At 73.6% G+C, this 47,883-nt stretch carries 41 protein-coding genes and 3 pseudogenes (1 of these 44 only partly in view); 22 read left to right on the top strand and 22 right to left on the bottom strand.

Annotated features, from left to right (window positions below):
* A protein-coding gene (locus IF01_RS0112480; RefSeq protein WP_030393420.1) for an aldehyde dehydrogenase family protein crosses the window boundary here: on the bottom strand, positions 1 to 321 show its 5' portion. 1,194 nt of this gene lie to the left of the window's left edge; 321 of the gene's 1,515 nt are visible here — the first part of the coding sequence; it begins with the start codon at positions 319 to 321; the stop codon falls past the left edge of the window.
* Between the two features lie 5 nt (positions 322 to 326).
* Complete coding sequence (deoC, locus tag IF01_RS0112485; protein WP_030393421.1) at positions 327 to 1,313, bottom strand: deoxyribose-phosphate aldolase; 987 nt, start codon at positions 1,311 to 1,313, stop codon at positions 327 to 329.
* A 140-nt stretch (positions 1,314 to 1,453) separates the two neighbouring features.
* Between deoC and IF01_RS0112490 the strand changes: the two genes are divergently transcribed.
* Positions 1,454 to 2,137: a PH domain-containing protein gene (locus tag IF01_RS0112490; protein WP_030393422.1), complete on the top strand. Its 684-nt coding sequence runs from the start codon at positions 1,454 to 1,456 to the stop codon at positions 2,135 to 2,137.
* Between the two features lie 72 nt (positions 2,138 to 2,209).
* On the opposite strand, the gene IF01_RS0112495 is transcribed toward IF01_RS0112490, so the two are convergent.
* From IF01_RS0112495 to IF01_RS0112505, 3 genes are all read right to left on the bottom strand, one after another.
* Positions 2,210 to 3,910, bottom strand: a complete 1,701-nt coding sequence (locus IF01_RS0112495; protein ID WP_030393423.1) for a phospho-sugar mutase — start codon at positions 3,908 to 3,910, stop codon at positions 2,210 to 2,212.
* Positions 3,911 to 4,326: 416 nt separating this feature from the next.
* Positions 4,327 to 5,148 carry a purine-nucleoside phosphorylase gene (locus IF01_RS0112500; RefSeq protein WP_030393424.1) on the bottom strand — a complete coding sequence of 274 codons (822 nt, stop codon included), beginning with the start codon at positions 5,146 to 5,148 and terminating at the stop codon, positions 4,327 to 4,329.
* 140 nt (positions 5,149 to 5,288) lie between these two features.
* Positions 5,289 to 5,726, bottom strand: coding sequence for a gamma-glutamylcyclotransferase family protein (locus tag IF01_RS0112505; RefSeq protein ID WP_030393425.1), 438 nt, complete (start codon positions 5,724 to 5,726; stop codon positions 5,289 to 5,291).
* Positions 5,727 to 5,804: 78 nt separating this feature from the next.
* Between IF01_RS0112505 and IF01_RS0112510 the strand changes: the two genes are divergently transcribed.
* Entirely contained in the window at positions 5,805 to 7,259 is a 1,455-nt protein-coding gene (locus tag IF01_RS0112510; RefSeq protein WP_030393426.1) for an NAD(P)H-quinone dehydrogenase, read from the top strand.
* Between the two features lie 236 nt (positions 7,260 to 7,495).
* Entirely contained in the window at positions 7,496 to 8,464 is a 969-nt protein-coding gene (locus IF01_RS0112515) for a DeoR/GlpR family DNA-binding transcription regulator (RefSeq protein ID WP_030393427.1), read from the top strand.
* A gap of 211 nt (positions 8,465 to 8,675) precedes the next feature.
* Here the strand turns inward: IF01_RS0112515 and IF01_RS0112520 are convergent, their stop codons facing one another.
* The 6 genes from IF01_RS0112520 to IF01_RS0112545 form a co-directional block, all read right to left on the bottom strand.
* Positions 8,676 to 10,448 carry an acetyl/propionyl/methylcrotonyl-CoA carboxylase subunit alpha gene (locus IF01_RS0112520; RefSeq protein WP_030393428.1) on the bottom strand — a complete coding sequence of 591 codons (1,773 nt, stop codon included), beginning with the start codon at positions 10,446 to 10,448 and terminating at the stop codon, positions 8,676 to 8,678.
* Between the two features lie 251 nt (positions 10,449 to 10,699).
* A complete protein-coding gene (locus IF01_RS0112525) occupies positions 10,700 to 11,575 on the bottom strand; it encodes a hypothetical protein (protein WP_063764197.1) in 876 nt (291 codons plus the stop codon).
* A 337-nt stretch (positions 11,576 to 11,912) separates the two neighbouring features.
* Entirely contained in the window at positions 11,913 to 12,512 is a 600-nt protein-coding gene (locus IF01_RS0112530) for a nucleoside triphosphate pyrophosphatase (protein WP_030393430.1), read from the bottom strand.
* A 44-nt stretch (positions 12,513 to 12,556) separates the two neighbouring features.
* Positions 12,557 to 12,682, bottom strand: coding sequence for a morphogenic membrane protein MmpB (gene mmpB / locus IF01_RS50970; RefSeq protein ID WP_255360215.1), 126 nt, complete (start codon positions 12,680 to 12,682; stop codon positions 12,557 to 12,559).
* Between the two features lie 485 nt (positions 12,683 to 13,167).
* Entirely contained in the window at positions 13,168 to 13,389 is a 222-nt protein-coding gene (locus tag IF01_RS0112540; RefSeq protein ID WP_030393431.1) for an acyl-CoA carboxylase subunit epsilon, read from the bottom strand.
* A 35-nt stretch (positions 13,390 to 13,424) separates the two neighbouring features.
* Positions 13,425 to 15,014, bottom strand: a complete 1,590-nt coding sequence (locus IF01_RS0112545; protein ID WP_030393432.1) for an acyl-CoA carboxylase subunit beta — start codon at positions 15,012 to 15,014, stop codon at positions 13,425 to 13,427.
* Between the two features lie 255 nt (positions 15,015 to 15,269).
* On the opposite strand from IF01_RS0112545, the gene IF01_RS0112550 reads away from it, so the two are divergent.
* From IF01_RS0112550 to IF01_RS0112565, 4 genes and pseudogenes are all read left to right on the top strand, one after another.
* The gene (locus tag IF01_RS0112550) at positions 15,270 to 16,169 is read left to right on the top strand and encodes a biotin--[acetyl-CoA-carboxylase] ligase (protein ID WP_030393433.1); all 900 of its coding nucleotides are present in this window, start codon (positions 15,270 to 15,272) and stop codon (positions 16,167 to 16,169) included.
* A gap of 340 nt (positions 16,170 to 16,509) precedes the next feature.
* Complete coding sequence (locus IF01_RS0112555; RefSeq protein ID WP_369826118.1) at positions 16,510 to 17,688, top strand: adenylate/guanylate cyclase domain-containing protein; 1,179 nt, start codon at positions 16,510 to 16,512, stop codon at positions 17,686 to 17,688.
* Between the two features lie 538 nt (positions 17,689 to 18,226).
* Positions 18,227 to 19,384 (top strand): annotated as a pseudogene (locus IF01_RS49870) (GGDEF domain-containing protein); the annotation flags it as partial.
* Between the two features lie 747 nt (positions 19,385 to 20,131).
* The gene (locus IF01_RS0112565; protein ID WP_157855208.1) at positions 20,132 to 20,485 is read left to right on the top strand and encodes a hypothetical protein; all 354 of its coding nucleotides are present in this window, start codon (positions 20,132 to 20,134) and stop codon (positions 20,483 to 20,485) included.
* 25 nt (positions 20,486 to 20,510) lie between these two features.
* Here the strand turns inward: IF01_RS0112565 and IF01_RS0112570 are convergent, their stop codons facing one another.
* A complete protein-coding gene (locus IF01_RS0112570; protein ID WP_030393437.1) occupies positions 20,511 to 21,119 on the bottom strand; it encodes a TetR/AcrR family transcriptional regulator in 609 nt (202 codons plus the stop codon).
* Positions 21,120 to 21,264: 145 nt separating this feature from the next.
* Between IF01_RS0112570 and IF01_RS0112575 the strand changes: the two genes are divergently transcribed.
* A complete protein-coding gene (locus IF01_RS0112575; RefSeq protein WP_030393438.1) occupies positions 21,265 to 22,464 on the top strand; it encodes a macrolide family glycosyltransferase in 1,200 nt (399 codons plus the stop codon).
* A 92-nt stretch (positions 22,465 to 22,556) separates the two neighbouring features.
* Here IF01_RS0112575 and fdhD read toward each other — a convergent pair whose 3' ends face one another.
* The gene (fdhD, locus tag IF01_RS0112580; RefSeq protein WP_030393439.1) at positions 22,557 to 23,381 is read right to left on the bottom strand and encodes a formate dehydrogenase accessory sulfurtransferase FdhD; all 825 of its coding nucleotides are present in this window, start codon (positions 23,379 to 23,381) and stop codon (positions 22,557 to 22,559) included.
* A gap of 171 nt (positions 23,382 to 23,552) precedes the next feature.
* On the opposite strand from fdhD, the gene hutH reads away from it, so the two are divergent.
* Entirely contained in the window at positions 23,553 to 25,136 is a 1,584-nt protein-coding gene (gene hutH / locus IF01_RS0112585) for a histidine ammonia-lyase (protein WP_051755252.1), read from the top strand.
* Between the two features lie 89 nt (positions 25,137 to 25,225).
* On the opposite strand, the gene IF01_RS0112590 is transcribed toward hutH, so the two are convergent.
* On the bottom strand, positions 25,226 to 25,657 hold the full coding sequence (locus IF01_RS0112590) for a hypothetical protein (RefSeq protein ID WP_030393441.1): 432 nt from the start codon (positions 25,655 to 25,657) through the stop codon (positions 25,226 to 25,228).
* A gap of 231 nt (positions 25,658 to 25,888) precedes the next feature.
* Here IF01_RS0112590 and IF01_RS0112595 point away from each other — a divergent pair, with 231 nt between their 5' ends.
* Positions 25,889 to 26,758 carry a MurR/RpiR family transcriptional regulator gene (locus IF01_RS0112595; RefSeq protein WP_030393442.1) on the top strand — a complete coding sequence of 290 codons (870 nt, stop codon included), beginning with the start codon at positions 25,889 to 25,891 and terminating at the stop codon, positions 26,756 to 26,758.
* A gap of 36 nt (positions 26,759 to 26,794) precedes the next feature.
* Here IF01_RS0112595 and IF01_RS0112600 read toward each other — a convergent pair whose 3' ends face one another.
* Positions 26,795 to 27,274: an SRPBCC family protein gene (locus IF01_RS0112600; protein ID WP_030393443.1), complete on the bottom strand. Its 480-nt coding sequence runs from the start codon at positions 27,272 to 27,274 to the stop codon at positions 26,795 to 26,797.
* Positions 27,275 to 27,383: 109 nt separating this feature from the next.
* Between IF01_RS0112600 and IF01_RS41665 the strand changes: the two genes are divergently transcribed.
* A complete protein-coding gene (locus IF01_RS41665; RefSeq protein ID WP_037779677.1) occupies positions 27,384 to 27,740 on the top strand; it encodes a hypothetical protein in 357 nt (118 codons plus the stop codon).
* A 7-nt stretch (positions 27,741 to 27,747) separates the two neighbouring features.
* Here the strand turns inward: IF01_RS41665 and IF01_RS0112610 are convergent, their stop codons facing one another.
* Positions 27,748 to 28,323 carry a Uma2 family endonuclease gene (locus IF01_RS0112610; RefSeq protein ID WP_030393444.1) on the bottom strand — a complete coding sequence of 192 codons (576 nt, stop codon included), beginning with the start codon at positions 28,321 to 28,323 and terminating at the stop codon, positions 27,748 to 27,750.
* A gap of 182 nt (positions 28,324 to 28,505) precedes the next feature.
* On the opposite strand from IF01_RS0112610, the gene hutU reads away from it, so the two are divergent.
* The 4 genes from hutU to hutI all read left to right on the top strand — a co-directional run bounded on the left by hutU (position 28,506) and on the right by hutI (position 34,138).
* Positions 28,506 to 30,191: a urocanate hydratase gene (gene hutU / locus IF01_RS0112615; protein ID WP_030393445.1), complete on the top strand. Its 1,686-nt coding sequence runs from the start codon at positions 28,506 to 28,508 to the stop codon at positions 30,189 to 30,191.
* A gap of 29 nt (positions 30,192 to 30,220) precedes the next feature.
* Positions 30,221 to 31,405: an allantoate amidohydrolase gene (locus IF01_RS0112620; protein ID WP_030393446.1), complete on the top strand. Its 1,185-nt coding sequence runs from the start codon at positions 30,221 to 30,223 to the stop codon at positions 31,403 to 31,405.
* On the top strand, positions 31,396 to 32,796 hold the full coding sequence (locus tag IF01_RS0112625) for a formimidoylglutamate deiminase (RefSeq protein WP_051755255.1): 1,401 nt from the start codon (positions 31,396 to 31,398) through the stop codon (positions 32,794 to 32,796). Before IF01_RS0112620 ends, IF01_RS0112625 begins: the two co-directional genes overlap by 10 nt.
* 172 nt (positions 32,797 to 32,968) lie before the next feature.
* Positions 32,969 to 34,138 (top strand): imidazolonepropionase, encoded by a 1,170-nt coding sequence (hutI, locus tag IF01_RS0112630; protein ID WP_030393448.1) that lies wholly within the window; start codon positions 32,969 to 32,971, stop codon positions 34,136 to 34,138.
* Positions 34,139 to 34,249: 111 nt separating this feature from the next.
* On the opposite strand, the gene IF01_RS0112635 is transcribed toward hutI, so the two are convergent.
* Both IF01_RS0112635 and IF01_RS0112640 read right to left on the bottom strand, forming a co-directional pair.
* Positions 34,250 to 36,337, bottom strand: a complete 2,088-nt coding sequence (locus IF01_RS0112635) for a S9 family peptidase (protein ID WP_030393449.1) — start codon at positions 36,335 to 36,337, stop codon at positions 34,250 to 34,252.
* A gap of 76 nt (positions 36,338 to 36,413) precedes the next feature.
* Entirely contained in the window at positions 36,414 to 37,922 is a 1,509-nt protein-coding gene (locus tag IF01_RS0112640; RefSeq protein WP_030393450.1) for a peptide MFS transporter, read from the bottom strand.
* A 329-nt stretch (positions 37,923 to 38,251) separates the two neighbouring features.
* Here IF01_RS0112640 and IF01_RS0112645 point away from each other — a divergent pair, with 329 nt between their 5' ends.
* Positions 38,252 to 38,926: a response regulator transcription factor gene (locus IF01_RS0112645; protein WP_030300686.1), complete on the top strand. Its 675-nt coding sequence runs from the start codon at positions 38,252 to 38,254 to the stop codon at positions 38,924 to 38,926.
* Between the two features lie 51 nt (positions 38,927 to 38,977).
* Positions 38,978 to 40,225 (top strand): sensor histidine kinase, encoded by a 1,248-nt coding sequence (locus IF01_RS0112650; protein ID WP_030393451.1) that lies wholly within the window; start codon positions 38,978 to 38,980, stop codon positions 40,223 to 40,225.
* 25 nt (positions 40,226 to 40,250) lie between these two features.
* On the opposite strand, the pseudogene IF01_RS0112655 reads toward IF01_RS0112650, so the two are convergent.
* Positions 40,251 to 40,541, bottom strand: a pseudogene (locus tag IF01_RS0112655) (ester cyclase); the annotation flags it as partial.
* A 118-nt stretch (positions 40,542 to 40,659) separates the two neighbouring features.
* The gene (locus tag IF01_RS0112660) at positions 40,660 to 41,226 is read right to left on the bottom strand and encodes a GtrA family protein (RefSeq protein WP_030393452.1); all 567 of its coding nucleotides are present in this window, start codon (positions 41,224 to 41,226) and stop codon (positions 40,660 to 40,662) included.
* A 242-nt stretch (positions 41,227 to 41,468) separates the two neighbouring features.
* Between IF01_RS0112660 and IF01_RS0112665 the strand changes: the two genes are divergently transcribed.
* Genes IF01_RS0112665 through IF01_RS0112675 form a run of 3 tightly spaced genes read left to right on the top strand, consistent with a single transcriptional unit; the run spans position 41,469 to position 44,418 of the window.
* The gene (locus IF01_RS0112665) at positions 41,469 to 42,626 is read left to right on the top strand and encodes a 5-(carboxyamino)imidazole ribonucleotide synthase (RefSeq protein ID WP_078879900.1); all 1,158 of its coding nucleotides are present in this window, start codon (positions 41,469 to 41,471) and stop codon (positions 42,624 to 42,626) included.
* Positions 42,623 to 43,165 (top strand): 5-(carboxyamino)imidazole ribonucleotide mutase, encoded by a 543-nt coding sequence (gene purE, locus IF01_RS0112670; protein WP_030393454.1) that lies wholly within the window; start codon positions 42,623 to 42,625, stop codon positions 43,163 to 43,165. The genes IF01_RS0112665 and purE overlap by 4 nt, the downstream gene beginning before the upstream one ends.
* Before the next feature lie 35 nt (positions 43,166 to 43,200).
* On the top strand, positions 43,201 to 44,418 hold the full coding sequence (locus IF01_RS0112675; RefSeq protein ID WP_030393455.1) for a dipeptidase: 1,218 nt from the start codon (positions 43,201 to 43,203) through the stop codon (positions 44,416 to 44,418).
* 51 nt (positions 44,419 to 44,469) lie between these two features.
* Here IF01_RS0112675 and IF01_RS0112680 read toward each other — a convergent pair whose 3' ends face one another.
* Together IF01_RS0112680 and IF01_RS0112685 are read right to left on the bottom strand one after the other, a co-directional pair.
* Positions 44,470 to 44,883: a CoA-binding protein gene (locus tag IF01_RS0112680; protein WP_030393456.1), complete on the bottom strand. Its 414-nt coding sequence runs from the start codon at positions 44,881 to 44,883 to the stop codon at positions 44,470 to 44,472.
* Between the two features lie 37 nt (positions 44,884 to 44,920).
* Complete coding sequence (locus IF01_RS0112685; RefSeq protein WP_030393457.1) at positions 44,921 to 46,258, bottom strand: UDP-glucose dehydrogenase family protein; 1,338 nt, start codon at positions 46,256 to 46,258, stop codon at positions 44,921 to 44,923.
* A gap of 161 nt (positions 46,259 to 46,419) precedes the next feature.
* On the opposite strand from IF01_RS0112685, the gene IF01_RS0112690 reads away from it, so the two are divergent.
* Both IF01_RS0112690 and IF01_RS46800 read left to right on the top strand, forming a co-directional pair.
* Complete coding sequence (locus IF01_RS0112690) at positions 46,420 to 47,625, top strand: LCP family protein (RefSeq protein WP_078879901.1); 1,206 nt, start codon at positions 46,420 to 46,422, stop codon at positions 47,623 to 47,625.
* 136 nt (positions 47,626 to 47,761) lie between these two features.
* Positions 47,762 to 47,883, top strand: a pseudogene (locus IF01_RS46800) (acyl-CoA dehydrogenase); the annotation flags it as partial.

The raw sequence follows: 47,883 nt of genomic DNA on the forward strand, positions 1-47,883 counted from the left end.
GCCCGGCAGCGCCGACCAGTCGGTGAAGGCGGCCCGGGCGGCGGCGACCGCGCGGTCCACGTCCTCGGCGGTGCCCCGGGCAAACTCGGCGAGCACCTGCTCGGTGGCCGGGTTGACCGTCTTCAGCGCCTCGCTGCCGGAGGAGTCGACGAACTGGCCGCCGATGAAGTGGCCGTAGGAGCTGGCGATGTCGCCGGCCGCGGCGGGCGACTCGGGGGCCGGGGCGTAGCCGAAGAGGCCGCCCGCCGGCTTGCCGGCCGGCTCCGCCGGGGCCTGCGGCGCGGCCGCGGGCGCTTCGGTCTTCTTGGTGTTCTTGGCCATGATTCTCAGTCCACCGTCACGTAGTCGGGACCGGAGTACCGTCCGGTGGTCAGCTTCTGACGCTGCATCAGCAGATCGTTGAGCAGGCTGGAGGCGCCGAAGCGGAACCAGTGCGGGCTCAGCCAGTCGTCGCCGAGGGTCTCGTTGACCATCACCAGGTACTTCATCGCGTCCTTGGTGGTCTTGATCCCGCCGGCGGGCTTCACGCCGACCTGGACGCCGGTGGCCGCACGGAAGTCGCGGACCGCCTCCAGCATCAGCAGGGTGACCGGCGGGGTCGCGTTGACGGCGACCTTGCCGGTCGAGGTCTTGATGAAGTCGGCGCCGGCCAGCATCGCCAGCCAGGAGACGCGGCGCACGTTGTCGTACGTCTGCAGCTCGCCGGTCTCGAAGATCACCTTGAGGTGGGCGTAGCTGCCGTCGGGGCGGCGGCAGGCCTCCTTGACGGCGACGATCTCGTTGTACACGTCCAGGTAGCGGCCGGAGAGGAAGGCACCCCGGTCGATCACCATGTCGATCTCGTCGGCGCCGGCGGCGACCGCGTCCGCGGTGTCGGCCAGCTTGACCGGGAGCGCGGCGCGCCCGGCGGGGAAGGCGGTGGCGACGGAGGCGACCTGGATGTCGGTGCCCCGGAGCGCCGCCTTCGCGGTGGCGACCATGTCCGGGTAGACACAGATCGCCGCGACGCGGGGGGTGGTCGGGTCGGTGGGATCGGGGGTCCTGCCCTTGGTGCACAGAGCGCGCACCTTGCCGACCGTGTCCGCGCCTTCCAGCGTGGTCAGGTCGATCATCGAGATGGCCAGGTCGATGGCGTACGCCTTGGCCGTGGTCTTGATCGACCGGGTCCCGAGAGTGGCGGCGCGCGCCTCCAGGCCGACCTGGTCGACACCGGGCAGGCCGTGCAGGAAGCGACGGAGCGAGGCCTCGGACGCCGCGACGTCCTCGAGACCGCTGCCCGCGACGCCGGGGGCATTGGCTGCAAGAGTGGACATAGTCACCACACCAGCATATCTACGCGCGTAGTCAATCGCCAGAGGCACCACGCATCGATGCCGGACCGAGATCTCCGCGCCCCGGGAACCCCAACCGTCACCCCTGTGGATCGCGCGGGCCATGGGGCAGAATCGTCGACATGACCGAATCCCACGGCGAGCCCCGACCGGGCCCGGCCGGTTCCGATGGGGAGCCGGTGTACGCCGACCGCGTGTACCGCTCCGTTCCCGGCGTGATCTCCGGGGTGCTGTTGCTGGCCGTCGCGGCCTGGCTGATCGGGGACGCGGCCCTCAACGGCAGCGGCAAGACGCCGTGGGTGGCGCTGGCCGCCGTACCGGTGTTCGCCTTCCCGGTGATCGCCTACACCCTGCGCCCGGCCGTCCGGGCCGACGAGCGCCGCCTGGTCGTCCGCAACCCGCTGCGCACGATCACCGCGCCCTGGGCCGCCGTGGACGCGCTGCGCGCCGGGTACTCGGTCGAACTCCTCGCCGAGGGCAAGAAGTACCAGGTGTGGGCGGTGCCGGTGTCGCTGCGCCAGCGCAAGCGCGCCGCCCGGGCCCGCGAGCGCGGCGGGCAGGTGCACACCTCCCGGCTGGGCATGGTGTTCGGCGCGGCCGGTACGCCGTCCGGGGTCGGGGTCCAGGGCTCCTCGGACCCGAACCGGGCCTGGTCCGACCAGGTGGTCGGCGTCCTCCAGGACATGGCGGAGCGCAACGCCCCCCGTCCCGACGCGGCCGGGCCGGTCGTGGTCCGCTGGTGCTGGTGGATCATCGCCCCCACCGTGGCCGGTCTGATCGCCCTGATCACCGTGATCGCGGTCTGACCCGCCCGCGTCCGCACGCACGCGGAGGGCCCGCCGGCACTGCCGGCGGGCCCTCCGTCGTTCCCGGGGGTGTCAGTCGTCGATGCCGGCGGCGGCCGCGAGGTCCCGCTTGACGGTGGCGAGCAGCTCGGCGGCCCGGGTGCGGGCGTCCGCGAGGTGGGCGGCCGAGGCGACCGGGAGGACGACCTCCAGGTAGCACTTCAGCTTGGGCTCGGTGCCCGAGGGGCGGACCACGATCCGCGCCGAGCGGACGGCGTCGCCCGCCAGGTAGTAGCGCAGGCCGTCGGTCGGCGGCAGCTCGGCGGACCCGGCGGTGAGGTCGTCGGCGCGGGTCACGGCGAGCCCGGCCAGGGTCGTCGGCGGCCGCTCGCGCAGGGTGCGCATGGCGTCGGCGATGACCGAGAGGTCCTCGACCCGGACGGACAGCTGGTCGGTGGCGTGCAGGCCGTGCTCCAGCGCCAGGTCGTCCAGCAGGTCGGTCAGGGTGCGGTCGGAGCGCTTGAGGGTGGCGGCGAGCTCGGCGACCAGCAGGGCGGCGGTGATGCCGTCCTTGTCGCGCACGCCCTGCGGGTCGACGCAGTAGCCGAGCGCCTCCTCGTAGCCGTAGCGCAGGCCCCCGGCGCGGGAGATCCACTTGAAGCCGGTGAGGGTCTCGGCGTAGTCGAGCCCGGCGGCCTCGGCGATCCGGCCGAGCAGGGTGGAGGAGACGATGGTGGTGGCGAAGGTGCCGGCGGCCCGCTTGGAGACCAGCGCGGCGCCCAGCAGCGCGCCGACCTCGTCACCGCGCAGCATCCGCCAGCCGTCCCCGCCCTCGGCCGGGACGGCCACCGCGCAGCGGTCGGCGTCCGGGTCGTTGGCGATGACGATGTCCGGGCCGGCCGCGGCGGCGGTGCGGAAGGCGAGGTCCATCGCCCCCGGCTCCTCCGGGTTGGGGAAGGCGACGGTCGGGAAGTCCGGGTCCGGCTCGGCCTGCTCGGCGACCACGGTGGGCGCCGGGAAGCCGGCCCGGTCCATGGCGGCGAGGAAGGTGTCGCGCCCGACGCCGTGCATCGGGGTGTAGACGATGTCGAGGTCCCGCGGGCTGTGCGGGTCGACGATCGACGCGGCGCGGTCGAGGTAGGCCTCGACGACGGACTCGTCCACCGTCTCCCAGCCGTCCGCGGCGAGCGGGACCTCGGTCAGGGAGCCGATCGCGTCGATCTCGGCGGCGATGCCCGCGTCCGCCGGCGGCACGATCTGCGAGCCGTCGCCCAGGTAGACCTTGTAGCCGTTGTCCTGCGGCGGGTTGTGGCTGGCGGTGACGGTCACACCGGCGGCGGCGCCGAGGTGGCGGACCGCGAAGGCGAGCACCGGGGTGGGCAGCGGGCGCGGGAACAGCAGCGCGCGCAGGCCGGCGCCGACCACCACGGCGGCGGTGTCGCGGGCGAAGTCGTAGGACTTGTGGCGGGCGTCGTAGCCGATCACGACCAGGTCGCCGAGGCCCTGCCGCTTGACGTAGGCGACCAGGCCGGCGGCGGCCCGGATCACCACGGCGCGGTTCATCCGCATCGGCCCGGCGCCGAGCTCGCCGCGCAGGCCGGCGGTGCCGAACTGGAGGCGGTCGGCGAAGCGGTCGGCCAGCTCGGACCAGGCGAGCTTGGCGTTGGCGTCGGCGTCCGGGGTCTCGGCGTCGGCGAGCAGCGCGGCGAGCTCCTCGCGGGTCTGCGGGTCCGGGTCCTCGGCGAGCCAGGTGCGGGCCCGGGCGAGGAGGTCGGTGGTGGTTGCCTGCGTCATGGCTGCAGCTCCATCGGGAAGTGCGTCGGTGGTCGGCCGGGAGGTTGCTCCGGACGGGCCGGACCGGGCCCAGCGGGTCGGGCGGGTCGGTCGGCGGCGGCCGGAGGGTGCCGCGGGGCGTCCTCGGACGGGGACGCCGGGCGCGGGACGGGACGTGGTGGCTCGGACGGGCGTACCGGCGGTGCGGGTTCCTGCGGGGTCGTGCGGGGCTCACGGGGTGGTGCGGGCCCGTCGGACGGGCGGTGCGGGGAGGTGCGGGACGAAACGTACGGCGCGCCGGCGGCGGGCCGCGGTGTCCGGCGCCCCCGGGCGGCGGCGTGTCGGGCCCGGGCACGCGGACGGGGCCCGCGGGCGGCTGTGATCACCGGATCACGTCCGTCCGCGGGCCCCGTCGCTCATGCGCTGTCGCCCCGGCGTCAGATCCGCTCGAGGACCTTGGCCAGCAGCGCGCCCATCCGCTCGGCGGAGGCCTTGCCGGCCTCCAGCACCTCGGCGTGGTTGAGCGGCTCGCCGGTCATGCCGGCGGCCAGGTTGGTGACCAGGGAGATGCCCAGCACCTCGGCGCCGGCCTCGCGGGCCGCGATGGCCTCCAGCGTGGTGGACATGCCGACCAGCTCGCCGCCGATCACCCGGGCCATGTTGACCTCGGCCGGGGTCTCGTAGTGCGGGCCGCGGAACTGGACGTAGACGGCCTCGTCCAGGGTCGGGTCCACCTCGCGGCAGAGCTCGCGCAGCCGCTTGGAGTAGAGGTCGGTGAGGTCGACGAAGTTGGCGCCGACGATCGGCGAGTCCGCCGTCAGGTTGATGTGGTCGCTGATCAGGACCGGCTGGCCGGGGACCCAGGTCGGGCGCAGACCGCCGCAGCCGTTGGTCAGCACGATGGTCCCGCAGCCGGCCGCGGCGGCGGTGCGCACGCCGTGGACGACGGTGGCGACCCCGTGGCCCTCGTAGTAGTGGTTGCGGCCCAGGAAGATCAGGGCCCGCTTCTCACCGATCCGCACCGAGCGGATCGTGCCGGCGTGACCGGCCACGGCGGGGGCGGGGAAGCCCGGGAGGTCGGTGACCGGGAACTCCGCCACGGTCTCGCCGAGGGCGTCGGCGGCCGGCACCCAGCCGGAGCCCATCACCAGGGCGACGTCGTGGCGCTCGGCACCGGTCAGCTCGCGCAGGCGCTCGGCGGCGGCCTGGGCGGCGGCGTAGGGGTCGGCGGAGACGACCGACTGAGGAGATGCGTTCACACGTCCGAGGATAGACGGGAAATGGCTACGCGCGTAGAAAATCCTGGTACGACGTGCCGGATCGTTACCCGGATGGCGTGAACGTACAGCTCCGGGGCGGCCGAACCGCGCCGCGACCCGGAGCATTCTCCAAAGAGGTCTCAGCAGGGACGGCGGCGCAGGTCCAGCACGTAGTCGTCGGGGGCGCCGGCGCTCTCCGCCGCGTCCGCGATCAGGCCCAGGTAGCGGGCCGCCGGCAGGCCGCCCTCGTAGTCGTTGAGCACGTACGTCCAGACCGGCACGTCGCCGTCCAGGGTCTGCGCCCGGAGCCGGGTCTTGCGGTAGATCCCGAGCTGGACGCCCTCCCAGCGGTCCAGCCCCTCCTCGTCCATCGGCGACACGTCGTACAGCGAGACGAAGACCTGGTCCTTCTCGTCCTCCACCACGGTGGCCAGCGAGCCCTCCCAGCCGAGGTGCTCGCCGCCGAAGGTCAGCCGCCAGCCGGACAGCCAGCCCGTGCCGCGCAGTGGCGAGTGCGGGGCGCGGCGGGTCATCTGCCGGGCATCGAGGTTGGTGGCATACGCGGCGTAAAGGGGCATGGGGCGAAGCCTACGTTCACCGGCCGATCCGACAGAAGCCCCGACCCCGGCGTGGCAGTGCTCCCGGCGTGCGGGACAATGGGTGACGTGACTCGGATCGTGATCATCGGTGGCGGACCAGGCGGCTACGAGGCGGCGCTCGTCGCGGCCCAGCTCGGCGCGGAGGTGACCGTCGTCGACCGCGACGGTCTGGGCGGATCGGCGGTGCTCACGGACTGCGTGCCGTCGAAGACGCTGATCGCGACGGCGGAGGTGATGACGACCTTCGACAGCTCGTACGAGGAGCTGGGCATCATCGTCGCCGACGACACCCCGCACATCGACAGCCCGGCCCGGGTCGTCGGTGTCGACCTCGGCAAGGTCAACCGCCGGGTGAAGCGCCTCGCCATCGCGCAGTCCCACGACATCACCCAGTCCGTCACCCGGGCCGGCGTCACCGTGCTGCGCGGCCGCGGCCGGCTGGGCGCCGGCGGGCAGGCCGTGGACGGCTCCCGCGAGGTGCTGGTCGACGCCCCCGACGGCAGCGTGCAGTCCCTGCGCGCCGACGCGGTGCTGATCGCCACCGGCGCCCACCCCCGCGAGCTCCCCGACGCCCAGCCGGACGGCGAGCGGATCCTGACCTGGACCCAGGTGTACGACCTGGACGAGCTGCCCCGCGAGCTGATCGTCGTCGGCTCCGGCGTCACCGGCGCCGAGTTCGCCGGCGCCTACCAGGCGCTCGGCTCCAGGGTCACCCTGGTCTCCTCGCGCGACCGGGTGCTGCCGGGCGAGGACCCGGACGCCGCCGAGGTGCTGGAGGAGGTCTTCCGCCGCCGCGGCATGAACGTGATGAGCCGCTCCCGCGCCGAGACGGTCAAGCGCATCGGTGACACGGTCGAGGTCACCCTCTCCGACGGCACCGTGATCGAGGGCACCCACTGCCTGATGGCGGTCGGCTCGATCCCCAACACCGCGGAGATGGGCCTGGAGGAGGCCGGGGTCAAGCTCAACGACTGGGGCCAGATCCAGGTCGACCGGGTGTCGCGCACCTCCGCGCCCGGCGTCTACGCGGCCGGCGACTGCACCGGCGTCTTCATGCTCGCCTCGGTCGCCGCCATGCAGGGCCGGATCGCGATGTACCACGCGCTCGGCGACGCGGTGCAGCCGCTGAACCTCAAGACCGTCGCCTCCAACGTCTTCACCGACCCCGAGATCGCCACCGTCGGCTACACCGCGGCCGACGTGAAGTGCGGCAAGATGGACGCGGTCGAGGTCAAGCTCCCGCTGCGCGGCAACCCGCGCGCCAAGATGCAGGGCATCCGGGACGGCTTCGTGAAGCTCTTCTGCCGCCCCGGCACCGGCATCGTGGTCGGCGGCGTGGTCGTCGCCCCGCGGGCCAGTGAACTGATCCACCCGATCGCGCTCGCGGTGGACGCCAATCTGACGGTCGAACAGGTGGCCAGCGCCTTCACCGTCTACCCGTCGGTCTCCGGCTCCACCGCCGAGGCCGCCCGCCAGCTCCACATCCGCAAGCGGGACGCGGGCGAATCCTGAGCCTCCGGTAGCGAGTTGAGGGCGGTCGCCGTTCGGCGGCCGCCCTTCGCGCGTCCGGGGGTGTCACCCGGACGGCGGGCGCAGCCCCGGCGTACCGGCGGCGCGAATTGTACGGTCACGCGCCGCTCGGGCGTGAGCAATTCCCGCTACTAGCAGCAAACGCCTGAAAGCAGACGGTCACGCAGGTTACCGTCGGTTCTGTGTTTGCAGCAGAACGTCGCCAGTTGATCCTCGAAATGGTGCGCGCCAACGGAGCCGTCTCGCTCCGGGAGTTGGCCCGCGTCGTCCAGACCTCCGAAGTGACCGTGCGCCGCGACGTACGGGCCCTGGAGGCAGAAGGGCTCCTCGACCGCCGGCACGGCGGCGCGGTGCTCCCCGGCGGCTTCAGCCGCGAACCCGGCTATCCGCAGAAGACCCACCTCTCCGCCGCCGAGAAGAGCGCCATCGCCGATCTCGCCGCCGGACTGGTGGAGGAGGGCGACGCCGTGGTGGTCGGCGCCGGCACCACCACCCAGGAACTCGCTCGCCGACTCGCCCGGGTGCCCGGGCTGACGGTGGTCACCAACTCCCTCCTCGTCGCCCAGGCGTTGGCGCACGCCAACCGGGTCGAGGTGGTGATGACCGGCGGCACCCTGCGCGGCTCCAACTACGCCCTGGTCGGCAGCGGTGCCGAACAGTCGCTGCACGGACTGCGGGTCACCAAGGCCTTCGTCTCGGGCAGCGGGCTCACCGCCGAGCGCGGACTCTCGACCACGAACATGCTCTCCGCGAGCGTGGACCGGGCACTGGTGCAGTCGGCCGCCGAGGTGATCATCCTCGCCGACCACACCAAGCTCGGCGCGGACACCATGTTCCAGACCGTCCCCACCGAGACCATCACCCGGCTGGTCACCGACGAGCACGCCACCGCGGACGACGCCACCGCCCGCGAACTGGACGCGCTCGCCGACTGCGGGGTGCAGATCGACCTCGCCCCGCTCGGCGCCCCGCCGACCGGGGACGCCCCGGTCCACGGCACCGGCAGCGGCCCCGTCCACCAGACCCAGCCCGGCCCGCTGGCCCGCCGCAGCGCGCCGCCGCCCGGCGGCGCCCCGCTGCCCGGCCAACGGCGGCCCGGAACCCACGGCGGTCCCGGCGGACCGGGCGGGCCCGGTGGGCCACTGCCGGTCAGACTCGCCGAACTGGGCCTGCCGCGCGGGCGCTGAGGCCCGCGCGCCGGCTCGCCGCTCCGCCGTGCGACCGCACCACCGCTCCGCAGCATGACCGCATCGCCGCATCAGCGCATCGCCGCATGACTGCTCCGCAGCATGGCCGCACCACCGCATCACCGCAGCACCGCCGAAAACGTGACCGGTCCGCACACCCGAAGGTGTACGGACCGGCGGCGGACCTGTCAGTGCCCGATCGGGCCCCGACTCAGTCCTTGATCTCGCAGAGCGCCGCGCCGCTGGAGACGCTCGCACCCACCTCGGCCTTGAGGCCGACGATCGTGCCCGCCTTGTGCGCGTTCAGCGGCTGCTCCATCTTCATCGCCTCCAGGACGACGATCAGCTCGCCCTCGGCGACGACCTGACCCTCCTCCACCGCGACCTTCACGATGGTGCCCTGCATCGGCGAGGCCAGCGTGTCACCGCTGACCGCCGAACCGGCCTTCTTGGCACCGACCCGGCGCTTGGCCTTGGCGGCCCCCGCACCGGCCGCCGGAGCGGCGGCGACACCCAGCGAGGACGGCAGCGAGACCTCGATCCGCTTGCCGCCGACCTCGACGACCACGGTCTCCCGGCCCTCCGCCTCCTCGCCCTCGCCGGCCGCACCGGCGAACGCGGGAATCGTGTTGTCGAAGTCGGTCTCGATCCACCGGGTGTAGACCGTGAACGGCCCCTCGCTGCCGTGCACCTCGGGCGCGAACGCCGGGTCGGTCACGACCGCCTGGTGGAACGGGATGGCCGTCGCCATGCCCTCGACCTTGAACTCGGCCAGCGCACGCCGCGCCCGCTCCAGCGCCTGCTTGCGGTCCCGGCCGGACACGATCAGCTTGGCCAGCAGCGAGTCCCAGGCCGGGCCGATGACCGAACCGCTCTCCACGCCGGAGTCCAGCCGGACACCCGGGCCCGACGGCGGCGCGAACAGCGTCACCGTGCCCGGCGCGGGCAGGAAGTTGCGGCCCGGGTCCTCACCGTTGATACGGAACTCGAAGGAGTGACCCCGCACCTCCGGGTCGCCGTAACCGAGCTCCTCGCCGTCCGCGATCCGGAACATCTCCCGGACCAGGTCGATCCCGGTGACCTCCTCGGTGACCGGGTGCTCGACCTGCAGACGGGTGTTGACCTCCAGGAAGGAGATCGTGCCGTCCATCGCCACCAGGAACTCGCAGGTCCCGGCGCCCTCGTAGCCGGCCTCCTTGAGGATGGCCTTCGACGCCCGGTACAGCTCGGCGTTCTGCTCGGGGGTCAGGAACGGCGCGGGCGCCTCCTCGACCAGCTTCTGGTGCCGGCGCTGCAGCGAGCAGTCACGGGTGGACACGACCACCACGTTGCCGTGCTTGTCCGCGAGGCACTGGGTCTCGACGTGCCGCGGGTTGTCCAGGTAGCGCTCGACGAAGCACTCGCCGCGACCGAAGGCGGCGACCGCCTCCCGGACCGCCGAGTCGTACAGCTCCGGGATCTCCTCCAGGTTGCGGGCGACCTTGAGGCCGCGACCGCCGCCGCCGAAGGCCGCCTTGATGGCGACCGGCAGACCGTGCTCCTGGGCGAAGGCGACGATCTCCTCGGCACCCGAGACCGGGTCCGGCGTACCGGCGACCAGCGGGGCACCGGCGCGCTGCGCCACGTGCCGGGCGGTCACCTTGTCACCCAGGTCGCGGATGGCCTGCGGGGGCGGGCCGATCCAGGTGAGGCCCGCGTCGAGCACGGCCTGGGCGAAGTCGGCATTCTCCGACAGGAAGCCGTAGCCGGGGTGGACGGCGTCCGCACCCGAGTCGGCGGCGGCCTGGAGGACCTTGGCGATGTCCAGGTAGCTGGTGCCGGGGGTGTCGCCGCCCAGCGCATAAGCCTCGTCGGCCGCGCGGACGTGCAGCGCATCCCGGTCCGGCTCGGCGTAGACGGCGACGCTGGCAATACCGGCGTCCGAGCAGGCCCGGGCGACGCGGACAGCGATTTCCCCGCGGTTGGCGATGAGCACCTTGCGCACTGTGGCTCCCTTCTTGAACCTCGTTGAGTTTATGGATTCCTGGGCAGTACCGGCGAGTAGCCCCAGGTTGTGAACTATCCCACACAGAGGGTGATGCGCCCGGGCGGGCGGTGGGCGGCCCGACGGGAGTATGTGCAGGTGATGGCGCATACGGCCTGGGTGGTGCGGCGACTGCGCTCGGTGACGGGGCGGCGTGGCGGCGCGATGGGTCCGGCGGGCCGGGTGGCACCTGCCGGCGGCGCGCGTGCCGTTCAAGGAATGGGGGCGGATGCGGGGGCCTGGCCGGGAGTCGGGTCGGGGGTCGGTGCGGGTGTCGTTGCGTGCGCGACCGAGGGGGCGCCCGCGGGTGCGACCGCGGACGTGGTTCCGGGGGTGGTTCCGGCGATGGTGTCCGGACCGCCCGGAGGCGTCGGCGCGCGCTCCAGGGCCAGGGCGGTGACGTCGGCGACCTGCTCGACCACGTCCGGGCCGTAGGCGCCCGGGTTGACCACCTTGAGCAGCAGGGCGAAGGTGCCGTCCGTGCCGTACCGGCGGACCAGTCGGCGGTGGTGGGCGACCAGGTGGCGGACGCCGGCGTGGTTGGCGATGCCGGTCTGGCCGGAGATCAGGAAGACCGGGCGGCCGTGCCCCGGTGTGGCCAGCCGGGCGAGCAGGACGTACTCCCCGGCCCGGAGGTCGGCGGCGTACGACCGGCCGCCGATGGTGATGCTGTTGTCCCGCGCCACCCGGTCGTCGGAGATCACGACCCCCGGCAGGCCCCAGGCCAGGTGGGCGGCCATCCGCTCGTTGGAGACGGGGCCGCCGAAGCAGAACTCGGTCTTGGCGCCGAGGCCGCGCGGGGCGGCGTCGTGCGCGACCAGGTCGGTGTGCGCGCCGCACTCCTTCACCAGGGCGGCCAGTTCCATCAGCGCGTAGGCGTCGCGCCGGGTGACCGTCCGGGGGTGCGCGCCGGTGCCGATGCTGCGGTTGACCACGATCAGGCACTCGCTGCCGGCGGGCAGGCCGAGGAAGTCCCTGGTCCGTTCCAGCCGGCGTCTTCGGCGCAGGCTCTGGCCGAGCCAGCCGAGGACAGCACTGATCGCGCTGGCCACCAGGCCCAGCAGGACGTTGAGCAGACTGTCGGTCATCCGCTCGCCATCTCCCCCGTCGGTTTGGAGCGTCGGCGCCGTCCGGGCGCTCCTCTAGCGTGCATCACATCGGATTGTCGGCGGGGCAGATGGCGACAATTGTGCCGCTCTTTGGCGCGTGGGCGACGCCCCGGCGGCGCTCCGGTGGCCGACTTCCGGCGCGTGGGGGAGCCCCGCCGCGGCTGCGCCCGCGGTGTGCGCGGGCCCGTCGTACGCGCAGGGTCCGGTGCGGGGGCGGGGCTTGCGTGCCGGTGCGGGCCCGGCACGCCGGTGCCGGTCGCCGCCTGTGCGGATCGCCGGATGGGTGCGTCGCCGGGTGTGCGCGTCGGCCGACCCGTCAGACCCAGAGGTCGGTGATCCGCACGCCGAGCTCGGTGAGCAGTCCGCGCAGCAGCGGCAGCGAGAGCCCGATGACATTGCCCGGGTCGCCGTCGATGCCCTCGACGAACGGGGCCGAACGGCCGTCCAGGGTGAACGCCCCGGCCACGTGCAGCGGCTCACCGGTCGCGATGTACGCGGCGACCTCGGCGTCGTCCGGGGTGCCGAAGCGGACGGTGGTGGAGGCGGTGGCGGAGGCCTGCCGGCCGGTGGTGGTGTCGATCACGCAGTGGCCGGTGCGCAGCACGCCGGCCCGGCCGCGCATGGCCTGCCAGCGGGCCAGCGCCTCGGCCTCGTCGGCGGGCTTGCCGAGGGCCTGGCCGTCCAGCTCCAGCACCGAGTCGCAGCCGATCACCAGTTCGCCCTCGGTGAGGGTCGCGGCGACGGCCTTGGCCTTGGCCTCGGCGAGCACGAGGGCGAGTTCGGCGGGGGTGGCGGCGGTGATGGCGTCCTCGTCGACGCCGCTGACCACCACGCGCGGGTCGAGGCCCGCCTGACGCAGCAGCCCGAGCCGGGCGGGGGAGGCGGAGGCGAGCACGAGGGAGCGACGGTCGGTCATGCCACCAGGGTAGAGGGCTGCTCCGGGCGGTCGTTCTGCGGTCGTCAGACCATCAGCAGGACGGCGATCACCAGGGCGAGGACGGCGAGCACATGACCGGCCCGGTGCAGCCGCCGCTGCATGCGCCGGGCTTCCGGGGAGGGCTCGTCGCGGGGGTCTGACCAGAGCATCGTTCCAGGGTGCGCCCCCGCTCGGCGGGGCGCCTGAGTATCCGTACTCAGCTTTCGGGGCAATCCGGGCTCTGCGCGGGGTGCTCCTTCCTGCCGCATTTTGCAAAGTGGGCACTTTGCAAAATGCGGGCACTGAGCGGTGGTGGCACGGGTGGTCGCTCGGTGGTCGCACCGTGGAAGTTCGGATCTTGCCTGGTGAGCGACCGTTGCGGGGCCCGCTCCGCCCGGGCGGAGCGGGCCCCGTGGGTGCGTGCACTTTGCAAAGTGCCGACTTTGCAAAGTGCACGAACGGCGGAACGACACGGGGGCGGCACCGGGAACGGGACTGGGAACGGGAACCGGACCAGAAGCACGAACGGCCGTGGCAGCGGCACCGGAAACAGGAACGGCCGCTCGGCACTGCGCGCTGCAGTGCCGAGCGGCCGTTCCCACCGGCTCCGGTGCCGCCGTGGCGGCACCGGAGCCGGTCGGTGCCGAGCGGTGGGCTAACCGGCCCAGCCGGAGGTGCGCCAGGCGTTGACGCCGGGGCGCGGGGTCGCGCGCAGCCGGCGCGCGCGGTCGTTCCAGGCGGAGTCCGGGCCGTCGCCCGCGCGGCGGGCCGCCTCGGCGGCGGCCTGCGCGGCGGCGGCCCGGGACTGGACCACCGCCAGGACGGTGGCCAGCTCCTCGGGGGTCGGCTGCCCGTGCAGCACATGGATCGGGGCCATGCTCAATCCTCTCGCGTTCCTCCTGGGAGGAGCCACTACAGCGGAATGTTGCCGTGCTTCTTCGGCGGCAGCACCTCGCGCTTGCCGCGCAGCGCGCGCAGACCGCGGACGATGTGCCGGCGGGTCTCGCTGGGCGCGATCACCGCGTCCACGTAGCCGCGCTCGGCCGCCAGGTACGGGTTGAGCAGGGTGTCCTCGTAGGAGGCGATCAGCTCGGCCCGCTTCTCGTCGGCGAGGCCGGCCGCGTCGGCCTCGGCGATCTCCCGCCGGTGCAGGATGTTGACCGCGCCCTGCGCGCCCATCACGGCGATCTGCGCGGTCGGCCAGGCCAGGTTGAGGTCGGCGCCGAGGTGCTTGGAGCCCATGACGTCGTACGCGCCGCCGAAGGCCTTGCGGGTGATCACGGTGATCAGCGGGACGGTCGCCTCGGCGTAGGCGTAGATCAGCTTGGCGCCGCGGCGGATGATGCCGTCCCACTCCTGCTCGGTGCCGGGCAGGAAGCCGGGCACGTCGACGAAGGTGATGACGGGGATGTTGAAGGAGTCGCAGGTGCGGATGAACCGCGCGGCCTTCTCGCTGGCGGCGATGTCCAGGCAGCCCGCCAGGTCCATCGGCTGGTTGCCGACGATGCCGACCGGGTGGCCCTCGACCCGGCCGAAGCCGGTGATGATGTTGCCGGCGTAGAGCGGCTGGGTCTCCAGGAACTCGCCGTCGTCGAGGACGTGCTCGATCACGTGGTGCATGTCGTACGGCTGGTTCGCCGAGTCCGGCACCAGGGTGTCGAGTTCGAGGTCCTCGTCGGTGACGGACAGGTCCGCCTCCTCGGGGAAGGCCGGCGGGTCGGAGAGGTTGTTGGAGGGCAGGTACGAGAGCAGGCTCTTGACGTACTCGATCGCCTCCTTCTCGTCCGCCGCCAGGTAGTGCGCGTTGCCGGACTTGGTGTTGTGGGTGCGCGCGCCGCCCAGCTCCTCCATGCCGACGTCCTCGCCGGTGACGGTCTTGATCACGTCGGGGCCGGTGATGAACATGTGCGAGGTCTGATCGGCCATCACCACGAAGTCGGTGATCGCGGGGGAGTAGACCGCGCCGCCCGCGCAGGGGCCCATGATCAGCGAGATCTGCGGGATCACCCCGGAGGCGTGCACATTGCGGCGGAAGATCTCGCCGTACAGGCCGAGCGAGACGACGCCCTCCTGGATCCGGGCGCCGCCGGAGTCGTTGATGCCGATGACCGGGCAGCCGGTCTTCAGCGCGAAGTCCATGACCTTGACGATCTTCTCGCCGAAGACCTCGCCGAGCGAGCCGCCGAAGACCGTGAAGTCCTGCGCGAACACCGCGACCTGACGGCCGTCCACGGTGCCGTAGCCGGTGACCACGCCGTCGCCGTACGGCCGGTTCTTCTCCTGGCCGAAGTTGATCGAGCGGTGCCGGGCGAACTCGTCGAACTCGACGAAGGAGTCCTCGTCCAGCAGCTCCACGACGCGCTCGCGGGCCGTCAGCTTGCCCTTGGCGTGCTGCTTCTCGACCGCCTTGGCGGAGCCGGAGTGCACCGCCTCGTCGATCCTGCGCCGGAGGTCGGCGAGCTTGCCGGCGGTGGTGTGCGGGTCGTGCGACGCCTCGGTCATTCCGGTGGCTCTCCCTGATCCTGGGCCGCGACCTGTTTTCGGTGGCGCGGGCCGGGTGGGGGCGGCGCGGACGAGGGGTGCAGGGCGGCACAACGAACTACCGTTGGGTAGCGTAGCCAGCGCGGAGGGTCCGACGTAATGTCCGGCGGTTATGGTCAGCGCCACAGTGTCGTCGGTGCCCGTTCTGGGGGACGATGGGACGGCGTACGGCCTCCCGGCCGGTGCCGGCCGCGGTGTCCGCCTAGGGTGAGCCGCATGACCTCCGACACCCCCCGCCGCAGTGGACTGCGCGGACTCGGCCACGCCGGACCGTCGCCGTGGACCGACCTCGACCGCCCGCCGCTGGACGCCGCCACGCTCCGCCGGGACCTGGTGCGCCCCGGTGGGCTCTGGACCTCGCTGGACGTCGTCGAGGAGACCGGCTCCACCAACACCGACCTCGCCGCCCGGGCCCGCGCGGGCGCGCCGCAGGGGGCGGTGCTGATCGCCGAGTCGCAGAGCTCCGGCCGCGGCCGGCTGGAACGGCAGTGGACCGCGCCCGCCCGCTCCGGGCTCTTCCTCTCCCTCCTGCTTCGCCCGGACGAGGTACCCGTCGAACGGTACGGCTGGTTGCCGATCCTGGTCGGCGTCGCCGCCGCGAGCACCCTGAGCCGGGTCGCCGAGGTCGAGGTCGGCCTGAAGTGGCCCAACGACCTCCAGGTGGAGGTCGACGGCGCGGAGCGCAAGATCGGCGGCATCCTGACCGAGCTGGGCGGCGGGGCGGTGGTCGCCGGACTGGGCCTCAACGTGTCGCTGCGGGCCGCCGAACTGCCCGTCCCCACCGCCGCCTCGCTGGCCCTGGCCGGTGCCGCCGTCACCGACCGGACCACCCTGCTGCGCGCGCTGCTGCGCGAGTTCGCCGAGCTGTACGGGGAGTGGACGGTCGCCGGCGGGGACCCGCACACCAGCGGCCTGCTGCGCGCGTACGCGCAGCGCTGCACCACCCTGGGCCGCCCGGTGAAGGTGCTGCTGCCCGGCGACCGGGAACTGATCGGCGAGGCGGTCGCGGTGGACGGGTCCGGGCAACTGGTGGTCCGTACCCCGGACGGGGGTCGGCGGGCGGTCGGCGCGGGGGACGTCGTCCATGTGCGCCCGGAGCCGCGCGACGGGCGGTAGAACGGGCTCGTCCGGGCGGTCCTGCGGGTGGTCGTAGGCGTGGCCGCAAGGGCGGCCGCAAGGGCAGCGGAACGGCCCGGGCGCGGCGGCGCGGGGCGGCACCGGCCGGGGCGTGCGCCGTCCCCGTACCGTCCCCGTGCCGCCCCGTGCCGGACCCTGCGCCGGACGGGTCGCGCGCCGTGCGCCGGGCGGGTCACCGTGCCTCCCCTTACCTCCCCTTGACTCGGGCGGATGCCCCGGATCGCGCGATTCCGTGCGAACATTCCACCTGGCAGCAGTGTGAGGCGCGCCACTGCCCGAACGGGGGCGGCCGCGCCCGCACTGGCACGACACGAGGCGAGTGCGGCGACCGCACGGGGACGGACCGGTGGCAGAGGACGGCAGCAACGGCGGCGGCAACGGCGCCGACGGCAACGGCGGCCCGGCGGGCTCCGACGACCAGACCGTCGCCCTCGACCTCGAACGCCTGATCCTGGACGCGCCACGCCGCTACACCCCGTACCAGGCCGCGCGGGCCGCCGACGTCCCGATGGAACTGGCCACCCGCTTCTGGCGGGCGATGGGCTTCCCGGACATCGGCCAGTCCAGGGCGCTGACCGACGGCGACGTGATCGCGCTGCGCCGACTGGCGGGCCTGGTCGAGTCGGGCCTGCTGAGCGAGTCGATGGCGATCCAGGTGGCCCGGTCCACGGGGCAGACCACGGCCCGGCTCGCGGGCTGGCAGATGGACACCTTCCTGGAGAACCTCACCCAGTCCGTCGAGCCCGGTCTCACCCGGGCCGATGTCGCCTACCCGCTGGTCGAGCTGCTGCTGCCGGAGCTGGAGCAGTTCCTGGTGTACGTCTGGCGCCGGCAGCTGGCGGCCGTCACCGGCCGGGTGGTGCAGGCCGCCGAGGACAACGAGATCACCAGCGGCCGGCTCGCGGTGGGCTTCGCCGACCTGGTCGGCTTCACCCGGCTGTCCCGGCGGCTGGAGGAGGAGGAGCTCGGCGAGCTGGTCGAGACCTTCGAGAACACCTGTTCCGACCTGATCGTGGGCCGGGGCGGCCGGGTGATCAAGACGCTCGGCGACGAGATCCTGTTCGTCTCCGAGGATCCGGTGATCGCGGCCGGGATCGCGCTCAGCCTGATCGAGGCGCTGGCCGAGGACGACACCATCCCCGCCCTGCGGGTCGGCATGGCCTTCGGCACGGTCACCTCGCGGATGGGCGACGTGTTCGGCACCACGGTGAACCTGGCCAGCCGGCTCACCTCGATCGCGCCCAAGGACGCGGTGCTGATCGACGGCGAGTTCGCGGCCGCGCTGGAGCAGTACGGCAGTGTGGCGCCGCCCGGCGAGGACGGGTCCGGGCTGGCCGACGCCCTGTCGGTGGCCGCGGGGCTGCCGCCCACCGGGCAGCACGGACCGCTGCCGGACGCGGGGCACCGGTTCAATCTGCAGCCGATGTGGCGCCGCCCGGTGCGGGGGCTCGGGCTGGTCGAGCCGTGGCTGCTCTCCCGGCGGCCGCACAGCGAGTAGCGCGCGGCCCTCCCGGCCGGTCGCCGATCCCGTCACCCTCTTCTGCCCTTTCCTGCCCCGTCCCTGCCCTGTCCTGCCCCTGTCCTGCGCTGCGGCGCCGTCCGACGGGTGGCCCGTCGCGCCACGCCGAACGGTTGAAGGCCGCGCGGTCCGGCGAATCCCGACTCCCAAACGGGGCATAACCGAACGAAACCGCCATAGTCTTGGTGCAGGCGCTCCGGTCCGGGCGGCCGGAGTGGCGAACCGTCGGGCGGGTAACCGATGTCGGACGGGTAGGACCTTCGGGAGCCTTCGGTGGTCATGCCGGCACGGACGGTGCGGGCACGGCGGTCGTCCGCCGACCATCAGGAGGACCGGGTACAGGGAACGAGGCGAGCCGGTGAGCAGTGAGGCGATCATGACGGACCGCGACTGCGACCGGACGCGGCAGCCGGCGGCCGCCGCGTCGGTGCCCCCCGTTCCCGGGGTGCCCGGCACCCCCGTCGGCGGTGCGGCCACCGACGCGCGGCTGACGGCCGTGGTCGAGCTCGCCCAGGACATGGCCGGGGCGCTCACCCCGCTGGAGGCCGTCCGGGCCGCCGCCGCCCGTGCCACCGGGGCACTCGACGCCGCCATGGCCGCCGTCTCGGTCTGGGACCGCGAGTCCGGCCGGCTGCGGGTCCTGGTCAACCACGGCGAGCTCTCCCCCGGGGAGGAGGAGCTGCCCGAGGACGAGTCCTACCCGGTCGCCGACTTCCCCGAGATCGTCACCTACCTGGAGGAGCGCTGGACCACCGGCCGGCTGCCGCGCGCATGGGTGCAGACCGCCGACAACTCCCAGCCGCACTCCGGTCACGCCCACCCGACCGCCGGCGCGTACTGCCAGGAGCGCGCCGCCGCGCTGCGCCGGCGCGGCCGGGCCTGCTGCGTGGTCGCGCCGATCGTGCTGCACGGGCAGGCCTGGGGCGAGCTCTACCTGGCCCGGACCGCCGGGGCGGCCGAGTTCACCGAGGCCGACGCCGACTACGCGACCCTGCTCGCCGCCCAGATCTCGGCCGGCCTCGCCCAGACCGAGCGCCTCGCCGACCTGCGCAAGCTCGCCTTCTCCGATCCGCTCACCGGCCTCGCCAACCGGCGCGCGGTGGACGCCCGGCTGGAGAGCGCGCTGGCCGCCCACAACCGGGACAACACCGTGGTGTCCCTGGTGGTCTGCGACGTCAACGGCCTCAAGCGGGTCAACGACCAGCTGGGGCACGAGGTGGGCGACCGGCTGCTGGAACGCTTCGCCCACCAGCTGTCCCTGGCCGCCGCGAAGCTTCCCGGGAGCCTCGCGGCGCGGCTCGGCGGCGACGAGTTCTGCCTGCTCGTCGAGGGCCGCAAGTCGGACGAGGTGGTCGCCGTCGCCGAGGAGCTGTGCGCGCGGGCGCTGGCCCTGGCCGACGGCGAGGGCGTCGCCTGCGGGGTCGCCTCCACCGGGGACTCCATCGGCCCCGTCACCACCCCCGACCGGCTCTTCCGGCTCGCCGACGCCGCCCAGTACCGGGCCAAGGCCGCCCGCGCCGCGCACCCGGTGGTGGCCGGCCGCAGCCACGGGCCCGGCTTCGCGCCCGACCCGACGGTGCTGCTCGCGGACGCCGCCGACCCGCAGTACCGCACCGACGGGCGCCCCCGGTCCGGCGGCCGGGCCGGTACCGGCGACCGCCGGCGGTTCCGCGGCGCCGCGCACAGTGCCGACCCCGGGCAGCTGCTCACGGCGGTGCTCGCCGCGCTCGACCGGCAGGGCACCGCCCGCGCCGTCCACCCGGCCGACACCATGGGCAAGCTCGCCGTGGTCGCCGAGACCACGGCCCGGCTGCTGGACGCGGTCGGCTGGTGGATCTCCTACGTGCCGCCCGGGTCGCAGCTGATGCACACCGCGCGGCACGCCGTCTACCGGATGACCAGCGGGCCGAGCAGCACCCGGGCGGAGACCCAGCGCGCCCAGATCGAGGCCCCGGACGCCGTCTTCGACCTCCGCCACTACCCGCTGACCCGGACCGCCGTGCGCGGCGGCGCCTTCGCGCTGCGCGCCGGGGCGGCGGGCAACGACCCGGCGGAGGAGGCCATGCTGGTGGTCTCCGGCTACCGCGGCATGGTCGCGGCCGGCGGCCAGAACCCGGCGGGCGGCTGGCTCCTCGAACTCTTCGCCGACGACGCGACCCTCCCGCTCGGCCAGGTCGCCTCCGCCCTCCGCGCCCTCGTCGCCGTCGCCCTCGCCGGCCCCGCCTCCCCGCCGGGCGTCTGACTCCAGGGGCGAGTGCCGGGACCCGGGTGCGCGGGGGAGTGTGGTGCTTCGGTGACCGGTTGGTTCCGAGCGGGTCGCGGTCCGGTCCTGGGGGTGGGCGGGGCGGGGCGGGCGTGGGATGGTGTCGGCGGTCGGCGGGCCGTCGGGGTCGCGCCGGATCGATGACGGGGGTTGATTCCTGTGCGTGCTCGGGTGACGGGCCTGGTGCTCTCCGCGGTGCTCGCGTTCGGCGGGACGGCGTTGGCGGCCGCGCCGGCGGCCTCGGCCGCTCCGACGGTTTCGGTGGTTTCGGCGGCCCCGGCGGCCGCTGCCGGGGCGCGGACGGCGGCGGGGCAGGGTGCCGGGCAGGTCGGGGCGGCGGCGGAGCGCCACGACGCCGCGCAGCTGGCCGCGTCCAAGGACAAGTCGAAGAAAAAGAAGAAGAAGGGCCTCGGCAAGATCATCGGACTGGTGATCGGCATCGGCGTGGTGCTGGTGGTGATCGCGGTGATCGTCGTCGTGGTGCTGATGCTGCGCCGCCGCAACCGGTCCTGAGGACGGGGCCCGGGGCCGGGCGCGCTCAGTCCCGGGCGGGGCCGAGCGCGCCCAGGACGGCCGCGACGACCTGGTCGGCGTAGCCGGGGTCGAGCGGGCCGAGGCCGTGCAGCCAGCGGTAGTACAGCGGGCCGTAGAGGAGTTCGACCGCGAGGTCGAGGTCCGCGTCGGCGCGCAGCTGTCCGGCCTCGCGGGCGGTCCGCAGGCGTTCGCGGGTGACGGTCAGCAGCGGGTCGAGCAGGCGTTCGCGGTAGTCGCGCAGCAGGGCGGGGTCGGTGAGCACCTCGGCGGTGAGGGCGCGGCCGGTCCGGTCGAAGGCGGGGTCGGCGAGTTCGAGGGCGGTGAGCCGCAGGACGGTCCGCAGGTCCTCGCCGAGGTCGCCGGTGTCGGGGAGGGCGAGGCTGCCGGAGGGGTCCTCGCTGGCGGCGAGGAAGGCGTCGAAGACGACGGCGCCCTTGGAGGGCCACCAGCGGTAGATGGTCTGCTTGCCGACGCCGGCGCGGGCGGCGATCTTCTCGATGGTGAGCTTGCCGATGCCGAGTTCGGCGACGAGTTCGGCGGCGGCGGTGAGGATGGCCGCGCGGCTCTGCTCGTTGCGGCGGCTGGGGTCGGGGGTGTTCTGCGGTCCGGTCATGGGCGCCATCCTACCGAGATGGCGAGACGGTCCGTATCGTCTTGACAGTTCGGATTCGCCGATGCATGCTGGTGGAACGTCAGCGAGACGAACCGTCTCGTCTCGACAAGAGCCCGAGTCGCAGCCTTTCGAGAGGACCACCGAGATGACCCGCTCCGCCCATGTCGTCATGGCTTCCATTCCGGCCCACGGCCACGTCAACCCGAGCCTCGCCCTCATCACCGAGCTCGTCGCCCGGGGCCACCGGGTGAGCTACGTCAACGCGCCGTCCTTCGCCGACACGGTCGCGTCCACCGGCGCCACGCACGTCCCGTACGACACCGCGCTGCCGCTCGACGGCGACCCCGCCGGGTGGCCGGAGGATCCGGTCGCGGTCCAGGACGTCTTCCTCGACGACGCCCTCGCGATGACCCCGGTGCTGCGGAAGCTCTTCGCCGAGGACCGGCCCGACCTCGTGCTGTACGACATCGGCGCCTTCGCCGCCCGGGCGGTTGCCGAGGGGCACGGCGTGCCCGCGGTGCAGCTGTCGCCCACGATGGTCGGCTGGGAGGGCTTCGAGGAGGACATGGCGCCGATGTTCGAGGCGCTCCGCACCGGGCCCGGCGGCCCCGAGCACTACCGGCGGTTCGGCGACTGGCTGACCGCCAACGGCGTCGCCGTCCGGGACGTCGAGCGGGACGTCGAGCGGTTCAAGAACCGGCCGGACCGCGCGCTGGCGCTGATCCCGCGGGCCCTGCAGCCCTGCGCGGACCGGGTCGACACCGACCGGATCACCTTCGTCGGCCAGTGCTTCGGCGACCGCTCGCACCAGGGCAGCTGGCAGCGGCCCGCCGGGGCGGACAAGGTGCTGCTGGTCTCGCTCGGCTCGGCCTTCACCGACCGCCCGGCCTTCTACCGGGCCTGCCTGGAGGCCTTCGGCGGCCTGCCCGGCTGGCACGTCGTGCTGCAGATCGGCCGGCACACCGACCGGGCCGCGCTGGGCGAGGTGCCGGCCGGTGTCGAGGTGCACCGCTGGGTGCCGCAGTTCGACGTGCTGGCGCAGGCGGACGCCTTCGTCACCCACGCCGGCACCGGCGGCGCGAGCGAGGGTCTGTTCCACGGGGTGCCGATGATCGCGGTGCCGCAGGCCGTCGACCAGTTCGCCAACGCGGACTCGCTGGTGGCGCTCGGGGTGGCCCGGCGGCTGGACACCGAGGACGCGACCCCCGGGGCGCTGCGCTCCGCGCTGCTGGAGCTGACCGGGGACCCGGCGGTGGCCGGGCGGCTCGCGGAGCAGCGCGCCGCGGCCCGGGCCGAGGGCGGTACGGCGCGGGCGGCGGACCTGGTCGAGGCCGAGTTGAAGTGAGGCGGGGCTGAAGTGGGGCCGAGCTGAAGTGGGGCCGAGCTGAAGTGGGGCGGCGCTGAAGTGGGGCGGGGCGGGACGCGGCGGGGTGCGGGTCAGGCGATCCGGTCGGGGCGGGTGTAGACGTTGGCGCCCTCGCCGCGCAGGAAGCCGACCAGGGTCAGGCCCAGCTCCTCGGCGAGGTCCACCGCCAGCGAGGACGGCGCCGAGACCGCGGCCAGCAGCGGCACGCCGGCCAGTGCCGCCTTCTGGGTCAGCTCGAACGAGGCCCGGCCGCTGACCAGGAGCACATGGCCGGTCAGCGGAAGCAGGCCCTCCCGCAGTGCCCAGCCGACCACCTTGTCCACCGCGTTGTGCCGGCCGACGTCCTCGCGGGCGCACAGCAGTTCGCCGGTCCGGCCGTCGAACAGGCCGGCCGCGTGCAGGCCGCCGGTGGAGTCGAAGGTGCGCTGGACGGCGCGCAGCCGGTCCGGCAGCGCGTAGAGCAGCGCGGGCGGGACGCTCAGCGGGTCCTCGCCGACCGGGTGCCGGACGTGGGTGCGCACGGCGTCCACGGTGTCGCGGCCGCACAGTCCGCAGGCACTGGTGGTGAGCAGGTTGCGGTGGGCGGAGAGCGGCAGCGGGCGGGTGGTGTCGCGCAGCGTCGCGTCCACCACGTTGTAGGTGTTGGCGCCGTCCGCGTCGGTGCCGGCGCAGTAGCGCAGTGCCGCCAGCTCCTCGCCGGTGGCGACCAGGCCCTCGCCGACCAGGAAGCCCGCGACCAGGTCGAAGTCGTGGCCGGGGGTGCGCATGGTGACGGTGAGGGGTTCGCCGCCGAGCCGGATCTCCAGCGGTTCCTCGGCGGCCAGCGCGTCGGGCCGGAAACTGCGCCCGTCCCCGCGCAGTCGGAGCACCCGCCGCCGTGCCGTCGCCCGCGTCATCGTCCCGCCCGCCTTCCCGTCCGCGCCCGGCGTTGCGCCGTCCGCCTCCCCACAGCGTGCGGCACCGGCCCGGGTATTCGAAAATCCTGGTGACCGGGCGGTTCGGTGTCGGGAGTTTCGACTGGGCCGAGATGGTTGTCATATCTCCATTCACCTGCTGAGATGATGCATATGGATATGCACAGTGCTGCGGCCGCCCACGCGCCGCTCGTCCAGGTCGGCAAGGCCGACGTCGGCGCCGAGGACGTGCTGGCCGTCGCCCGGGGCAACGCCCGGGTCGAGATCGGCCCCGACGCGATCGCCGAGATGGCGACCGCGCGCGCCCGGATCGACGCCCTCGCCGCCGAACCGCGCCCCGTCTACGGCGTCTCGACCGGCTTCGGCGCCCTCGCCGTCCGGCACATCAGCCCCGAGCTGCGCGCCCAGCTGCAGCGCTCGCTGGTGCGCTCGCACGCCGCCGGGATGGGCCCGGTGGTCGAGCGCGAGGTCGTCCGCGCGCTGATGTTCCTGCGCATGAAGACCCTCGCCAGCGGCCGCACCGGCGTCCGCCCGCTGGTCGCCCAAACCATGGCCGCGCTGCTCAACGCCGGCATCACCCCGGTGGTCCGCGAGTTCGGCTCGCTCGGCTGCTCCGGAGACCTCGCGCCGCTGTCGCACTGCGCGCTCGTCCTCATGGGCGAGGGCGTGGCCACCGGCCCCGACGGCGTCGAGAAGCCCGCCGGCGAGCTGCTCGCCGCCGCCGGCATCGAGCCCGTCGAGCTGCTGGAGAAGGAGGGCCTCGCCCTCATCAACGGCACCGACGGCATGCTCGGCATGCTGGTCATGGCCATCGCGGACATGCAGCGGCTGTTCACCACCGCCGACATCACCGCCGCCATGACCCTGGAGGCCCTGCTCGGCAGCGACAAGGTGCTCGCCCCCGAGCTGCACGCCCCGATCCGTCCGCACCCCGGCCAGGCGGCCGCCGCCGCCAACATGCTGGCCGTGCTCCAGGGCTCCGGCCTCACCGGCCACCACCAGGACGACGCGCCGCGGGTCCAGGACGCCTACTCGATCCGCTGCGCCCCGCAGGTCGCCGGCGCCGGCCGCGACACCCTCGCGCACGCCCAGCTGGTCGCCTCCCGGGAGCTGGCCGCCTCGGTCGACAACCCGGTGGTGCTGCCCGACGGCCGGGTCGAGTCCAACGGCAACTTCCACGGCGCCCCGGTCGCCTACGTGCTGGACTTCCTCGCCATCGCCGCCGCCGACCTCGGCTCGATCTCCGAGCGCCGCACCGACCGGCTGCTCGACAAGGCCCGCTCGCACGGCCTGCCGGCCTTCCTGGCCGACGACCCGGGCGTGGACTCCGGCCTGATGATCGCCCAGTACACCCAGGCCGCGCTGGTCAGCGAGAACAAGCGGCTCGCGGTGCCGGCCTCGGTCGACTCGATCCCCTCCTCGGCCATGCAGGAGGACCACGTCTCGATGGGCTGGTCCGCCGCGCGCAAGCTGCGCCAGTCCGTGGAGAACCTCGGCCGGGTCCTGGCCGTCGAGCTCACCGCCGCCGCCCGGGCGCTGGAGATTCGCCAGCAGGCCGGAACGGGCGCCGAGCCGGCGCCGGCCACGGCCGCGGCGATGGCCGCCGCCCGGGCCGCCGGGGTCGGCGGCGCCGGTCGCGACCGCTTCCTCTCGCCGGACCTGGAGGCCGCCGCCGCGCTGGTCGCCTCGGGCGAGCTGGTGCGCGCCGTCGAGCGGGTCACCGGCCCGCTGGCCTGACCTCCGCGCCGCACCGAACGGGCGGGACGGGCAGGACGGGCGGGACGGGTGACCGGTGGCCGGAAAGGCCGCCGGTCACCCGTCACCCGTCACCGGTCCCAGTCGCTCTTCGGGGCCGCCGCACCGCGCTGCTCCTGGATCCGCTCGGCGAGCGCGGACGAGACATTGACGCCGACGATGCCGCCCCAGCAGACCAGCAGGCCCAGGAAACCGCCGCTCTCGGCGGCGATCGCCGACAGCGGGATGCCGAGCACCAGCGAGACGATCGGGAGCCTGGTCGCCGAACGGCGGCCGAAGCGGCGCGGCCCGTACCCCGGACGGCCGTACCCCTCGGTGGGACCGTAGCCGTCGGCCGGGCCGAGCCGCTCGGCCACCCGGCGCTCCACCCGGGCGTCGAGCCGGGCGTCGATCCGGGCGAGGAAGGAGTCGACGAGTTCCGACTCGTACTCCGGGCCGAGCTCCTTGCGCGCCTGCAGCGTGGCGTCCAGATCGCGCCGCAGATCGTCCTGACGAGTGTCCATGGGCACCAGCTTCCTCCCTCCGGAGGCCGCCGGTCCATCGGTCCGACGGGGATTCAGGGCGGTCTCAGGGGGATCTCAGGGTCACCCCGAGACGGTCCGCGCCCCCCTTGGCGCCCGCCCGGTCACCGCTGCGGGACGTCTCGCCCGACGTCCCGTCGGGCGAGACGTCTTTGCCAGCGGCGCCCCACTGCTGCACAGTCGTCCGAACAGCTCGCATCCGGAGGTACCGCCATGACCGCCACCGACGACGCCGGCACGGTCGGTCCCTCCGCCCGGCTGCTCCAGCTCTTCGAGGGGCACCGGCTCACCCCCACCCAGCGGCGGATCGCGCACTCGCTGGTCCGGCACGCCACCGAGGCGCCGTTCCTCTCCAGCGTCGAGGTCGCCGAACTCGCCGGCGTCAGCCAGCCCTCGGTGACCCGCTTCGCGGTGGCCCTCGGCTACGACGGCTACCCGGCGCTGCGCAAGCAGCTGCGCGAACTCGGCGCCGGCGAGGCCGCCGCCCCCGAGACCCCGGCCGACGCCGTCCGCAACGAGCACCAGCAGGCCGTGCTCGCCGAGATCGAGCACCTTCGCCACCTGGCCGAGCTGCTCGCCGACCCCGAGCCGATCGCCCGCGCCGCCCGGTTGCTCGCCGCCTCCCGCCCGCTGCCGGTGCTCGGCCTGCGGGCCGCCTCCGCGCAGGCGCGCGGCTTCGCGTACTTCGCCGCCAAGGTGCACCCGGACATCCGGCTGCTGGACGAGGGCGGCAGCATGCTCGCCGACCGGCTGGAACAGGCCGCCGCCGCGGGTGCGAGCGTGCTGCTCTGCTTCGCCCTGCCGCGCTACCCGCGCGAGCTGATGGACGCCCTGGCGGTGGCCCGGGAGTGCGGGCTGACCGTCGTCACCGTGGCCGACAGCGTCTTCGCGCCGGTCGCCAAGCTCTCCGACCTGATGCTGCCGGCCGCCGTCGGCACCGGGCTGGTCTTCGACACCGCCTGCGCGCCGATGATGCTCGGCCGGGTGCTGCTGCAGACCATGTGCGACGAACTCCCCGGCGCCGAGGCGCGGCTGGAGGCCATCGAGCAGTCGGCGGCGGCCCGGGGGCTGTTCCTGGAGTAGCCCCGCGGAGCAGGCCCCCGGGTGGTCCGTCGCGGGTCAGGCTTCGAGGATCTGCCGGATCCGCCGCAGGGTCGCGCGCATACCGGCCCGGTTGTGCGCGGCCCGCCGCTCCGGGGCGACGCCGCTGAAGACCTTGCCGAGCAGCTCGGCGACCGGCGCGCTCCGCCCGGTCCGCAGGTCCCGCCAGTACTCGGTGAGCTCGGTGCCGCCCTCGCCGTCCGGCGCGAACCGGTAGCCCCACTCGGCGATCGGCAGCCCGAGGGCATCCACCCGGAACGCGAACTCGCTGCCGGGGCGGGCCGTCGTCACCCGGCAGGTGGTGAACCAGACGAACAGTCCGCGCCGGTTGAAGCCGACGAACCGGTCCCCGGTCCGGAGCGGTCCCCGCCGCGCCCACACCGCCCGGCACTCGGGGCTCCACTCGCCGGTCCGTCGGACGGTGCTGACGGCGCGGTAGACCTCCGTCGGTGTGGCGGCCACACCGATGCTCTCCTCGATGCCCCACTCGCGGTCCATGCCGGCCCTCCCCGTTCGTCCCCGCGGCCCGGAACGCCGCCCCGGCGACCGTACCCGCAGGTTGGCGATCCGCCCAGGGCGGGCATCATTCCGGTCAGGGGGTGCCGCCATGCGTGTGATCCACGAGATGAAGTTCGTCGGCCGGCTCGCCTCCGGAGCCGACGAGTGGTCCTGCCCGACCTGCGGACGCCGCGTCACCCTGCGCCGTCTGCCCGATCCCGAACTCACCGTCCTCGACCCGGGCGACGAGACCGTCGTCCACGTCGGCGTCATCGAACCCGACGCCCGCGCCGCCGCGGCCGCCGAGCAGTACGGCCTCGGCCCCGTCCAGGAGATCCCCCGCCCACCCCGGACCCCCGCGCCGCCCACGCCGTCCGGCGCCCGGTCCGCCGACGTCCCCGACGACGCCGATCGCCGCTGGCTCGCCGAGATCGGCATCGACTGGGACGGCGACGCGGCGGCCTGAGGAAGGGTCAGCGGCGGGGGCTGTACAACGGCAGCTCGTCAGTCCGGAGCTCCGACGGAAGTGGTGCGCCGGTCAGTGGGACGGGCTCGCCGTACTTGCCATGGAGCACGCCTTGGTACATGCCGTCGCGAGGGTGTGTGTGGAGCGTCCAAGTACCGTTCCGCGGATCAGCCGTGAGCAGAGTGGTCACGCCGGCGATGGCGTACCACTCTGTCTTGGAGGCGATTCCGCTGGCGCGTTCGGAGCTGGAGATGACTTCCAGCGCGAGGGCGACATCGCGCGGGTCTGCCAGCCACTTGTCGTCGGTACCCCAGTCCTTCGGGAGAACGATCATGTCGGGGGTTGCGTAGTCGTCCTCGTCGTCCGGCATGCAGATCGAGGAGACCTCGTAGACGCGGTGGCTCCCGGGCAGCGCGGGGATGAGCTGGTCGCGAAGGACCTGCACCGTTCCCGCGTGCTTTCCGCGAGGAGTCGGGGACATCACCAGGGTTCCGCCGATGATCTGGACTCGGAGGCCGGTGCTCCGCTCGATCTCCTCCGCCGCGTCCCGGAGTCTCCCCGGCCGCACGGTGATGGCCGTCATCGCGTCCTCCATTCGTCGGCGCCTGGGCCGATTGGCTGGTGTTCGCCGGGTTCAGCGTAGCGCGGAGGGTGTTGGTCGGACGGGCGCTGATCGGATGTGCGCAGGTCTGGCCGAAGGCTGAATGTTTGGATATATTCAGCGAAGTCGAGCCTGAATGAATTCATCCGCAAGGAGACCGTGACATGGTGCAGCAGGCGAGTGGGCCGCGTGAGGTGCGGGCGGCGCGGGGGACCGGGCTGACCACGCAGGGGTGGCAGCAGGAGGCCGCCCTGCGGATGCTCATGAACAACCTCGACCCCGAGGTGGCCGAGCACCCCTCGAAGCTGGTCGTCTACGGCGGCACCGGCAAGGCCGCGCGCGACTGGCGCTCCTTCGACGCCATGGTGCGCACGCTGGAGGGCCTCAAGCAGGACGAGACCATGCTGGTCCAGTCCGGCCGGCCGGTCGGCGTCATGCAGACGCACGAGTGGGCGCCGCGGGTGCTGATCGCCAACTCCAACCTGGTCGGCGACTGGGCCAACTGGGAGGAGTTCCGCCGCCTGGAGAGCCTCGGGCTCACCATGTACGGGCAGATGACCGCCGGGTCCTGGATCTACATCGGCACCCAGGGCATCCTCCAGGGCACCTACGAGACCTTCGCCGCCGTCGCCAACAAGCGCTTCAACGGGACGCTGGAAGGCACCATCACCCTCACCGCCGGCCTCGGCGGCATGGGCGGCGCCCAGCCGCTGGCCGTCACCATGAACGGCGGCGTGGCGATCTGCATCGACTGCGACCCGTCCCGGATCTCCCGCCGGATCGAGCACCGCTACCTGGACGTCGAGGCCAAGAACCTCTCCCACGCGCTGGAGCTCGCCACCGCCGCCCGCGACAAGCGGCAGCCGCTCTCCATCGGCCTGCTGGGCAACGCCGCCGAGCTGTTCCCGCAGCTGCTGGCGATGGACGCGCCGATCGACATCGTCACCGACCAGACCAGCGCCCACGACCCGCTGAGCTACCTGCCGGTCGGCGTCTCCTTCGACGACATGGCCACCTACGCGGCCGAGAAGCCCGCCGAGTTCACCGTCCGCTCGCGCGAGTCGATGGCCAAGCACGTCGAGGCGATGGTCGGCTTCCAGGACCGCGGCGCCGAGGTCTTCGACTACGGCAACTCGATCCGCGGCGAGGCCCAGCTGGCCGGCTACGACCGCGCCTTCGCCTTCCCCGGCTTCGTCCCCGCGTACATCCGGCCGCTGTTCTGCGAGGGCAAGGGCCCGTTCCGCTGGGCCGCCCTGTCCGGCGACCCGCAGGACATCGCCAAGACCGACAAGGCCGTGCTCGACCTCTTCCCGGAGAACGAGTCGCTGCACCGCTGGATCAAGATGGCCCAGGAGAAGGTGCACTTCCAGGGCCTGCCCGCGCGGATCTGCTGGCTCGGCTACGGCGAGCGCGACAAGGCCGGCGAGCGCTTCAACGACATGGTCGCCTCCGGCGAGCTGTCCGCCCCGATCGTCATCGGCCGCGACCACCTGGACTGCGGCTCGGTCGCCTCCCCCTACCGGGAGACCGAGGCGATGCTGGACGGCTCCGACGCGATCGCCGACTGGCCGCTGCTCAACGCCATGGTCAACGTCGCCTCCGGCGCGTCCTGGGTCTCCATCCACCACGGCGGCGGCGTCGGCATCGGCCGCTCGATCCACGCCGGCCAGGTCACCGTCGCCGACGGCACCGCGCTGGCCGGCGAGAAGATCCGCCGGGTGCTCACCAACGACCCGGGCATGGGCGTCATCCGCCACGTCGACGCCGGCTACGACCGGGCCGACGAGGTCGCCGCCGAGCGCGGTGTGCGCGTCCCGATGAACGAGCACGGCTCGACGGGCGAGCTGTGAGCGACCAGGGCTCCGCGAGCTTCGAACGGATGTGGGCGGAGCTGCTCCCCGTGGGCCGCTCCGCCGCCTCCGGCGGCTACCGCCGCTTCGCCTGGAACAGCGCCGACGCCGAGTGCCGGTCCTGGTTCGAGCAGCAGGCCCGCGACCGCGGCCTGCACTACGAGCTGGACCGCAACGGCAACCAGTGGGCCTGGCTCGGCGACCCGGCCGGCGAGGGCGCGGTGGTCACCGGCTCGCACCTGGACTCCGTCCCGGACGGCGGCGCCTTCGACGGCCCGCTCGGCGTGGTCTCCTCCTTCGCGGCGCTCGACGAGCTGCGCGCCCGGGGGACCGGGCTCGCCCGGCCGCTGGCGATCGTCAACTTCGGCGACGAGGAGGGCGCCCGGTTCGGGGTGGCCTGCATCGGCTCCCGGCTCACCGCCGGCGTGCTCGCCAAGGAGCAGGCGTACGAGCTGCGCGACGCCGACGGCGTCCGGCTGCCCGACGCGATGGAGCGGGCCGGCCAGGACCCGACCGCGATCGGCGCGGACGGCGACCGGCTGGCCCGGATCGGCGCCTTCGTCGAACTCCACGTCGAGCAGGGCCGCTACCTCACCGAGGAGCACCCGGTCGGCGTGGCGAGCGCGATCTGGCCGCACGGCCGCTGGCGGTTCGACTTCCGCGGCGAGGCCAACCACGCCGGCACCACCCGGATCGAGGACCGCCGCGACCCGATGCTGACCTACGCCAACACCGTGCTCGCCGCGCGGAAGAAGGCGAAGCTCGCGGGCGCGCTGGCCACCTTCGGCAAGGTCGCGGTGGAGCCCAACGGCACCAACGCGATCGCCTCGCTGGTGCGCGGCTGGCTGGACTCCCGGGCGGCCGACGAGGCCACCCTCACCGCGCTGGTCGAGGAGATCGGCCGGGCCGCCGCCGAGCGCGGCGAGCGCGACGGCGTCGAGGTCGGGCTGACCCGCGAGTCCTACACCCCGGTGGTGGACTTCGACGGCCCACTGCGCGACCGCCTCGCCGCCCGGCTGGGCGGCGTCCCCGTGCTGCCCACCGGCGCGGGACACGACGCCGGGATCCTCGCCTCGGCGGTCCCGACCGCCATGCTGTTCGTGCGCAACCCGAGCGGTGTCTCGCACTCCCCGGCGGAGCACGCCGAGCCGGCCGACTGCCTGGCCGGCGTCGCCGCCCTCGCCGACGTACTGGAGGACCTGGCGTGTCAGTAAGCCCTTCCGGAGACGCGCGGACGACAGGTCGCGCCGGAGGCGCGCAGACGACGTACTGGGCGCAGTACGCCTGGCTGCCGCACGCCAACGGGCCGGTGGTCGAGCCGGACGTCCTGATCACCACCGGGGCCGGCGGCAAGATCGCCCGGGTGCAGCCGGACAGCGGGCCCTGCCCGCCCGGCGCCGTCCGGCTGGAGGGACTGCTGCTTCCCGGGCAGGCGAACGCGCACTCGCACGCCTTCCACCGGGCGCTGCGCGGCCACGTCCAGGTCGGCTCCGGCACCTTCTGGACCTGGCGCGACACCATGTACCGGTTCGCCGGCGCGCTCGACCCGGACCGCTACCTGGCGCTCGCCACCGCCGCCTACGCGGAGATGGCGCTCGCCGGGATCACCGCCGTCGGCGAGTTCCACTACCTGCACCACGCGCCCGGCGGTGCCCGGTACGACGATCCCAACGCGATGGGCGAGGCGCTGATCGAGGCCGCCGCCCGGGCCGGCATCCGGATCACCCTGCTCGACACCTGCTACCTGTCGGCCGGCTTCGGCACCGAGCCGACCAGGCCGCAGCTGCGGTTCAGCGACGGCGACGCCGGGGCCTGGGCCGGGCGGGCCGAGCAGCTGAAGGCCCGCGAGCACGCCCGGATCGGCGCCGCGATCCACTCGGTGCGCGCCGTGCCCGCCGAGCAGCTCGGCACCGTCGCCGACTGGGCGGCGGAGCGCGAGGCCCCGCTGCACGTCCACCTGTCCGAGCAGACCGCCGAGAACGACGCCTGCCTCGCCGCGCACGGCGTCACCCCGACCCGGCTGCTCGCCGACCGCGGCGCGCTCGGTCCGCGCACCTCGGTCGTGCACGCCACCCACCTCACCGAGGAGGACGTCGAGCTGCTGACCGGCTCCTCCACCACCGTCTGCATGTGCCCCACCACCGAGCGGGACCTCGCGGACGGCATCGGCCCGGCCCGGCAGCTGGCCTCCGGGGGGTGCCCGATCACCCTCGGCAGCGACAGTCACGCGGTGATCGACCCGTTCGAGGAGGCCCGGGCGCTGGAGCTGGACGAGCGGCTGCGCACCCGCACCCGGGGCCACTGGACGGCGAACGCGCTGCTCCGGGCCGGTACCGAGGACGGCCACGCCTCGCTGGGCTGGCCCGAGGCGGGGCGGATCGAGGCCGGTTCGCTGGCCGACTTCACCGTGATCGCCCTGGACTCGGTGCGCACGGCCGGTCCGCCGCCCCGGCTGGGCGCGGAGATCGCGGTGTTCGCGGCCGCCGCGGCGGACGTCCGGCACGTGGTGGTCGGCGGTCGGCACGTGGTCAAGGACGGCGCGCACACCCTGGTGCCGGACGTGCCGGGAGCGCTGCGGTCCTCGATCGCCGCGCTCGGCTGCTGAGTTCCCGGCATTGCCGCGGTGACCGGGGGCGGGCGGCATCGGACCGCCCGCCCCCGCTCCCGTTTCCCGCCACCGCTTTCCGCCCCCGTTCTCCCCGTTCCGTCCCCGTTCCCGCTCCCCGAAAGGTTCCGACGTGAGCAGCTCGACCAGCACCCCGAGCAGCAGCCCGACCATGCCGAGCACCCTGATCACCGGGATCGGCACCCTGGTCACCAACGACCCCGCGCACGGGACCGGGCCGCTCGGCGCGCTCACCGACGCGGCGGTGGTGATCGACGGCGGCACCGTCGCCTGGGTCGGCCCGGCGGCCGGAGCCCCGGCCGCCGACGAGGTGTTCGACGCGGCGGGCCGCGCCCTGCTGCCCGGCTGGGTGGACTCGCACGCCCACCTGGTCTTCGCCGGCGACCGCACCGCCGAGTTCAACGCCCGGATGTCCGGGCAGTCCTACTCGGCCGGCGGCATCCGCACCACGGTGGCCGCCACCCGGGCCGCCGCCGACGCCGAGCTCGACGCCAACCTGGCCCGGCTGGTGCGGGAGGCGCTGCGCCAGGGCACCACGCTGGTCGAGTGCAAGTCCGGGTACGGGCTCACGGTGGAGGACGAGTCGCGGGCGCTGCGGATCGCCTCCTCGTACACGCCGGAGACCACCTACCTGGGCGCGCACGTGGTGGCCCCGGAGTTCGCCGACGACCCGGCGGCCTACGTCGAGCTGGTCACCGGCCCGATGCTGGACGCCTGCGCGCCCTACGCCCGCTGGGTGGACGTGTTCTGCGAGAAGGGCGCCTTCGACGGCGACCAGGCCCGGGCGATCCTCACCGCGGGGATCGAGCGCGGGCTGATCCCCCGGGTGCACGCCAACCAGCTCACCTACGGCCCGGGTGTGCAGCTGGCGGTGGAGCTGGGCGCGGCCTCGGCCGACCACTGCACCCACCTCACCGACGAGGACGTGGCCGCGCTGGCGGGCTCGTCGACGGTGGCGACGCTGCTGCCGGGGGCGGAGTTCTCCACCCGGGCGGTCTACCCGGACGCGCGCCGGCTGCTGGACGCGGGGGCGGTGGTGGCGCTGTCCACCGACTGCAACCCGGGCTCCAGCTTCACGAGTTCGATGGCGTTCTGCATCGCGGTGGCGGTGCGGGAGATGGGCATGACGCCGGACGAGGCGGTCTGGGCCGCGACGGCGGGCGGCGCGCGGGCGCTGCGGCGTACCGACGTGGGCACGGTGCGGGTGGGGGCCCGGGCGGACCTGCAGCTGCTGGAGGCGCCCTCGCCGGTGCACCTGGCCTACCGGCCGGGTGTGCCGCTGACGGCGGCGGTCTGGCGGGCGGGTGTGCGCGAGGTCTGACGGGAGGGTGTGCGAGGTCCGGCGGTCGCGCGTGCGCGAGGCCTGACGGGCCTTCGGGCGGTGCGCGGGGCCGGGAGGGTGTGCCTCTCCCGGCCCCGTCGTCGTCCTCGGTCAGCCGAGTCCCAGCGACCGCCGCAGGAAGTCGAGCTGGTGGTGCAGCAGGTGCTCGGCCACCCCGGGGTCGGCCGGCGAGTGGCCCGCGCCGGGCAGCGGCAGGAACTCGTGCGGGCGGCCGGCGGCGAGCAGGGCGGCGGAGAGCCGCAGGCTGTGGGCGGGCAGCACGTTGTCGTCGGCGAGGCCGTGGATCAGCAGCAGCGGGCGGCGCAGCCCGGGGGCGTCGGGGAACAGCGAGGCGGCCTCGTAGCGCTCGGGGTGTTCGTCCGGGTGGCCGAGGAAGCGTTCCTTCCAGTGGGTGTCGTAGAGCCGGTGGTCGGTGGGGGCGGCTCCGGCGACGGCGGCGTGGAACACGTCGGGGCGGCGCAGCACGGCGAGCGCGGCGAGGAAGCCGCCGAAGGACCAGCCGCGGATGCCGACCCGGTCGAGGTCCAGGAGTCCGGGGCGGAGCGCGGCGGCGGCGTGCAGGGCGTCGACCTGGTCGGCGAGGGCGGGGTCGGCGATGTCCGCGAAGACGGTCTTCTCCCAGCGGGGGCCGCGTCCGGGGGTGCCCCGGCCGTCGACGGCCAGCACGGCGAAGCCCTGGTCGGCGAACCACTGGGAGGTCAGGTCCCACCAGTGCGGGGCGGCGGTGACCTTGGCCATGGCGGGGCCGCCGTAGGGGTCGAGCAGCACGGGCAGCGGGCCGTCGCCGGGCCGGTGGCCGGCGGGCAGGAAGAGCGCGGCGCGGAGTTCGCGCGGGCCGAGCCGGAGCAGTTCGGGGCGGGCGGTGAGGACGGGTGTCTGCGCGTGGGAGACGAGGGTCGCGGCGGGCCGGTCCGGGCGGTGGACGGTGGTGCGGCCGGTGGGCGCGCCGGGGGTGCGGGCGGTGTGGACGAGCGTGCCGGCGCGGCGCACGCCGGTGTGCGTGCCGGGCTCGTGGCTGAGCCGGACGGCGCCCGAGGCCGGGTCCCACGACCAGAGGTGGGTCTCGGTCGGTTCGTCGGAGGCGGTGAACAGCACCTGCTCGCCGTCGGTGCCGAGGACGGCGCGCAACTGGAGGCCGGGCGGGGTCACGGGGGCGCCGTCGACGGTGAGGTGGCGGGTGTCGCCGTGGTCGGCGGTGTCGACGAGCGAGCCGGCGGCGGTCCGGACGGGCAGGCCGGGGAGGAGTTCGACCCAGTGCTCGTCGCGGCGTTCGGCGAGGACGCGGGTGGCGCCGTCGGCGGGGTCGACCGCGAGGGTGAGCACGGTGCGCTGGTCACGGCTCTGCACGGCGGCGTACGGGCCGTGGGCGTCCCAGCCGGCGGCGGTCAGGTACTCGAAGCCGGCCCGGTCCCAGCGGACCTCGGTGCGTCCGCCGTCGAGGTCGAGCAGCCAGAGGGTGACCTCGGCGTTGTCGGTGCCGGCCAGCGGGTAGCGGTGCGTGCGCGGGGGCCGGGCCGGGTCGGCGGGGTCGGCGTGGTGGAGGCGGCGCAGCGGGCGCTCGTCGACCCGGGCGACCAGCAGCCGGGTGCCGTCGGGGGACCACCAGTGGGCGCGGTGGCGGTGCATGGACTCGGCGGCGACGTGCTCGGGCAGGCCGTAGCGGACCTCCTCGTGCTCGGGTTCGGCGAGCGCGCGGTCGTCCCGGCCGTCGGCCCCGACGACCCGCAGGGCGCCGCCGCCGACGTAGGCGATGCGGCGGCCGGTGGGGTCGGGCCTGGGGTCGTGGACCTCGGTGGCGGTGGGGATCCGGCGGACCTCGCCGGTGGCGGTGTCGGCGAGCAGCAGGGCGCCGGAGAGGGCGAGGGCGGCGGTGCGGCCGGTGGCGTCGGTCGCGTACGCGGTGATGCCGCGGCCGAGGACGCGGGCGCGTTCGCGGCGGATCCGTTCGGCCTCGGGGAGGTCGCCGCCGGTGTCGCCGAGGGCGGCGGGGTCGGCGATCAGGCGCTCCTCGCCGGTGTCGGTGTCGAGGGCCCAGAGCCGTCCGGTCGGGTCGTCGCCGGCGGGGCTGCGCAGGAAGAGCACGGTGCGGCCGTCGGCGGTGACGGTGGGTGCGGCGGGCGCGCCGAGGGTGAGGCGTCCGGTGCGGGCGAGCTGGCGGGGGAGCGATTCGGTCGGCATGCCGGGACCATAGGCAGATCGGACCGGGGAGCGGGAGCCGGACGGGGGAGAACGGCCGGGGCCGGTCGGGCAGACGTCAGTGGACGTCGCCCATCAGCCGCACGACGTTGCGGCGGTACATGTACAGCGCCGCGCCGGCGAGGATCGCCATGCCGCCCTGGACCGCGAAGTACCAGGTGGAGCCGACCACGCTGTCACCGAGGACGAGCTGGAAGATGGCGGCGACGCAGTCGCCCGCGGTGACCGCGAGGAACCACACGCCCATCATCTGGCTGGCGTACTTGGCCGGCGCCAGCTTGGTGGTGACGGACAGGCCGACCGGGGAGAGGGTCAGCTCGCCGACGGTCTGGATCAGGTAGACCGAGGCCAGCCAGAGCGGCGTGACCTTGGTGTCGCCGGAGGCGGCGGCCATCGCCAGCATCATGACGATGAACGAGGCGCCGATCATCAGCAGGCCGAAGGAGAACTTCGCGGTGGTGCTGGGGTTCTTGCCGCGGCGCGAGAGCGCCACCCAGATCCAGGCGAAGACCGGGGCCAGGGCCATGATGTACAGCGGGTTGAGCGACTGGAACCAGCTGGACGGGAAGTCGAAGCCGAACAGCGTGGACGAGGTGTTGTCCTGCGCGAAGATGTTCAGCGTCGAACCGGACTGGTCGTAGATCATCCAGAACACGGCGGCGGCGACGAAGAACCAGATGTAGCCGCTCATCCGGGACTGCTCGGTCTCGTCGAGGTCCTTGTCGCGCTTCACCTTGGCGAAGACGAAGACCGGGATCGCGAGGCCCGCGATGGACAGCGGCCAGATCGCCCAGTTGATGGTGAAGTGGCCGGTCAGCGCGACGACCGCGTAGAAGACGACGGCGGCGGCGAGCCACAGGGCGGCCTTCTTGAAGATCGCGCTCTTCTCGGCGGCCGAGATCGGCGAGGTCACCACGTCGCTCTTGGCGCTCAGGTGGCGGGTGCCGAGCAGGAACTGGGCGAGGCCCAGGGCCATGCCGACGCCGGCCAGGGCGAAGCCCAGGTGCCAGTCGACCTTCTGGCCGATGGTGCCGATGACCAGCGGGGCGGCGAAGGCACCGAGGTTGATGCCCATGTAGAAGATGGTGAAGCCGCCGTCCCGGCGCGGGTCGTTGGGCCCGTCGTAGAGGTGGCCGACCATCGTCGAGATGTTGGCCTTGAGCAGGCCCGAGCCGAGCGCGATCAGCGCGAGGCCGGCGAAGAACGACACACCGACCGGCAGGGCCAGCAGGAAGTGGCCGACCATGATGATCGTGCCGCCGAGCGCGACGGTCTTCCGGGCGCCGAGGAAGCGGTCGGCGATCCAGCCGCCCGGGAGGGCCAGCAGGTAGACCATCGCCGTGTAGACGCTGTAGACGGCGCTCGCGACGGCCATCTTCATGCCGAGGCCGCCGTCGGTGACGGAGGCGGTCATGTAGAGCACCAGCAGGGCACGCATGCCGTAGTAGCTGAAGCGCTCCCACATCTCGCTCATGAAGAGGGTGGCGAGGCCCCGGGGGTGCCCGAGGAAGGTCTTGCCGCTGGGAGAGGCCGACTGAACGCCGGACTCCAGGGTCGTAGACGCCATGTGTAGTGGTTCCTTGCCTGACAGCGTCCGCCAAGGGGGGTGGAGGCGGACGTGGACGAAACCACTCTACGTGGCGATATTTGGCGGCATCAGATGACAAAAGCCGTGCATCAGGTATGGAAATGGCAAAGTCCGCGAGAGATCAGCCCACGCTATCCATGGTAGAGCAGTGATTATTCCTTCGCTTTCAAGCTTGAGGAGCAGGATCTTCGCCGAACACGCGGCCCGGACGTGTTGGTTGGGGCTCGACCGTCCCCCGTATAACGATCACGCACTGTGAACTACCTCACGGCGGCAACGGCCGCACCCCGGCGGACTACCATCAGCCCATGACCTGTGTGCTGCTCGCCGAGGACGACCCCGCGATCTCCGAACCGCTTGCCCGGGCGCTGCGCCGCGAGGGATACGAGGTGCTCGTCCGTGAGGACGGCCCCTCCGCACTGGCCGCCGGGCTCGGCGAGGAGGTCGACCTGGTCGTCCTCGACCTCGGCCTGCCCGAGATGGACGGGCTGGAGGTGTGCCGCAGGCTGCGCGCGGACGGCCGCAGCTGCCCCGTCCTGGTGCTCACCGCCCGCGCCGACGAGGTCGACACGGTGGTCGGCCTGGACGCGGGCGCCGACGACTACGTCACCAAGCCGTTCCGGCTCGCCGAGCTGCTCGCCCGGGTCCGGGCCCTGCTCCGGCGCGGCAACGTCGACCAGCTCACCACCGGCGCGCACGGCGTCAAGATCGACATCGAGTCGCACCGCGCCTGGCTGGGCGAGGAGGAGCTCACCCTCTCCGCCAAGGAGTTCGAGCTGCTCCGGGTGCTGGTCCGGGACGCCGGCCGGGTGGTCACCCGCGAGGAGATCATGCGGCAGGTCTGGGACACCACCTGGTGGACCTCCACCAAGACCCTCGACATGCACATCTCCTGGCTGCGCAAGAAGCTCGGCGACGATGCCGCCAACCCCCGCTACATCGCCACCGTGCGCGGGGTGGGCTTCCGCTTCGAGAAGAATTAGCCCGAGCGGACGCCCCGACCGGGGGTGCCCACCACCGTCGGGAGCGGCAGCGTGAAACGCCGAATGATCAACTCGCTGCTGGGAGTCGTCCTGGTGGTGGTCGTGGTGTTCTGCGTGCCGCTGGCGGTGGTGGAGAAGCGCACCATCGTCAGCTCCGCCCAGGACCGGGTGGACGCCGCCGCCGTCCGGGTGCTCGCCCTGGTGGAGAACCGGCTCGCCGCCAACGAGCCGGTCACCGGCGACAAGTTCGCCAACCAGGTCTCCGAGGGCCAGTACGTCGAGGTGGACATCCCCGGCCGGGCGGTCGTCTCCAGCGGGCAGCGGCCCGACGGCGACCATGTGCTCAAGGCGGTCGAACGCGGCGCCAGCGGCGAGACCGTCACCGTCGAGCAGTCCCGCGAGGCGGTCGACCACGAGATCGCCAACATGCTGCTGCTGCTCGGCGTGGTCGCGCTGCTCGCCGTGCAGGCCGCCGTCGCCCTCGCCGTCTGGCAGGCCAAACGGCTCGCCCAGCCGCTCACCGACCTCGCCGAGACCGCCGAGCGGCTCGGCTCCGGCGACCCGCGCCCGCGCGACCGCCGCTACGGCGTGCCCGAACTCGACCGGGTCGCCGAGGTGCTCGACGTCAGCGCCGAACGGATCGCCCGGATGCTCACCGCCGAGCGCCGGCTCGCCGCCGACGCCTCGCACCAGCTGCGCACCCCGCTCACCGCGCTCTCCATGCGGCTGGAGGAGATCACCGCGCTGGCCGAGGACCCGGAGACGGTCAAGGAGGAGGCCACCATCGCCCTCCAGCAGGTCGAGCGGCTCACCGACGTCGTCCAGCGGCTGCTGACCACCCAGCGCGACCCGCGCAGCCCCACCGCCGTCGCCTTCGACGTCGACGACGTGGTCAAGCAGCAGGTCGAGGAGTGGGGGCCCTCGCTGCGCGGCACCGGGCGGGTGCTCCAGGTCGAGGGCCTGCGCGGGGTCACCGCCGTCGGCACCCCCGGCACGGTCGCCCAGGTGCTGGCCACCCTGATCGAGAACTCGCTGATGCACGGCGCCGGGACGGTCACCCTGCGGGTCCGGCCGTCCGGGACGTCCGTGGTGGTCGAGGTGCAGGACGAGGGCCCCGGCGTTCCGCCCGAGCTGGGCAACCGGGTGTTCGAGCGCGCGGTCAGCGGGCGCAACTCGACCGGCATCGGGCTGGCCGTCGCCCGCGACCTCGCGGAGGCGGACGGCGGGCGGCTGGAGCTGCTCTCGCTGCGGCCGGCGGTGTTCGCGCTCTTCCTCGGCCGCAGCCGGCGCGAGGTGTGAGCGGTGTCGTCGGGGCCGGTCAGAACCGCTCGTCGCGGACCACGTCCAGGTCGGTGAAGGTGGGCGGCGCGTCGCAGAGCGCCACCATCTCGCGGTAGATCCGGTCGGTCTCGGGCAGGTTCGAGTTGCGCATGGCGTCGTCGTACGAGGCGAACTCGACGATCTCCACCACGTGCCGGGGGTCCGAGCGGTCGGTGCCGACCATCGCGTGGTCGACGGTCCGCCGGCCCTCGGTCTTCTCGGCCCAGCGGTCCATCAGGCCGTTGAGCTCCTCGATCCGGTCGGTCCGGCACTCGATGATCTGGACGAAGGTCATGGCGAGCCTCCTGGGTCCCCCCGGGGCCTCGATCGTTCGCCGGCCGCGCTCGCCCTCCGTCACCACTCTCCTCCTGCCGCGGCGGGGGCGGCAACCGAGGGGAGGTCCGTTCTACTCGCTACTCGGCCTTGGCGAGCCGGACCCGCTCGGCGGCCAGCACCAGCTCGGCCTGGGCGACCACGGCGGCGGCCCCGGCGGGGGCGGCGGTGGCGTCCTGGACGGCCGGGGTCTCGGTCACCGGCTCCGGGACGGCCTTGAACACCCAGGTCCGGTACGAGACGAAGCGGAACACCGTGCCCAGCCCGAGGCCGACCACCTTCGCGGCCAGCAGTTCGAGATTGGCGAGTCCGAACATGTACTTCGCGATTCCGAGCAGCCCGGTGTCGATCAGCATGCCGATGCCGCTGAACACCAGGAACAGCATGATCTCCCGCTTGCGCGAGGCGGCGTCCCGGTCCCGGTAAAGCCAGTAGCGGTAGCCCAGGTAGTTGGTGGCGATCGCGATCGACGTGGCGGCGATGTTGGACCGCACCGGGGCGAGGTGCAGGCCGTTGATGCAGATCCAGAAGATGGCGAAGTTGACCACGACGCCACTGAGGCCGACCGCGCCGAACTTGATCGCCTCGCCCTTCAAGCCGCGCAGCTTCTGCGCCAGCGAGGGTTCCGACGCCGTGGTCGTCGCCATACCGGGCTGCCTCCATGTGCCTGCGGACGAAAGGTCGCCGGGGCAGGTGCGCCGCGGTCCCCTTGAGCCCTGCGTGCACGCACATGATCGGATCGCGCGTATCAGGACCTGGCCGACCAGGCTACCCGGTTCCGCCGATCGGCTCAGCCCCCCGGGTCCGACCGGACGGAGCCCCGCAGTAGGGACGCGGTCGCGGCGGGAGCGGTTCCACACCCTCCGACCGGCCCGGATATCCTGGCGGGGTGACTTCCCCGGGCAACGCGAATTTTCCAGTGGTGGGCATGATCGGCGGCGGGCAGCTTGCCCGCATGGCACACCAGGCGGGCATCCCGCTCGGAGTCCGCTTCAAGCTCCTCGCCGACACTCCCCAGGACTCGGCCGCACAGGTCGTCTCCGACGTCGTCCTCGGCGACTACCGCGACCTCGACACCCTGCGCCGCTTCGCGGCCGGCTGCGACGTGGTCACCTTCGACCACGAGCACGTGCCGACCGAGCACCTGCGGGCCCTGCAGGCCGACGGCATCGCCGTCCGGCCCGGTCCGGACGCGCTGGTCAACGCCCAGGACAAGGGCGTGATGCGGGCCAAGCTCGACTCCATCGGCGTCCCCTGCCCCCGGCACCGGATCGTCGCCGACCCGGCCGACGTGACCGCGTTCGCGAACGAGGGCGCCGGCTACCCGGTGGTCCTGAAGACCGTCCGCGGCGGCTACGACGGCAAGGGCGTCTGGGTGGTCGGCGACGAGGAGGCGGCCGCGGCGCCGTTCCTGGCCGGCGTCCCGGTGCTCGCCGAGGAGAAGGTCGACTTCGTCCGCGAGCTGGCCGCCAACGTGGTCCGCTCTCCCAGTGGCCAGGCGGTCGCCTACCCGGTGGTGGAGAGCGTCCAGGAGAACGGCGTCTGCGCCGAGGTCACCGCCCCCGCGCCGGACCTCGACCCCGCGCTGTCCGACGAGGCCCAGCAGCTGGCCCTGCGGATCGCCGGCGAGCTGGACATCACCGGCCACCTCGCGGTCGAGCTGTTCCAGACCCGGGACGGCCGGATCCTGGTCAACGAGCTGGCCATGCGCCCGCACAACTCCGGGCACTGGAGCCAGGACGGCGCCGTCACCTCGCAGTTCGAGAACCACCTGCGGGCCGTGCTCGACCTGCCGCTCGGCGACCCCCGGCCGCGCGCCAAGTGGACCGTGATGGTCAACGTCCTCGGCGGCGACTACCCGGACATGTACCACGCCTTCCTGCACTGCATGGCCCGCGACCCGGGCCTGCGCATCCACATGTACGGCAAGGACGTGAAGCCCGGCCGCAAGGTCGGCCATGTCAACGTCTTCGGGGACGACCTCGACGACGTCCGTGAGCGCGCCCGCCACGCGGCCGCCTACCTGCGAGGAACGATCACCGAATGACCGCCCCCACCGCCCCCGCCTCCCCGCTCGTCGGCATCGTCATGGGCTCGGACTCCGACTGGCCCGTGATGGAGGCGGCCGCCCAGGCGCTCGACGAGTTCGAGATCCCCTACGAGGTCGACGTCGTCTCCGCGCACCGGATGCCGCGCGAGATGGTCGCGTACGGCGAGAGCGCCCACAAGCGCGGCCTGAAGGCGATCATCGCGGGCGCCGGCGGCGCGGCCCACCTGCCGGGCATGCTCGCCTCGGTCACCCCGCTGCCGGTGATCGGCGTGCCGGTGCCGCTGCGCTACCTGGACGGCATGGACAGCCTGCTGTCCATCGTGCAGATGCCGGCCGGCGTCCCGGTGGCCACCGTCTCGGTGGCGGGCGCGCGCAATGCGGGCCTGCTCGCGGTGCGGATGCTGGCCGCCTTCGACCCGGACCTCACCGAGCGGATGACCGAGTTCCAGGCCGAGCTGAACAGCCAGGCCACCGAGAAGGGCAAGAAGCTCCGGGCCAAGGTGGCGGGTTCCGCCTCGTTCGGCTTCGGAAAGTAGTCATAAAAGCAGCCTGGTCGGATACAACAGCTCGTATGACCTCTGAGCTGCTGGATTCCACGCCCGCCGCCCTGCTGGAGCGCGCCCGGGCCGTCCTTCGCACCGCCCCCGTGGTGGACGGCCACAACGACCTCCCGTGGGCGATGCGCGAGCAGGTCGGCTACGACCTCGACGCGCTCGACCTGGCCGCCGACCAGAGCGCCCGGCTGCACACCGACCTCGTCCGCCTCACCGCGGGCGGGGTCGGCGCGCAGTTCTGGTCCGTCTACGTGCCCAGCCGGCTGGCCGGGGACCACGCCGTCAGCGCCACCCTCGAGCAGATCGACTTCGTGCACGCCCTGGTCGACCGCTTCCCCGAGCGGCTGCGGCTCGCCCTCACCGCCGACGACCTGGAGGCCGCCCGCGCCGAGGGCCGGATCGCCTCCCTGATCGGCGCCGAGGGCGGCCACTCGATCGACTGCTCGCTCGCCACCCTGCGCGCCCTGTACGCGCTCGGCGTCCGGTACATGACGCTCACCCACAACGACAACACGCCGTGGGCCGACTCCGCGACCGACAAGCCCGCCGCCGGCGGCCTGACCGCCTTCGGCGAGGAGGTCGTCCGGGAGATGAACCGGCTCGGCATGCTGGTCGACCTCTCGCACGTCTCCGCCGACACCATGCGCGACGCCCTGCGGGTCAGCGAGGCCCCGGTGCTGTTCTCGCACTCCTCGTCCCGCGCGGTCTGCGCCCACCCGCGCAACGTCCCGGACGACGTGCTCGCCCGCCTCGCCGACAACGGCGGCGTCGCGATGGCCACCTTCGTGCCCAAGTTCATCCTGCCCGCCGCGATCGAGTGGACCGCCGCCGCCGACGAGAACATGCGCGCCCACGGCTTCGACCACCTCGACACCACCCCCGCCGGGATGGCCTGCCAGCGCGCCTACGAGGAGGCGAACCCGCGCCCGGTCGCCACCGTCAGCACCGTCGCCGACCACCTCGACCACATGCGCGAGGTCGCCGGTGTCGACCACATCGGCATCGGCGGCGACTTCGACGGCACCGCCTTCCTCCCGGACGGCCTCGACGACGTCGCCGGCTACCCCAACCTGATCGCCGAACTGCTGCGCCGCGGCTGGTCGGAGACCGACCTCTCCAAGCTCACCTGGCACAACGCCGTCCGCGTCCTGCGCGACGCCGAGAGCGCCGCCGCCCGCCTCCGCGACGCGGGCCGGGCCCCGTCCCTCGCCACCCTCGCCCGACTGGACGGCTGACCCACGGAGCCCGGTGGGGCGGCCCGACCGCCCCACCCGGCCCCGGCCGGATCAGCCCAGCCGCGGGAACTCGATCGCGGGGCACTTGTCCATGACCATCTCCAGCCCGGCGGCGGTGGTCCGGGCGTAGGCGTCCTCGTCCACCACACCGAGCTGGAACCAGACCGCCTTCGCCCCCACGGCCACCGCCTGGTCCGCGACCTCCCCGGCCAGGGCGCTGTTCACGAACACGTCCACCACGTCGACCTCGAACGGGACGTCCGCGAGGGAGGCGTAGCCCTGCTCGCCGAGGACCGTCTCCGCCTTCGGGTGGACCGGCACGATCCGCTTGCCGTGCTCCTGGAGGAACCGGGCCACGCCGTACGCGGCCCGGGCGGTGTTGGTGGACAGGCCGACCACCGCCCAGGTGTCACCCTTGCCGGTGAGGATGGAACGGACCGTCGCTTCGTCGCCGTAGTTCGTCATGCCCGGGGCAACGAAGGCCGGCGGCCGGGGATTCCCGTCAGCTGGGGCGGCCGAGCGCGCGGTAGGTCCAGCCGGCGGCGCGCCAGGCGTCGGCGTCCAGGACGTTGCGGCCGTCCAGCAGCCGGCGCTCGGCCACGACCGCGCCCAGCTCGGCCGGGTCCAGCGCGCGGAACTCCTGCCACTCGGTGAGGTGCAGGACGACGTGCGCGCCCTCGGCGGCCTCCAGGGCGGAGTCGGCGTAGGCGAGTCCGGGGAACATCTTGCGCGCGTTGTCCATCGCCTTCGGGTCGTAGACGGTGACCTGCGCGCCCTGGAGCTGGATCTGGGCGGCGACGTTGAGCGCGGGCGAGTCGCGGATGTCGTCCGAGTTGGGCTTGAACGCGGCGCCGAGGACGGCGATCCGCCGGCCCAGGAAGCCGCCGGCGCACTGCTCGCGCGCCAGCTCGACCATCCGGGAGCGGCGGCGCATGTTGATCGAGTCGACCTCGCGGAGGAAGGTCAGCGCCTGGTCGGCGCCCAGTTCGCCGGCCCGCGCCATGAACGCCCGGATGTCCTTGGGCAGACAGCCGCCGCCGAAGCCCAGGCCGGAGTTGAGGAACTTGCCGCCGATCCGGTCGTCCAGCGCGAGCGCTGCGCTCAGCTGGGTGACGTCCGCGCCGGCCGCCTCGCAGACCTCGGCCATCGCGTTGATGAAGGAGATCTTGGTGGCCAGGAAGGAGTTGGCGGCGGTCTTCACCAGCTCGGCGGTCGCGTAGTCGGTGACCAGGAACGGCACCCCGGCGGCGATCGGCTCGGCGTACACCTCGCGCAGCAGTTCCTCGGCCCGCCCGCCGCGGGCGCCGATCACGATCCGGTCCGGGCGCAGGGTGTCCTGGACGGCGAAGCCCTCGCGCAGGAACTCCGGGTTCCAGGCGAGCTCGGCACCCTCGCCGACGGGGGCCAGCGCGGCCAGCCGCTCGGCCAGCCGGCCCGCCGAGCCGACCGGGACGGTGGACTTGCCGACCACCAGCACCGGGCGGGTCAGATGCGGGGCGAGCGAGTCGATCGCGGCGTCCACGTACGACATGTCGGCCGCGAACTCGCCCTTGCGCTGCGGGGTGTTGACGCAGACGAAGTGCACGTCGCCGAACTCGGCGGCCTCCTGCGCGGAGGTGGTGAACCGCAGCCGGCCGGTCGAACCCTCGTGCCCCGCCACATGCTTGAGCAGCAGCTCGGACAGGCCCGGCTCGTACATCGGGACCTGGCCGGCGGTGAGGGTGGCGATCTTCTCCGGGTCGATGTCCAGACCCAGCACCTCGAAGCCGAACTCCGCCATGGCGGCGGCGTGGGTGGCGCCGAGATAGCCGGTACCGATCACGGAGATGCGGAGGGTCACGGTTTCCCCTTCGAGCGGGCGACGGGTGAGGGTGGACGCGGTCCCACCGGGCCGCGCCCACCGATGCTATCCGGCCGGGGGGAAAGCGCCCAGACCGTCCCGGTTCCGGCCGTTGTCCCGAAAGCTCCCCGCGCGGGCCGGGGCGGCGGCACAATACGCACATGGAGCCGGAGGACGAGCAGTCTGGCGAGCCCGCGCAGCGGCCGGTGCCGTCCGGCCTGAGCCTCTTCGAACCGGCGGCCGGTGCGTCCGGCGCCGAGGGGGGCCCGGCGGACAGCGGGGAGCAGCCTCCGTCGGACGGCGAGCCACCGGACCGGGAGCCGGACCGCGAGCCGCCGGCCCGCCGCCGCCGGACCCGCCGGGTGCTGCTCTGGACCCTCTCCGCGCTGCTCGTCCTCGTCGTCGGCGGCTGCGGCGCCCTCTGGTGGACCGCCGAGCACTACGCCTCCTCCGTGCAGCGGATCCCGGACGCCTTCCCGACCGCGCCGGAGTCGGCCCAGCCGAAGCCGGTCCCGGGCAGCGGCCTCAATCTGCTGCTGGTCGGCCTGGACGCCCGCTCCGACACCCCCACCACCGGCAGCGCGGCCAAGGCCCCGGCCTGGCAGGCCGGGGCGGCCCGCAGCGACACCATGATGCTGCTGCACCTCTCCGACGACCGGAGCTCGGCGACCCTGGTCTCGCTGCCCCGGGACACCTGGGTGCCGATCCCGGGGCACGGCGAGGCCAAGCTGAACGCCGCCTACTCCTGGGGCGGTCCGGCCCTGATGACCGAGACCGTGCAGAGCCTCACCGGCATCCGGATCGACCACCTCGCCGTGATCGACTGGAACGGCTTCCGCGCCCTCACCGACGCCGTCGGCGGGGTGGACATCACCGTTCCGCGCACCATCGAGGGCGTCGGCGAGGCCCGCGCCTGGGAGGCCGGTACCCACCACATGGACGGCGCCACGGCGTTGCTCTACGTCCGCGAGCGCTACGGGCTGCCCGGCGGCGACCTCGACCGGACCAAGCGCCAGCAGAACTTCCTGCGCGCGCTGATGCTCAAGGTGATGGACTCCGGCACGCTCACCAGCCCGTCGCGGCTGGGCGGACTGCTGGGCACCATCGGCGAGGTGGTCAGCGTGGACGACCGGCTCTCCAACACCGACCTGTTCCAGCTCGCCTGGGGCCTGCGCTCGCTGCGCGCCGACGACGTCCGCTTCATGAACGCCCCGTTCGGCGGGTTCGCCACCCGGGGCGACCAGAGCGTGGTGCTGCTGGCGGACCGTCCGGCGGCGCAGTTGTGGGAGGCGATCCGCAACGACCGGACGGACCAGTACTTCCAGGAGCACAAGGCCGGCGACACCCTCGGCACGGACGTCGACTGACTCGGAGACATGTCCTGGGCAGCCGTGTCCTGGGCAGTTGTGTCCTAGGCAGCCGCAGGTCGGCGCCCTAGGATCTCTACCCGACGGTAACCAGTCGGCTCCACGGCGGGCACGACTCTTCGAAGAGGCAGGCATCATGGCGGGCAGCGCAGGCGCGGCGGACTTCGATCTCTTCCGGATCTCCGAGGAGCACGGGATGCTCCGTGAGGCGGTGCGTTCGCTGGCGGAGGCGAAGATCGCTCCGTTCGCGGCGGAGGT

It is taken from the genome of Kitasatospora purpeofusca (assembly GCF_000718025.1).
Taxonomy (GTDB): domain Bacteria; phylum Actinomycetota; class Actinomycetes; order Streptomycetales; family Streptomycetaceae; genus Kitasatospora; species Kitasatospora purpeofusca.

Bases quoted from the DNA above. Each gene is read 5' to 3' on its own strand.
- IF01_RS0112530 (WP_030393430.1), bottom strand. From the start codon at position 12,512: ATGACCGACCGTCGCTCCCTCGTGCTCGCCTCCGCCTCCCCCGCCCGG.
- IF01_RS0112680 (WP_030393456.1), bottom strand. From the start codon at position 44,883: ATGACGAACTACGGCGACGAAGCGACGGTCCGTTCCATCCTCACCGGC.
- IF01_RS0112570 (WP_030393437.1), bottom strand. From the start codon at position 21,119: ATGACCGGACCGCAGAACACCCCCGACCCCAGCCGCCGCAACGAGCAG.
- IF01_RS0112640 (WP_030393450.1), bottom strand. From the start codon at position 37,922: ATGGCGTCTACGACCCTGGAGTCCGGCGTTCAGTCGGCCTCTCCCAGC.
- IF01_RS0112505 (WP_030393425.1), bottom strand. From the start codon at position 5,726: ATGCCCCTTTACGCCGCGTATGCCACCAACCTCGATGCCCGGCAGATG.
- deoC (WP_030393421.1), bottom strand. From the start codon at position 1,313: ATGTCCACTCTTGCAGCCAATGCCCCCGGCGTCGCGGGCAGCGGTCTC.
- IF01_RS0112515 (WP_030393427.1), top strand. From the start codon at position 7,496: ATGGTGCGCGCCAACGGAGCCGTCTCGCTCCGGGAGTTGGCCCGCGTC.
- IF01_RS0112595 (WP_030393442.1), top strand. From the start codon at position 25,889: ATGACCGCCACCGACGACGCCGGCACGGTCGGTCCCTCCGCCCGGCTG.
- fdhD (WP_030393439.1), bottom strand. From the start codon at position 23,381: ATGACGCGGGCGACGGCACGGCGGCGGGTGCTCCGACTGCGCGGGGAC.
- IF01_RS0112675 (WP_030393455.1), top strand. From the start codon at position 43,201: ATGACCTCTGAGCTGCTGGATTCCACGCCCGCCGCCCTGCTGGAGCGC.
- IF01_RS41665 (WP_037779677.1), top strand. From the start codon at position 27,384: ATGCGTGTGATCCACGAGATGAAGTTCGTCGGCCGGCTCGCCTCCGGA.
- hutU (WP_030393445.1), top strand. From the start codon at position 28,506: ATGGTGCAGCAGGCGAGTGGGCCGCGTGAGGTGCGGGCGGCGCGGGGG.
- IF01_RS0112575 (WP_030393438.1), top strand. From the start codon at position 21,265: ATGACCCGCTCCGCCCATGTCGTCATGGCTTCCATTCCGGCCCACGGC.
- IF01_RS0112525 (WP_063764197.1), bottom strand. From the start codon at position 11,575: ATGACCGACAGTCTGCTCAACGTCCTGCTGGGCCTGGTGGCCAGCGCG.
- hutH (WP_051755252.1), top strand. From the start codon at position 23,553: ATGGATATGCACAGTGCTGCGGCCGCCCACGCGCCGCTCGTCCAGGTC.
- IF01_RS0112550 (WP_030393433.1), top strand. From the start codon at position 15,270: ATGACCTCCGACACCCCCCGCCGCAGTGGACTGCGCGGACTCGGCCAC.
- IF01_RS0112635 (WP_030393449.1), bottom strand. From the start codon at position 36,337: ATGCCGACCGAATCGCTCCCCCGCCAGCTCGCCCGCACCGGACGCCTC.
- IF01_RS0112690 (WP_078879901.1), top strand. From the start codon at position 46,420: ATGGAGCCGGAGGACGAGCAGTCTGGCGAGCCCGCGCAGCGGCCGGTG.
- IF01_RS0112510 (WP_030393426.1), top strand. From the start codon at position 5,805: ATGGGTGACGTGACTCGGATCGTGATCATCGGTGGCGGACCAGGCGGC.
- IF01_RS0112490 (WP_030393422.1), top strand. From the start codon at position 1,454: ATGACCGAATCCCACGGCGAGCCCCGACCGGGCCCGGCCGGTTCCGAT.
- IF01_RS0112590 (WP_030393441.1), bottom strand. From the start codon at position 25,657: ATGGACACTCGTCAGGACGATCTGCGGCGCGATCTGGACGCCACGCTG.
- IF01_RS0112620 (WP_030393446.1), top strand. From the start codon at position 30,221: ATGTGGGCGGAGCTGCTCCCCGTGGGCCGCTCCGCCGCCTCCGGCGGC.
- IF01_RS0112600 (WP_030393443.1), bottom strand. From the start codon at position 27,274: ATGGACCGCGAGTGGGGCATCGAGGAGAGCATCGGTGTGGCCGCCACA.
- IF01_RS0112645 (WP_030300686.1), top strand. From the start codon at position 38,252: ATGACCTGTGTGCTGCTCGCCGAGGACGACCCCGCGATCTCCGAACCG.
- hutI (WP_030393448.1), top strand. From the start codon at position 32,969: ATGCCGAGCACCCTGATCACCGGGATCGGCACCCTGGTCACCAACGAC.
- purE (WP_030393454.1), top strand. From the start codon at position 42,623: ATGACCGCCCCCACCGCCCCCGCCTCCCCGCTCGTCGGCATCGTCATG.
- IF01_RS0112610 (WP_030393444.1), bottom strand. From the start codon at position 28,323: ATGACGGCCATCACCGTGCGGCCGGGGAGACTCCGGGACGCGGCGGAG.
- IF01_RS0112495 (WP_030393423.1), bottom strand. From the start codon at position 3,910: ATGACGCAGGCAACCACCACCGACCTCCTCGCCCGGGCCCGCACCTGG.
- IF01_RS0112540 (WP_030393431.1), bottom strand. From the start codon at position 13,389: ATGGCCCCGATCCATGTGCTGCACGGGCAGCCGACCCCCGAGGAGCTG.
- IF01_RS0112660 (WP_030393452.1), bottom strand. From the start codon at position 41,226: ATGGCGACGACCACGGCGTCGGAACCCTCGCTGGCGCAGAAGCTGCGC.
- IF01_RS0112545 (WP_030393432.1), bottom strand. From the start codon at position 15,014: ATGACCGAGGCGTCGCACGACCCGCACACCACCGCCGGCAAGCTCGCC.
- mmpB (WP_255360215.1), bottom strand. From the start codon at position 12,682: ATGCTCTGGTCAGACCCCCGCGACGAGCCCTCCCCGGAAGCCCGGCGC.